54 protein-coding genes and 2 pseudogenes (2 of these 56 running past the window's edge) are annotated in these 56,821 nt (G+C 63.6%); 34 read left to right on the plus strand and 22 right to left on the minus strand.

Annotated elements, in window-relative coordinates:
- The 8 genes in view from ASE11_RS24460 to ASE11_RS24495 are tightly spaced (at most 55 nt apart) and all read left to right on the plus strand, a layout consistent with a single transcriptional unit that may run on beyond the window.
- A protein-coding gene (locus tag ASE11_RS24460) for an ABC transporter substrate-binding protein (RefSeq protein ID WP_056278280.1) crosses the window boundary here: on the plus strand, positions 1–613 show its 3' portion. It extends 590 nt beyond the left edge of the window; only the last 613 of its 1,203 coding nucleotides appear in the window; its start codon lies beyond the left edge, outside the window; its stop codon occupies positions 611–613.
- A 55-nt stretch (positions 614–668) separates the two neighbouring features.
- Positions 669–1,877 (plus strand): ABC transporter substrate-binding protein, encoded by a 1,209-nt coding sequence (locus tag ASE11_RS24465; protein ID WP_056278283.1) that lies wholly within the window; start codon positions 669–671, stop codon positions 1,875–1,877.
- Positions 1,878–1,920: 43 nt separating this feature from the next.
- Positions 1,921–3,390 (plus strand): acetyl/propionyl/methylcrotonyl-CoA carboxylase subunit alpha, encoded by a 1,470-nt coding sequence (locus tag ASE11_RS24470; protein WP_056278285.1) that lies wholly within the window; start codon positions 1,921–1,923, stop codon positions 3,388–3,390.
- 2 nt (positions 3,391–3,392) lie between these two features.
- Complete coding sequence (locus ASE11_RS24475) at positions 3,393–3,893, plus strand: biotin/lipoyl-containing protein (RefSeq protein WP_056278288.1); 501 nt, start codon at positions 3,393–3,395, stop codon at positions 3,891–3,893.
- Between the two features lie 10 nt (positions 3,894–3,903).
- Positions 3,904–5,502: an acyl-CoA carboxylase subunit beta gene (locus tag ASE11_RS24480; protein WP_056278291.1), complete on the plus strand. Its 1,599-nt coding sequence runs from the start codon at positions 3,904–3,906 to the stop codon at positions 5,500–5,502.
- A gap of 9 nt (positions 5,503–5,511) precedes the next feature.
- Positions 5,512–6,375 (plus strand): SDR family oxidoreductase, encoded by an 864-nt coding sequence (locus ASE11_RS24485; RefSeq protein ID WP_008905438.1) that lies wholly within the window; start codon positions 5,512–5,514, stop codon positions 6,373–6,375.
- Positions 6,372–7,250, plus strand: coding sequence for an SDR family oxidoreductase (locus ASE11_RS24490; RefSeq protein WP_056278294.1), 879 nt, complete (start codon positions 6,372–6,374; stop codon positions 7,248–7,250). The genes ASE11_RS24485 and ASE11_RS24490 overlap by 4 nt, the downstream gene beginning before the upstream one ends.
- Positions 7,247–7,690, plus strand: coding sequence for a PaaI family thioesterase (locus tag ASE11_RS24495; RefSeq protein WP_056278297.1), 444 nt, complete (start codon positions 7,247–7,249; stop codon positions 7,688–7,690). Before ASE11_RS24490 ends, ASE11_RS24495 begins: the two co-directional genes overlap by 4 nt.
- Positions 7,691–7,854: 164 nt before the next feature.
- Here the strand turns inward: ASE11_RS24495 and ASE11_RS24500 are convergent, their stop codons facing one another.
- The 12 genes from ASE11_RS24500 to ASE11_RS24555 all read right to left on the minus strand — a co-directional run bounded on the left by ASE11_RS24500 (position 7,855) and on the right by ASE11_RS24555 (position 21,136).
- On the minus strand, positions 7,855–8,955 hold the full coding sequence (locus tag ASE11_RS24500; RefSeq protein WP_056278300.1) for a CaiB/BaiF CoA transferase family protein: 1,101 nt from the start codon (positions 8,953–8,955) through the stop codon (positions 7,855–7,857).
- Positions 8,956–9,002: 47 nt separating this feature from the next.
- A complete protein-coding gene (locus ASE11_RS24505; RefSeq protein ID WP_086124714.1) occupies positions 9,003–9,863 on the minus strand; it encodes an ABC transporter ATP-binding protein in 861 nt (286 codons plus the stop codon).
- Positions 9,857–11,086, minus strand: a complete 1,230-nt coding sequence (locus ASE11_RS24510; protein ID WP_056278303.1) for an ABC transporter substrate-binding protein — start codon at positions 11,084–11,086, stop codon at positions 9,857–9,859. Before ASE11_RS24510 ends, ASE11_RS24505 begins: the two co-directional genes overlap by 7 nt.
- Before the next feature lie 69 nt (positions 11,087–11,155).
- On the minus strand, positions 11,156–12,208 hold the full coding sequence (locus tag ASE11_RS24515; RefSeq protein WP_056278306.1) for a branched-chain amino acid ABC transporter permease: 1,053 nt from the start codon (positions 12,206–12,208) through the stop codon (positions 11,156–11,158).
- Positions 12,209–12,211: 3 nt separating this feature from the next.
- Entirely contained in the window at positions 12,212–13,099 is an 888-nt protein-coding gene (locus tag ASE11_RS24520) for a branched-chain amino acid ABC transporter permease (RefSeq protein WP_172823112.1), read from the minus strand.
- Positions 13,096–15,048, minus strand: coding sequence for an AMP-dependent synthetase/ligase (locus ASE11_RS24525; protein WP_056278310.1), 1,953 nt, complete (start codon positions 15,046–15,048; stop codon positions 13,096–13,098). Before ASE11_RS24525 ends, ASE11_RS24520 begins: the two co-directional genes overlap by 4 nt.
- Positions 15,045–15,845 (minus strand): ABC transporter ATP-binding protein, encoded by an 801-nt coding sequence (locus ASE11_RS24530; protein ID WP_056278313.1) that lies wholly within the window; start codon positions 15,843–15,845, stop codon positions 15,045–15,047. The genes ASE11_RS24525 and ASE11_RS24530 overlap by 4 nt, the downstream gene beginning before the upstream one ends.
- A gap of 3 nt (positions 15,846–15,848) precedes the next feature.
- The gene (locus ASE11_RS24535; RefSeq protein ID WP_056278316.1) at positions 15,849–17,009 is read right to left on the minus strand and encodes an acyl-CoA dehydrogenase family protein; all 1,161 of its coding nucleotides are present in this window, start codon (positions 17,007–17,009) and stop codon (positions 15,849–15,851) included.
- Positions 17,010–17,040: 31 nt separating this feature from the next.
- Complete coding sequence (locus ASE11_RS24540) at positions 17,041–17,808, minus strand: SDR family NAD(P)-dependent oxidoreductase (protein ID WP_056278319.1); 768 nt, start codon at positions 17,806–17,808, stop codon at positions 17,041–17,043.
- 9 nt (positions 17,809–17,817) lie between these two features.
- The gene (locus ASE11_RS24545) at positions 17,818–19,065 is read right to left on the minus strand and encodes a thiolase family protein (protein ID WP_056278322.1); all 1,248 of its coding nucleotides are present in this window, start codon (positions 19,063–19,065) and stop codon (positions 17,818–17,820) included.
- Between the two features lie 33 nt (positions 19,066–19,098).
- Entirely contained in the window at positions 19,099–19,899 is an 801-nt protein-coding gene (locus tag ASE11_RS24550; RefSeq protein WP_056278590.1) for an enoyl-CoA hydratase/isomerase family protein, read from the minus strand.
- 58 nt (positions 19,900–19,957) lie between these two features.
- Positions 19,958–21,136, minus strand: coding sequence for an acyl-CoA dehydrogenase family protein (locus ASE11_RS24555; protein ID WP_056278324.1), 1,179 nt, complete (start codon positions 21,134–21,136; stop codon positions 19,958–19,960).
- 330 nt (positions 21,137–21,466) lie between these two features.
- Here ASE11_RS24555 and ASE11_RS27175 point away from each other — a divergent pair.
- The 20 genes and pseudogenes from ASE11_RS27175 to ASE11_RS24655 form a co-directional block, all read left to right on the plus strand.
- Positions 21,467–21,850 (plus strand): annotated as a pseudogene (locus tag ASE11_RS27175) (hypothetical protein); the annotation flags it as partial.
- A 196-nt stretch (positions 21,851–22,046) separates the two neighbouring features.
- Complete coding sequence (locus ASE11_RS27180) at positions 22,047–22,292, plus strand: AMP-binding enzyme (RefSeq protein WP_056278329.1); 246 nt, start codon at positions 22,047–22,049, stop codon at positions 22,290–22,292.
- Between the two features lie 57 nt (positions 22,293–22,349).
- Positions 22,350–23,534 carry a lipid-transfer protein gene (locus ASE11_RS24570; protein WP_056278332.1) on the plus strand — a complete coding sequence of 395 codons (1,185 nt, stop codon included), beginning with the start codon at positions 22,350–22,352 and terminating at the stop codon, positions 23,532–23,534.
- Between the two features lie 33 nt (positions 23,535–23,567).
- The gene (locus ASE11_RS24575) at positions 23,568–24,011 is read left to right on the plus strand and encodes a MaoC family dehydratase N-terminal domain-containing protein (protein WP_056278333.1); all 444 of its coding nucleotides are present in this window, start codon (positions 23,568–23,570) and stop codon (positions 24,009–24,011) included.
- A 31-nt stretch (positions 24,012–24,042) separates the two neighbouring features.
- A complete protein-coding gene (locus ASE11_RS24580; protein ID WP_235501457.1) occupies positions 24,043–24,438 on the plus strand; it encodes a MaoC family dehydratase in 396 nt (131 codons plus the stop codon).
- Between the two features lie 83 nt (positions 24,439–24,521).
- The gene (locus tag ASE11_RS24585; RefSeq protein ID WP_056278339.1) at positions 24,522–25,349 is read left to right on the plus strand and encodes an SDR family NAD(P)-dependent oxidoreductase; all 828 of its coding nucleotides are present in this window, start codon (positions 24,522–24,524) and stop codon (positions 25,347–25,349) included.
- A 29-nt stretch (positions 25,350–25,378) separates the two neighbouring features.
- The gene (locus tag ASE11_RS24590) at positions 25,379–26,560 is read left to right on the plus strand and encodes an acyl-CoA dehydrogenase family protein (RefSeq protein ID WP_056278341.1); all 1,182 of its coding nucleotides are present in this window, start codon (positions 25,379–25,381) and stop codon (positions 26,558–26,560) included.
- Between the two features lie 8 nt (positions 26,561–26,568).
- Positions 26,569–27,711, plus strand: a complete 1,143-nt coding sequence (locus ASE11_RS24595; protein ID WP_056278343.1) for an acyl-CoA dehydrogenase family protein — start codon at positions 26,569–26,571, stop codon at positions 27,709–27,711.
- A 46-nt stretch (positions 27,712–27,757) separates the two neighbouring features.
- Entirely contained in the window at positions 27,758–29,365 is a 1,608-nt protein-coding gene (locus tag ASE11_RS24600; protein ID WP_056278346.1) for an acyl-CoA carboxylase subunit beta, read from the plus strand.
- Positions 29,366–29,388: 23 nt separating this feature from the next.
- A complete protein-coding gene (locus ASE11_RS24605) occupies positions 29,389–30,582 on the plus strand; it encodes a CaiB/BaiF CoA transferase family protein (protein ID WP_056278349.1) in 1,194 nt (397 codons plus the stop codon).
- 22 nt (positions 30,583–30,604) lie between these two features.
- Positions 30,605–31,765, plus strand: a complete 1,161-nt coding sequence (locus ASE11_RS24610) for an acyl-CoA dehydrogenase family protein (RefSeq protein ID WP_056278592.1) — start codon at positions 30,605–30,607, stop codon at positions 31,763–31,765.
- Between the two features lie 6 nt (positions 31,766–31,771).
- Positions 31,772–32,572, plus strand: coding sequence for an enoyl-CoA hydratase/isomerase family protein (locus ASE11_RS24615; protein ID WP_056278352.1), 801 nt, complete (start codon positions 31,772–31,774; stop codon positions 32,570–32,572).
- 1 nt (position 32,573) lies between these two features.
- A complete protein-coding gene (locus ASE11_RS24620; protein ID WP_056278355.1) occupies positions 32,574–34,577 on the plus strand; it encodes an acetyl/propionyl/methylcrotonyl-CoA carboxylase subunit alpha in 2,004 nt (667 codons plus the stop codon).
- An 82-nt stretch (positions 34,578–34,659) separates the two neighbouring features.
- Positions 34,660–35,580, plus strand: coding sequence for an MBL fold metallo-hydrolase (locus ASE11_RS24625; protein WP_056278357.1), 921 nt, complete (start codon positions 34,660–34,662; stop codon positions 35,578–35,580).
- Between the two features lie 93 nt (positions 35,581–35,673).
- Complete coding sequence (locus ASE11_RS24630) at positions 35,674–36,462, plus strand: enoyl-CoA hydratase/isomerase family protein (protein ID WP_056278362.1); 789 nt, start codon at positions 35,674–35,676, stop codon at positions 36,460–36,462.
- Positions 36,462–37,142: a carbonate dehydratase gene (can, locus tag ASE11_RS24635; protein ID WP_200959413.1), complete on the plus strand. Its 681-nt coding sequence runs from the start codon at positions 36,462–36,464 to the stop codon at positions 37,140–37,142. The genes ASE11_RS24630 and can overlap by 1 nt, the downstream gene beginning before the upstream one ends.
- Before the next feature lie 27 nt (positions 37,143–37,169).
- Complete coding sequence (locus ASE11_RS24640) at positions 37,170–38,594, plus strand: MmgE/PrpD family protein (protein ID WP_056278367.1); 1,425 nt, start codon at positions 37,170–37,172, stop codon at positions 38,592–38,594.
- Entirely contained in the window at positions 38,594–39,763 is a 1,170-nt protein-coding gene (locus ASE11_RS24645; protein WP_056278369.1) for an acyl-CoA dehydrogenase family protein, read from the plus strand. The genes ASE11_RS24640 and ASE11_RS24645 overlap by 1 nt, the downstream gene beginning before the upstream one ends.
- 60 nt (positions 39,764–39,823) lie before the next feature.
- Positions 39,824–40,981 (plus strand): acyl-CoA dehydrogenase family protein, encoded by a 1,158-nt coding sequence (locus tag ASE11_RS24650; RefSeq protein WP_056278372.1) that lies wholly within the window; start codon positions 39,824–39,826, stop codon positions 40,979–40,981.
- 15 nt (positions 40,982–40,996) lie between these two features.
- Entirely contained in the window at positions 40,997–41,974 is a 978-nt protein-coding gene (locus tag ASE11_RS24655) for an acyl-CoA dehydrogenase (RefSeq protein WP_056278375.1), read from the plus strand.
- 28 nt (positions 41,975–42,002) lie between these two features.
- Here ASE11_RS24655 and ASE11_RS24660 read toward each other — a convergent pair whose 3' ends face one another.
- On the minus strand, positions 42,003–43,970 hold the full coding sequence (locus ASE11_RS24660; protein ID WP_056278379.1) for an AMP-binding protein: 1,968 nt from the start codon (positions 43,968–43,970) through the stop codon (positions 42,003–42,005).
- A gap of 101 nt (positions 43,971–44,071) precedes the next feature.
- On the opposite strand from ASE11_RS24660, the gene ASE11_RS24665 reads away from it, so the two are divergent.
- The 5 genes from ASE11_RS24665 to ASE11_RS26070 all read left to right on the plus strand — a co-directional run bounded on the left by ASE11_RS24665 (position 44,072) and on the right by ASE11_RS26070 (position 48,451).
- On the plus strand, positions 44,072–44,755 hold the full coding sequence (locus ASE11_RS24665) for a nitroreductase (RefSeq protein ID WP_056278382.1): 684 nt from the start codon (positions 44,072–44,074) through the stop codon (positions 44,753–44,755).
- Positions 44,756–44,818: 63 nt separating this feature from the next.
- Positions 44,819–46,456: a class I adenylate-forming enzyme family protein gene (locus tag ASE11_RS24670; protein ID WP_056278384.1), complete on the plus strand. Its 1,638-nt coding sequence runs from the start codon at positions 44,819–44,821 to the stop codon at positions 46,454–46,456.
- A gap of 26 nt (positions 46,457–46,482) precedes the next feature.
- Positions 46,483–47,685 (plus strand): thiolase C-terminal domain-containing protein, encoded by a 1,203-nt coding sequence (locus ASE11_RS24675; RefSeq protein WP_056278386.1) that lies wholly within the window; start codon positions 46,483–46,485, stop codon positions 47,683–47,685.
- On the plus strand, positions 47,682–48,113 hold the full coding sequence (locus tag ASE11_RS24680; RefSeq protein ID WP_082586009.1) for a Zn-ribbon domain-containing OB-fold protein: 432 nt from the start codon (positions 47,682–47,684) through the stop codon (positions 48,111–48,113). Before ASE11_RS24675 ends, ASE11_RS24680 begins: the two co-directional genes overlap by 4 nt.
- A gap of 125 nt (positions 48,114–48,238) precedes the next feature.
- Positions 48,239–48,451 carry a hypothetical protein gene (locus tag ASE11_RS26070; protein ID WP_156406488.1) on the plus strand — a complete coding sequence of 71 codons (213 nt, stop codon included), beginning with the start codon at positions 48,239–48,241 and terminating at the stop codon, positions 48,449–48,451.
- 18 nt (positions 48,452–48,469) lie between these two features.
- Here ASE11_RS26070 and ASE11_RS24685 read toward each other — a convergent pair whose 3' ends face one another.
- The 5 genes from ASE11_RS24685 to ASE11_RS24705 form a co-directional block, all read right to left on the minus strand.
- Entirely contained in the window at positions 48,470–49,666 is a 1,197-nt protein-coding gene (locus ASE11_RS24685; protein ID WP_056278389.1) for a CaiB/BaiF CoA transferase family protein, read from the minus strand.
- A gap of 2 nt (positions 49,667–49,668) precedes the next feature.
- Entirely contained in the window at positions 49,669–50,655 is a 987-nt protein-coding gene (locus ASE11_RS24690) for a Bug family tripartite tricarboxylate transporter substrate binding protein (RefSeq protein WP_082586010.1), read from the minus strand.
- 103 nt (positions 50,656–50,758) lie between these two features.
- On the minus strand, positions 50,759–51,907 hold the full coding sequence (locus ASE11_RS24695; RefSeq protein ID WP_056278394.1) for an acyl-CoA dehydrogenase family protein: 1,149 nt from the start codon (positions 51,905–51,907) through the stop codon (positions 50,759–50,761).
- Between the two features lie 44 nt (positions 51,908–51,951).
- The gene (locus tag ASE11_RS24700; RefSeq protein ID WP_056278397.1) at positions 51,952–52,884 is read right to left on the minus strand and encodes an electron transfer flavoprotein subunit alpha/FixB family protein; all 933 of its coding nucleotides are present in this window, start codon (positions 52,882–52,884) and stop codon (positions 51,952–51,954) included.
- Positions 52,885–52,896: 12 nt separating this feature from the next.
- On the minus strand, positions 52,897–53,646 hold the full coding sequence (locus ASE11_RS24705) for an electron transfer flavoprotein subunit beta/FixA family protein (protein ID WP_056278401.1): 750 nt from the start codon (positions 53,644–53,646) through the stop codon (positions 52,897–52,899).
- A gap of 94 nt (positions 53,647–53,740) precedes the next feature.
- Here ASE11_RS24705 and ASE11_RS24710 point away from each other — a divergent pair, with 94 nt between their 5' ends.
- Positions 53,741–54,685, plus strand: coding sequence for a LysR family transcriptional regulator (locus ASE11_RS24710; protein ID WP_082586011.1), 945 nt, complete (start codon positions 53,741–53,743; stop codon positions 54,683–54,685).
- Between the two features lie 4 nt (positions 54,686–54,689).
- Here ASE11_RS24710 and ASE11_RS25640 read toward each other — a convergent pair.
- The 4 genes and pseudogenes from ASE11_RS25640 to ASE11_RS24725 form a co-directional block, all read right to left on the minus strand.
- A pseudogene (locus ASE11_RS25640) lies at positions 54,690–55,031 on the minus strand (aminotransferase class III-fold pyridoxal phosphate-dependent enzyme); the annotation flags it as partial.
- A gap of 35 nt (positions 55,032–55,066) precedes the next feature.
- The gene (gene panD / locus ASE11_RS24715; RefSeq protein ID WP_056278406.1) at positions 55,067–55,483 is read right to left on the minus strand and encodes an aspartate 1-decarboxylase; all 417 of its coding nucleotides are present in this window, start codon (positions 55,481–55,483) and stop codon (positions 55,067–55,069) included.
- An 11-nt stretch (positions 55,484–55,494) separates the two neighbouring features.
- A complete protein-coding gene (gene bioB, locus ASE11_RS24720) occupies positions 55,495–56,520 on the minus strand; it encodes a biotin synthase BioB (RefSeq protein ID WP_056278408.1) in 1,026 nt (341 codons plus the stop codon).
- Positions 56,521–56,605: 85 nt separating this feature from the next.
- A protein-coding gene (locus tag ASE11_RS24725) for a citryl-CoA lyase (protein WP_056278412.1) crosses the window boundary here: on the minus strand, positions 56,606–56,821 show its 3' end. It continues 573 nt past the right edge of the window; only the last 216 of its 789 coding nucleotides appear in the window; its start codon lies off the right edge, out of view; the stop codon is at positions 56,606–56,608.

Raw genomic sequence — 56,821 nt, forward strand, 5'->3', positions numbered from 1 at the left:
CCTGAAAGAGCTCGGCTTGAAAAGCAGCATCGAAGTTGCCTACAAACGCGGGGCGAAGGATTTTTCCGCCGAGGTGTTGAGCGTGCAGCGCGCCGGCGCCACCTTCGTGCTGACCGGCGGCATCATCACCGAAACCGCCGCCATGCTCAAAGAGATCGCGAAGAACCAGATGCAAGCCGTGCGCCTGGCCGCTCACCCTTCGCATCTGCCTGCGGTACTGGCCCTGGCCGGCCCGGCAGCAGACGGCGTGTACGTCGCCGAGTATGTGCCTCCAGTGACCGACATACAAACACAGGGCATTGGCAAACTCACCGCACTGACCTACAAATATTTTTCAGCCAATGAGGTCAAGGACATGAACCGGTATTCATTGACCGCCTATGTAGGTGTCCAGTTGCTCGAATCAGCGCTCAACGCATGTGCCAAAAACCTCACACGTGCCTGCGTGGTCGAAAAGCTCGAGCAGACCAAAAATTTCACCAGCGACGGCATCATGGCCCCATTGACCTTCGGGCCCAATATTCGACAGTCGGGGACCCGCCCCATTTTGCTCAAGGCGAATGCCAGCGCCGGGAAATTCGAGCGAGCCTCTGAATTTCTGAGTTCCAAGTAATCAAGACGACGTGCCACCAGCCCCTCCCCCATTACTCAACCAGGAGTGCCTTTTCATGACACGCAAATACTTTCGATATGCCGCCACCAGTCTGCTCAGCATGGTTATCAGCCTGACGGCCACGACCGCCGCTGCTGCCGACCCCGGTGTGACCGACGCCAAAATCGTCCTCGGCTCGGTGACGCCCGTCAGCGGCCCCCCTAGCCTGCTGGGCAAGGCCCACATGCTTGCCTTGCGGGTATGGGAGCAGGATGTCAACGCCCGTGGTGGCATCAACGGCCGCAAGGTGGAAATTCGCCAGGAAGATGACGGCTATGTGCCTCAGCGTGCTGTGCAAGGCGTCAAGCGACTGGTCGACGTGGAAGGCATCTTCGGCCTCATCGGCACCTCGGGCTCAGCGATGCTGCAAGCCATGCTGCCCTACATCAACGAGCAAGGCTTGCCAACTATCAACGCGATGGCCGTGGCAGCAGCGCACTTCACTCCACCGAACAAAACGGTATTTGTGATCGGGCCAACCTATTGTCAGGAGTTGAGCTCCGCCATGAAAAACATGGTCGCTAGCAAGAAGTTGCAAAAGGAGAAGTTTGCGCTGGTCTATCAGGATGACGAGTTTGGCAGCGACGTGCGTTGCGGCTACCAGAAGGCGATCAAGGATCTGGGGCTTAACAGCGTGTCCGAGATCTCCTTCAAGCGTGGCACCAAGGACTTCTCGGCTGAGATGCTGAGTCTGAAGCAGGTGGGAGCGACCTTTCTCGCGTCGGGCGGCGTGGTAGCCGAGCATTCGATGCTGATGAAGGAATCCGCTAAAAACCAGATGTCGCTGACCTTCCTTGCCGTGCATTCGGCCCACCTGACCCCTGTTCAGGCGCTCGCCGGTGCCGCGGGCGACGGCTACTTCGTCGCAGACTATGTCCCGCCTCTGACCGACCTGTCGGTGCCAGGCATGGCCAAGTTCATGGGGTTGGCACAGAAATATCTGTCAGCCGACGAGTTGAAGTCGCTCAACCGCTATTCGATCACAGCCTACGTCGGTGCGCTGCTAATGGAAGACGCGATCCGCCGCTGTGGCAAGGCGCTGACCCGCGCCTGTGTCGTCGAGAAGCTGGAGACAACCAAGAACTTCAGCACCGATGGGCTGGCTTCTCCCATCAGTTTCGGCCCCAATGACCGGCACTCGCCGAGCAGCGTGCTCGTGTTGCGCTCGGACGCCAAAAACTCCCGCTTCGAGCGCGTGTCCGAACCCATCCCCGTGCTCGATTGACACCAGACGCCGTTCGTCACCCGCCGTACAACTGGTTCCGCCCGTGTTTCAAAAAGTTCTGATCGCCAACCATGGCGAGATCGCGCTGCGGATCCTGCACACACTCAAGGGCATGGGGCTCGCCACCGTGGTGGCCCACCACGCGGTGGACGCCGATAGCCCGGCCGTGCTGGAGGCTGACGAGTCGGTCGAATTGCACGGCTTGACGCCCGTGGCGGCCTACCTCGATATCGCGCAGTTGGTTGAAGCGTGTCGGCGCATTGGGGCACAGGCGCTGCATCCCGGTTACGGCTTCCTGTCTGAAAACGCGGCGTTTGCGCGTGCGCTGGAAGCTGCTGGCATCGTCTTCATTGGCCCGCGTCCGGACAGCATCGAACTGATGGGCGACAAGGTGCGCGCGCGCAGCTTCGTCGCCCAACGCGGCTTTCCGGTGGCACCGAGCGCCATCGAGGACGATGACCCGGCCAGCTTCGTCGAGCGCGCCAGGGCGCTCGGCGCGCCGCTGCTGATCAAGCCTTCAGCCGGCGGTGGCGGCAAGGGCATGCGCATCGTGCGTGACCTCGCCGTGTTGGATCGCGAGATCGAGACCGCACGGCGCGAAGGTGAGCGCTATTTTGGCGACGGTCGGCTGTTTGTCGAGCGCTATGTGGAGCGCCCGCGGCACATCGAGGTGCAGGTGATGGGCGACGCGCATGGCCAGTTGGTGCATTTCTGGGAGCGTGAATGTTCAGTGCAGCGACGCTTCCAGAAAATCATTGAAGAAACCCCCTCCCCGGCCCTTTCACCGGTGCAGCGCCACGATATTTGCGAAGCCGCAGCCGGCATTGCCCGCGCCGCCAACTATCGCGGCGCCGGCACCGTGGAGTTCATCTACGGCGCCGGTGGCGAGTTTTACTTTCTTGAGATGAACACGCGTCTGCAGGTCGAACACCCGGTCACCGAAATGGTGACGGGCTTTGACCTCGTTCGCGAACAGGTACGCGTCGCCCAGGGTGAGCCGCTCGGCTACACCCAGGCGGACATCGTGCAGCTTGGTCACGCCATCGAATGCAGGCTTTACGCCGAAGACGCCGAGCATGATTTTCGCCCCTCCACCGGTGACATCCTGTGCTGGCGACCACCCTCTGGTTCCGGCGTGCGGGTTGATGCCGGCGTGCGCGAAGGACAGGCGGTAACTGCCGCATTTGACCCCATGATCGCCAAAATTATTTGCCATGGAAACACGCGTGCACAGGCTATCGAACGCTCCATCCTGGCGCTTGAGCAATCGGTGCTGTTGGGTCTGACCACCAACGCACGCTACCTCACGCGGGTACTGCGCCATGCCGAGTTCCGTGCTGGGCAGGCCGACACCGGCATGCTGGCACGCTGCGCCGACGAGCTGCGCGAGTCTCTCACCCCCGATGACATCGACCTGGTACTGGCATCGGCGGTGCTCGCCGACCGCGAACTGTTGCGCGCCGTTCACTCCATTCCCGCGATGCACGCCGCCATGGGACCCTGGAGGAATTGACGATGCGCCGCCGCTATGTCATCAATGGCAAGGTCCATGACCTCGTGGTAACACGTGGAGCGAATGGCGTGTTCCACGTCAGCCATGGCGAACGCAAATTCGAGATGCAGGGGAAGACGCTGCCTGATGGCCGTTGGCGGGTCACCGTGGATCAGCGCCCGCAAGCCGTCTGGATCGCCGCGCAAGGCGACAGTCGATTCGTGCACAGTGCGGCCACCGGTGCCCTTGAAGTCGAGGTGATCGATCTCAGCGCAGCCTCCGGCGGCGACCGGGCCGGTGCCGCTTCCGACTTGCTGCAGGCGCCAATGCCCGGCACGGTGATCGCGGTTCATGTGGCAGCCGGCGATGCCGTGCACACGGGCCAACCGCTCATCGTGATCGAAAGCATGAAGCTGGAAACCACGCTGACGGCACCGCGCGACGCCCGGGTCAAGACTGTGTACTTTGCCGTTGGCAACACCTTCGCTCTCAAGTCCACCCTCGTGACGCTGCAAGACCCCTGAGAACCGATTGATGAAACGCATCGACTCCCGCATCGACACCGCATCCGAAGCGTCCCGGCGAAACCATCAAGCCATGAGCGCCATCGTCGCGAATTTTCGCGAGCGCATGGAAATCACGCGCCACCAACGTCCGCCGCATGAGATCAAGCGCGTGCGCGCGCAGGGCAAATTACTGGTACGTGAACGGCTGGACCTGCTACTAGATCCCGGTACGCCCTTTCTTGAGTTCTCGGCGCTGGCTGCCTGCGAGGACTACAACGGCGAGGTCCCGGGTGCCAACGTGGTCACTGGCCTGGGCGTGGTCAGTGGCCGCGAGGTGCTGATCCACGCCGACGATTCCAGCGTCAAGGGCGGTGTCTGGTACACGCTCACGCCACGCAAGCTGGCACGACTGCTGGACATCGCGCTGGAGAACCAGTTGCCGGTCCTGCATTTGTGCGACAGCGGCGGCGCCTTCCTTGAAGAACTGTCAGGCGTGTACATCGAGGGTGGCCGGGTGTTCCGCAACCAATGCCTGCTGTCCAAGGCCGGCGTGCCGCAGGTCGCGATGGTGTTCGGCAACTGCACCGCCGGCGGTGCCTACATCCCGGCGCTGTGCGATTACAGCATCATCGTGCGTGGCACCGGCGGCGTGTTCCTCGGCGGGCCACCGCTCGTGAAGGCCGCCACCGGTGAGGAGCACACCGCCGACGAGATCGGAGGCTGTGATTTACACACCCAGGTATCCGGCACGGTCGACTACCCGGCTGACAATGAGGCCCACGCCATCGCGATTTGCCGCGAGATCGTTGCGCAGTTCAAGCCCGCGACGAAAAGCTACCTGCCAGAACGCGATGCCGAGCCACCCTACTACGACCCCGACGAAATGCTGGGCATCGTCTCGCCCGACCACCGGGTGCAGTTTGACCAGCGCGAACTCATTGCCCGCATCGTCGACGGCAGCCGCTTCCACGAATACCAACCCGCTTATGGCACCACGCTGATCTGCGGCTACGCCTACATCTGGGGGTACCGCGTGGGCATCCTCGCCAACAACGGCGTGTTGTTCAGCGACAGTTCCAAGAAAGCGGCGCACTTCATCTCGCTGTGCAATCAGAACCGTACACCGCTCGTGTTTCTTCAAAACACCACCGGCTACATGATCGGCCGCAACTACGAAATGGAAGGCATCACCAAGGACGGCGCCAAGATGTTGATGGCGCAGGCTGGCAGCGAGGTGCCCAAGTTCACCGTCATCACCAGCGCAGCTTTCGGTGCGGGCTATTACGGCATGTGCGGACGGGCGTGGGATCCACGGATGATCTGGGCCTGGCCGAACGTGCACATGGGGGTGATGGGCCCCGATCAGGCCGCCAACACCCTCGCCGACGTGAAAATCGCCCAGTTGCGCCGCAAGGGCCACACGCCCGATGAGGCCGAGATGGCGCAATTGCGCCAGCGCGTGTACGAAAAGGCCGAACGCGAATCCAACGCCTACTTTGCCACCTCGCGCTTGTGGGACGACGGTCTGCTGGCGCCCACTGACACCCGCAACGCACTGGGCATCGCACTCTCAGCCGCCGCACACGCCCCGATCGCCGACCCGCACTACGGAATTTTCCGATTCTGAAGGGACAACATGACAGAAGACACCACCTTCGGCTTCGACGATGAAGCCCTCGCAACCCGCCCCACCGTCTACCAGAGCGGACTCTTCGAAGGCCAGGTGGTGATGGTCAGCGGCGCCGGCAGCGGCATCGGCAAAGCCATCGCCTTCCTGTACGCGCGCCTGGGCGCCAAGCTGGTCATCTGCGGGCGCGACCCAGCCAAGCTAGAGAGCTGCGCCGAATGGCTGCGCCGGCTCGGCAGCCCTGATGTGCTGGTGCACCCCATGACGATCCGTGATCCCGAGCAGGTGGAACAGTTGATCGACGTGGCCTGGCTGCACTTCGGACGCATCGACGTGCTCGTCAACAACGCCGGCGGGCAATTCCCGCAGCGGGCGCTGGACTACAGCGTCAAGGGCTGGAAGGCGGTGATCGACACCAACCTGAACGGAACCTGGTACATGATGCATGCGATGGCGCGCCGCTGGCAGGGCACCGGCACGCGGGGCAACATCGTCAACATCGTCGCCACCTTCCAGCGGGGCATGCCGGGCGTGGCGCACACCTGCGCTGCGCGCGCCGCGGTGACTCACCTGTCTAAAACTGTTGCAGTGGAGTGGGCGCAGCATGGCATCCGCGTCAATTGCATAGCGCCTGGAGCGATCGCCAGCACCGGCTTTCGTCAGTACTCCCCCGAGGCGGTGAAGGCCTTCGCCGGAGCCAACCCGATGAAACATGTCGGTGACGTGCAGGACGTGGCCGAGGCCGCGGTCTACCTCAGCGCGCCCAGCGGCAAGTTCGTCACCGGCGAACTGCTCACGGTGGATGGCGGCGGCGTGCTCTGGGGCGAAGTGTGGACCATCGCCAAACCCGATTACTTCAAGGTGAACACATGAATTCGGCTGACTCGCAACACCCCAAGTTCGGCCCGGGCGACGAGGCCCTGGCCGCACTCCCGACGGTCTATCGCGACGACCTTTTCGCCGGCAAAGTGGTGCTGGTGTCGGGCGCCGGCAGTGGCATCGGCAAGGCGATTGCCTTCCTGTTCGCGCGGCTGGGTGCCACGCTCGCCATCTGCGGGCGCAAGGCCGACAAACTCGAGGACTGCGCCGAAAAACTGCGCGCGCTGTCGGGCCGTGAGGTAATCACCTACCCGATGACCATCCGCGACCCCGAGCAGGTGGACGCCATGCTCAGTGCCGTGTGGGAACGTTTGGGCGGCGTCGACGTGCTGGTCAACAACGCTGGCGGCCAGTTTGCCGCCCATGCGATGGACTTCAACGTCAAGGGCTGGAACGCGGTGATCGACACCAACCTCAATGGCAGCTGGTACATGATGCAGGGCGCGGCCAGGCGCTGGGTGGAGCAAGGCCGGCCCGGCAACATCGTCAACATCACCGCCGCCATCGACCGCGGCCTCACGGGCATGGCGCACACCACCGCCTCGCGCGCGGGCGTCATTGCGCTGTCCCGCACGCTGGCCATCGAGTGGGCAGAGCACGGCATCCGCCTGAACTGCATTGGCGCCGGCGCCATCGAGAGCAACGGTTTCAACAACTACCGCGAGGAAAACGTTTCCACTTTCTACTCGTGCAATCCGATGAAACGGGCCGGCGACGTGCAGGACATCGCGGAGGCGGTGGTCTACCTCGCCGCACCCTCGGGCAAGTTCATCACCGGCGAGGTGCTCAACGTCGAAGGCGGGATGCTGCTGTGGGGCGAGTTCTGGCCAGCCGGAAAGCCCGACTACTTCAAGGTCGATCAAGAGTGACCTCGCAGCCTCCTCTTCCGTCGGCAACGTACTCCCACGGGCCTTTTCAGCAGCTCGTCGGGTACGACATCCTGCACAACGAGCGCGGCCTGTATTTCCGGCTGCCGATCCGGCGCGACCACCTCAACCCCCACGGCGTGCTCCACGGCGGCGTGCCCCTGACCTTGCTCGATGCGGTCGGGGGCAGAACCCTGATCGACCGGCCGATCCCGGGCAGCGGCCAGCTCATCCAGTCGTCGGTAACGGTCACGCTCACTGTGGATTTCATGCGTGCGGTCGGCACAGGAATCCTGTTTGCATCGGCAACGCCTGACCACATCGGCAAGACGGTGGCCTATGTGTCGGTGAAGGTCACGCTCGACGCACTCGACGGAGACATCGTGTCGCGCGGCATCGGCACCTACCGCATCTACACCAAGTCACTGGTCAAAGCGGTCTGATCGGTGCTCGGCGGAGACCGCCCGGCAAAGCACTGCGGCTCAATGCAAATGATCATCGGGCGGCGGAAGGATTTTCAGCTCGCGGTTGATGCGTTCGATTTGGTCGGGCTGAAACTGCGTCGAATGCCTGTGGTCCATTTTCCCCAGCCCCCACCATTCTTCGACTACAAGAGTTCGTCGTCGTGTTCGCCAATGAACGGCGCGGGGCTTGGGCGATCAGTCACCGTCCGGCTGAACCTCGGTGCCGGTGAAGGTTGGAGCACGCCGTCTCGCTCAAAGAAAGTGCCGCGCGCACTGTTGTGTGGATGATGTGCAGCCTCTTCCAGAGTCAGCACCGGTGCAAAGCACACGTCGGTCCCTTCCAGCAACGCACACCAGTGCGCTCTCGGCTGGATGCGGAAGATGTCGGCGATCTGGCGTTTGAGCGTCGGCCAGACGGCCGGATCGCGTTGCCGTTGAAACTCGGGATCGTTGATGCCTAGCTTCTCCAGCAGCAACACATAGAATTGGGGTTCCAGTGATGCGATCGAGATCCATTTCCCGTCAGCGCACTCATAGGTGTCGTAGAAATGCGATCCGCCATCCAACAGATTGGCCTGCCGTTCATTCTTCCACATTCCCAGCGCTTTGAGGTCGCAGACGATGGAGGTCAGCAGCGCCGCGCCGTCGGTGATCGCAGCATCGACCACCTGACCACGGCCAGAGGTGCGCGCTTCAAGCAAAGCGCAAACGATGCCAAAGGCAAGCATCATGCCGCCGCCGCCCAGGTCGCCGACCATCGCCGGCGGCGCTACTGGCCCGCCGTCCGAGCGGCCAATCATGCTGAGCGCGCCCGACAGCGCGATGTAGTTGATGTCATGACCGGCGGCCTGCGCGAGCGGGCCGTCCTGGCCCCAGCCGGTCATGCGCCCGTAGACGAGTCGTGGGTGGCGTGCAAGCAGCACGTCTGGGCCCAAACCCAGCCGCTCCATCACGCCCGGGCGAAAACCTTCAATGATCGCGTCGGCCCCGTCGACAAGTGCCAGCACCCGCTGCACGTCTGCGGGCGACTTCAGGTCGACCGCCACCGAACGGCGACCGCGGTGCAACACGCTGCGCCGCCCACTGGCAAGGAAGGTGCCATCTCCGCGGTCTTTTCCCTTGTCGGCCTTGCGATCCAGGCGGATCACGTCGGCGCCCATGTCGGACAGCAACATTGCGCAGAACGGTCCGGGGCCAATGCCGCCGAACTCGATCACTTTCAAACCTTGCAAGGGACCACTCATTTGTTGTTGCTCCTCAAACCGAACTAAAACCACCAGCCAACCGACTGCTACCCCAACCAGCGCTTGCGTCGCTTGTAGTGCTTTACCTCGCGAAAGCTCTTGCGCACCCCCTCGCGGTCCAGGCCGAGATAAAACTCGCGCACATCCTCGTTGTCGCGGAGTTCCTGGGCCTGCCCCTCCAGCACGATGCGACCGCTCTCCATGACATAACCATAGTCGGCGATCTCCAGGGCGACGCGTGTGTTTTGCTCGACGATGAGCAGCGACAGCCCCTGCTCACGCAGGTGGCGCAGCACGCTGAAGACTTCCTCGACCATGCGCGGCGCCAGCCCGAGTGACGGCTCGTCGATCAGCATGAGTTTGGGCTCGGCCATGATTGCGCGCCCGATCACCAGCATCTGCTGCTCGCCGCCCGACAGATAGCCGGCCGTGCGTTTTCGCAGTTCGGCCAGGCGCGGAATCGCTTCGTACACGCTGTCCATCGCCTGGCGCATCGCCTGCGCCGATGGAAACATGTGGCCGCCGATGATGAGGTTTTGCTCGACCGTCATGTGCTGCAGCACGCGCCGCCCTTCCATCACATGAACCAGACCACCGCGCACCACGGTCGCCGGATCGTGCCCCTGAATCGGTCGGCCGTCGAAGGTGATCGACCCGCCCGAGACGCGGCCATCTTCCGAGTCAATGACGCCGGAGATGGCTTTCAGGGTGGTGCTCTTACCTGCGCCGTTGGCGCCCAGCAGCGCCACGCACCCGCCTTCGGGGACCTTCATCGACACGCCCTTGAGCGCCAGGATCACCTCGGCATACAACACCTCAACGTTGGATAGAGTCAGCACCGCCGGATCGGCAGCCGCATGGGGCGTGGTCCGTTGATCCGGTGCTGCAGCAATGGCTGAATTCACCATTTAGGCACCACTGGCACGTTCACATCGGCTGCAGCCCGAACGACCTTGCCGTCCTTCATGGTCGCGATGTTGACCTTGGCGGTGCCGGTGGGAAAGGGGGTGTCGTTGCTGAAGTCCACGCCTGGCAGTATGCCCATCAGGTCGTTGCTGGTGAACTGGCTGTTCATCAAGGTCTCGCGCACCGCTTCGCCAGTGACTTTGCCGGCACCCTTGGCCTTGATGGTGGCCTCAATCGCGCGCACTGCCACGACGCTTTGGCCCAGGCCCATGATGGTCATGGCATTCCAGCCCGATTTCAGGCCATGCTTTTCCTGCAACATGCTGTAGAACTTGCGTGCGGTCGTGTCGTCTTCGCTGGCATCGGCGATGGCGCCCACTTCGAAATCACCGGCAAAGCCATTCGGGTCGCCCAGTGCCTTAGATGATCCCACCACGCCGTTGTGCAGCGAGAGCATGATCGGGACGTTTTTGCCCAGCGCCTGCAGCGCACGTTTGGTGGCCACGGCCTGGGCGGTGTTGGTCTGGATCACGATCACATCGGTGCCAGCATTGACCAGGCGACGCACCGCCAGGGTCAGGTCGGCCGGTTGCACTTCGGTCCAGATCGCCTCGACGAAGGTGGCTTTGTCCGGGTTGGCCTTGGTGTAGCTTTGCAGGCCCTTGGCCATGTCGGCATAAGCGGGGGTGGCTTCGGAGGTGATGATCGCCACCTTGACAGGGCGCTTGCCATCGAGTTTGGTGGTGCGGAACCATTCCAGGAATCCGCCCGCCTCGTGGGCGTAGGTGGGGCGCAGGTTCAGGGCCCATTGGTTGGGTTTCCAGCCGAAGCCGTAGGTGGCGGTGGCCATGACCATGGGAATCTTGTCTTCCGGCAAGCGCTGCTGCAACGCGGCGGCATCCGGGCCACCGAGGCCGAGCAGGATCGCGGGTTTGACTTCGGCCTTGATGCCGGGCCACAGGCTGGCGGTTTGCGCCACGTCGTAGCGGGTGTCGAAGGTTTTGACGACGATCTGCACGTTGAGTTTGCTGCCGACTTCCTTGTTCCACCACTCGATCACTGCGAGTCGCCCGCCCTGCATCTGGGACATGACGTTGGCGTAGGGGCCGGCGAAGTCGGCAAAGGCGGCCACGTTGATCGTCGTCGATTGCGCATGGGCGGGCGCATTCAGCAGCAGACCAGAGGCCAGGGCGGCCGTGAGTTTGAGAAAGGTATTGCGTTGCATGCTTGTCTCCAATTGTGGTGGTGGTGAGGAAAAGGGGCGGGGGATTGCGACTCGCTGTGCCGGGCGGGCTCAGTGGTGAAACGGCCAGAGCCGGTAGTTGGTTTTCAGGATGTTCCAGCGGTGCATCAGGCCTTTCGGTTCAAGCAGCAGGAACAGCGTGATGATGAGGCCGAGAAACACATTCATGCTGGCGAAGATCAGGTCGCTGCTCAGGCTGGGGATGCGCTCGACCAGGTCGGGCCCGAGGCTGGTGATGGTTTCCTGCACACCACGGATGAGCACGGTGCCTATCAGTGCCCCGACGATCGAGCCGAGCCCGCCGACGATCATCATGGCAATGAACCAGATCGAGTTGAACAGCGTGAACTGATCGACCGAGACGAAGCGCACCTGGTAGGCCCACAGGGCACCACCGATGCCAGCGTAAAAAGCGCCGAGCACGAAGGCGCGCGACTTGGCGCCGGCCACGTCAACGCCCATCATGCCGGCGGCCACATCGTCGTCGCGCACGGCGACAAAGGCGCGCCCGTGGCGGCTGCGCAGGATACCGAAAGCGCCGATGACCATCACCATGGTGACGACAAGAAACAGGTAGTACAGCGAGCGGTCGGTGTTGAACAAAAATGTGCCCATCCGCGCCGGCTCCAGGCTGAAGCCATTCACGCCGCCGAGCCAGGCTGAAGGCAGATTCAGCACAATGAAGTGAAAGATGAACTGGGCCGCGATGGTGGTCAGCGCGAGGTAAAAGCCCTTGATGCGCGCCGCCGTCATGCCAAACAACCAGCCGGCCAGCGCCGCTACCAGGCCCGCCACCGGCACCGCCACCCAGAACGGCAGCCCGGCCTTGACCTCGACCACGCTGGCGGCGTAGGCGCCGACGCCCATGAAGGCGGCCTGGCCCAGGTTGATTTGCCCGGCGTAGCCGGTGGTGATCTGCAGCCCGACCACCACGATGGACGTGACCAGCATCAGGTTGGCTACGGCTACCAGACGCGCCGAGGCGAACCAGGGGAGGAACAGGAGAATTGCGATGAACAGTCCCAGGGTGACCCATTGGGCGCGCGTACGGATCAGCGCGCGGTCGCGCGCATAACTGGTGGAAAAAATGCCGGAGGGATCCATGGGTCAGACTCTTTCAATGCGTTTCCAGCCGAACATGCCGGTCGGACGAACCACCAGCACCACCAGCATGAAGATATAGGGGACGACGGCGGCGGCATTGCCGCCGATCAGCGGGTCGATGTAGGCGGCGGTCAGTCCCTGCACGACCCCGACGATAATGCCCGCCAGCAGCAGACCGCCGATGGACTCGAGCCCGGCCAGCAGGGCCACCGGCAGGGCGGCGAAGCCGATTTCAGAGGACAGGAAGGTCAGCGACTTGCCGCTCAGGTAGACCATCGAAGTGATGACCGACAGAACGCCGCCAAGCGCCCAAGCGAAGGCGATGGAGCGGCGCACGCTGATGCCCATGGCCAGAGCGATCTGGTGGTCTTCGGCCACCGCCGACATCGCCAGCCCGCTGCGACTGCGGTTGAAGAACCAGTGCAGCGCCACGGCCGCCAGCACCGCGATGAGGCCACCAATGGCGAGCGAGCGCGGGATGATCATCTCGCCCAAGATGATTGGCGTGAGGGGAAAGATGGCGGGGAACTGACGCTCCTGCGGACCCCAGATCGCCAGCACCAGTCCACGCATCAGGATCAGTAGCCCGATGGTGACCATGATCATAGAGAACACCGACTCGCCAATCAGGCGCCTGAACAGCAGGCGTTCAATCACTAGCCCGATCAGCACCGAAATGCACAGTGCAACAGCGATGCCCAGCACCGGATGCATGCCGCGCGACTGGATGGCCCACCACAGCAGAAAGGCGCCCAGCACGATCATCTCGCCAATTGCCATATTGAAGACCTTGCTGGCGCGGTAGATGACGACAAAGCCCATGGCCACCAGCGAATACAGCAGGCCAAGCAGCGCGCCGTTGATGGTGTAGTTGATGAATTCGATGATCATGGTGTGTGTGTCTGGTCGATGTCGGTGGCCACCACGGTTGCGCGCAACACGCCCTGGCGGCCGTCCTGGTAGGTCACGGCTATTTCGCAGGCAATGTCGGCGGCACCTGCATACAGTCCGTCAATCAGCGCCCCGTAGCGCACCTCGAGAAACTCTCGACGCAGCTTGCGCGTGCGCGTCAGTTCGCCTTCGTCGGGATCAAGCTCCTTCGGAAAATTGGCAAAACGCACCACCCGCGAGCCTTCGGGCAGCAGTTTGTTGATGCGGCGGATTTCGCCCTGCACCAGTTGCCGCACCTCGGGCCGCTGCGATAGGTCGGTGAAGGTGGAGAATGCGATGCGCCGCTCCTCGGCCCAGCGGCTGGTCACAGCCATGTCGATGTTGATCAGCGCGCCAACCCAGGGCCGGGTGGCGTCGCCCAGCACCATCACGTCCTTGATAAAGGGCGAAAAGCGCAACCGGGTCTCGATGAACTGCGGGGGATACGGGTGACCGCTGGCGAGTTTGACCAAGTGTTCCACCCGGTCGAGGTAGACAAGTTCTCCGCGCTCGGTCTTGCGCACTGCGTCACCGCTGACGTACCAGCCGTCGCGCTGGATGGTGGCGGTCTTCTCGGGCTTGCCCCAGTAGCCGAGAAAGCCGGTACCTCCGCGCAGCAACAGTTCGCCATTGTCCTCAATGCGCGATTCCAGCGGCGCGCCGAAGGCAGGGTCCACATCCAGTAGCGGGCCCACGGTTTCGAGGTCGCAGCGCTCGCCGCGGTGGCCAGCAATCAGACCAAACTCCGAGCAGCCATAAATATTGCGCAAGTGGACGCCCATGGCGTGAAATAAGCGAAACACGTCGGGTGCCATGGCGGTGCCGCCTGAAACCGCGACATCGCTGCGAATAAAGCCGAACTGATCGCGCACCGGGCGCAGGGCCAGCGCCTCGGCCACAGGCAGCAGCAGGCGCGACAGCCACGGTGCCGCGCGCCCTTCGAGTCGCGCCACATGCACGTCATGGCCGATGCGGATGCCCCAGCGGTAGATGCCGCGTGCCATCCAACTCGCGGCGAGCATGCGCGCCTCGATGGTGGCGGCGATGTTCTCCCATTGGCGCGGGCCAAACAGCACGATGTGCGGCGCAAGTTCGCGCACGTTGGGCAAGACCTGGTCGGGGCCTTCCGGGAAGTTGACCACCAGCGGCGTGATCAGCCCGAGGGTCACGCCCAGCAACTGCTCGGTGATCCAGGCCAGCGGCGTGTAAGACAAATATTCCATGCCGGCTTCCAGCGGCAACGCGCTCCTCATCCGAACCGCGTTGTCCATCAGCCAGCGGTGGCTGATCATCACGCCCTTGGGCTTGCTGGTGGTGCCGGAGGTGTAGGTCAGTAGTGCCAAATCGTCCGCTTGGCCGGCGTTGACTTCACGTTCGAAGCGCTGCGGGTGCCTCTCGTGCTGGCGCCGACCTTCAGCGGTCAGGTCATCAAAGGATTGCAGCAGCGTATGCCGGTACGACCACATGCCCGAGTTGTCCCAGTAGGCGATGCCCCGGATGTCGGGCAGCCGCTCCAGCAGCGCAAGCGCCTTGTCAACCTGCTCCTGATCCTGCGCGAAGATGAAGCGGGCCTTTGAATCCTCGCACAGGTAGTGCAACTCGTCGACGGTGGCGTCAGGGTAGACCGATACGATTTTGACGCCCAGTGACTGGGCCGCAAACAGCGCCCAGTAGTGCTCTGGTTCGTTCTCGCCGATCACAATCGCGGTTTCGCCACGCTGCAGGCCCTGCGCCGCCGCGCCAAGCGCAATGCTGCGCGTTCGATCAAACACGTCGGCCCATGTATGGCAGCGCCACATACCTTTGCGCTTGACGCGCTGCGCCAGCAACTGTGGATGTTCCCGGGCGTGGGCGAACAACTTCTGCGGCAGGGTCATGACGACTTCTGGGGCGGGGTCGGTCGCACTCATGCCGCTGCTCCCAAGTAGGCCTGGATCACGGCCGGGTCGGCCTGCACTTGTGCAGGCGTGCCGTCGGCGATCTTGCGGCCAAAGTCGAGCACCGCCACGCGGTCTGCCAGATCCATGACCACCCCCATGTCGTGCTCCACTAGCACAACCGGGATGCGCTTGGCCTCGCGCACGTCTATGATGAAACGGGCCAGATCTTCTTTTTCTTCGGTGTTCATGCCGGCCATGGGTTCATCCATTAACAGAACCTTGGGTTCCATCGCCAACGCACGGCCCAGGTCAACGCGCTTGCGAAGACCGTAGCCGAGCGCGCCTACCGGCTGGTGGCGGATATTCTCAATTTCAAGGAAGTCGATGATTTCCTCGACTGCTTCCCGGTGCAGCGTTTCTTCACGCTGGGTCCAGGGAAAGTAGAGAAATGCCTGCGCCAGATTTGATCTCATCTTGCTGTAGCGGCCGACCAGGATGTTGTCGATCACGCTCATGTTGGAGAACAAATGGGTGCCCTGAAAAGTGCGCACCACGCCTTCGCGCGCGATCTGGTGCACCGCGCGGCCTTTGATGTCTTGACCACGGTAGTGAACGCTGCCTTGTTGCGGCAGATAGAAGCCGCTGAGCACGTTCATCAAAGAGCTCTTGCCCGCGCCGTTGGGCCCAATGATGGCCAGCAGCTCGTTGTCACGCACATCGATGGCGACCTCGGCCAGCGCGGTGACACCGCCAAAGCGCAAGGTGATGTCCCGCGCCTGCAGCACCGAAGCCTCGCTGGATGGGCTAATCGAGGAGTTAGAGGTCATGGGTTAGGAGAAGGCGTTGATGCCGGTCAGGGCGCGGCCAATGATGAGTTTCTGGATTTCGGTGGTGCCGTCGGGAATCGGCATCATGCGTGCGTTTCTGAACAACAATTCAACGCCGAAGTCTTTGGTTATGCCGTTGCCGCCGTGAATCTGCACTGCTTTCGACGTGACATTGACCGCCATCTCGGTCGCGTACCATTTGGCCATGGCGCTTTGCACCTCGCTGCGCACGCCGTGGTCGATCAGGTTGAAGGCGCGGTAGACCAGCAGACGCGCGGCGTCGAGTTCGGTCGCGGCTTCGGCAAGCATGCCCTGGATCAATTGATGGCCGCCGATGGGCTTGCCATGCTGGCGGCGTTCCTTCGAATAGGCCACCGCCTTGTCGAGCGCCGCCTGTGCGATGCCCACCGAGGTAAGACCGACCATAGGACGCGCTTTCTCGAACAGCACCATGGTGTTCTTCAGGCCGGTGCCGGGGGCTATCATCATGTTGGCGGCCGGCACGCGCGCGCCATCGAAGAACAGCTGAGCGGTCGAGGTGCTGTTGAGCCCGAGCTTGTCGATGTTGCGGCTTTCGTAGCCGTGTTCGGCGCGGTCCACCAAGATCATCGAGATGGCGCCAGAACCTTCTTGTGAGGTACGCACGATGACCATGCAAAAGTCGGAGTAGTGGCCGTTGGATATCCAGGTTTTCTCCCCGGTGACAATGTAGTGGTCGCCATCGCGCTGGGCACGGCAGGTGACTTCAGCCACGTTGGAGCCGACCCCGGGCTCGCTGATGCCGCTGCAGGCAATGATTTCGGCGCGTACCATGCGTGGCAAATATTTCTCACGCATGGCCACGTTCGTGCAGACCTCCAGCGAATAGGCGCCGAGCTGCTGAATCAACAGCGAGATTGCCACGTCGCCGGAGATGCGAGCGAGTTGCTCATACATCAGTGCATAGGTGAGCCAGGGCATGCCCAGACCACCATGTTCCTCGGCAATGATGCCGTTGCCGCCCATGCCGTAGGGCAGCATCTTCTGGAAGATCTCCAGCATCACCTCTTTTTCAATTAGCTTGTCGGGCTGGTAGCGTTCGACAATCGGACGCAGTTCGGTCTCCAGGAAGCGAGTGAAGCCTTCCACGGCCATGCGCTGTTCTTCGGTGGGGAGGAAATTCATGGTGCTGGTCTCGGTGTGTTGTCGGTCTCGTTCAGCGAGTGCTCATGCGTGCACCGGCATCAATGTGCAAACAGGTCGCATTGATATAGGGGTTCTCGACGATGGAGCGCACCAGGTGGGCCAGCTCGCTGGCTTGACCCATGCGGCGCGGGAACAGAATCATGCGGTCAACGATGGCCTGTGCGACCTTCTTTGGCAGGCCCGCGACCATCGGCGTTTCGAACAAGCCCGGCGCAACCGCTACGCAGCGGATGCCCAGATCGGCCAGGTCCCGTGCCACCGGCAGCGTGAGGCCGATCACCCCGGCCTTGCTGGCGGCGTAGGCCGCCTGTCCCATCTGGCCGTCCTGTGCGGCACCGGACGACAGGTTGATGATGACGCCGCGCTCATCACCCTCAGGCTCATTGCGCGCCATCGCCACGGCTGCCAGGCGCAGCACGTTGAACGTGCCGGTCAGGTTGACGGCAATCACCTTGTCCCACAGTGCCAGGGGAAAGGGTTTTCCATCGGAGAAGGTCTTGGCTGCGTCGGGCACGCCAGCGCAGTTGATGCAAATGTGAATGGCGCCAAAACGGGCCAGGGTTGCGTCGATGCCCGCCTGCACCTGTGACTCACTGGTGACATCCACCTGCTCGAACATGGCGGCAGAACCCAGTTCGGTGGCTGCCTGTACACCACGCTCGCTGTCGCGGTCGAACAATGACACCCGCGCGCCGCCTTCGGCGAGCGCATCAGCCACCGCGCGTCCCAGGCCTGAAGCACCACCTGTGATGATGGCCACCTTGTCGTGAACAATCATTTTTGCCCTTCAGCGACCGAGAATGGTGATGGCGGCCACGGCTTCTTCAATTCCGAACAGGCCCCCACCGTTTTCTGCAATGGCAAGGCGGGCCCCTTGCACCTGGCGGGCCCCCGCTTCGCCGCGCAACTGCACGACCAGTTCGTGCAACTGACCCAGCCCGGTGGCGCCGATCGGGTGCCCCTTGGACTCCAGTCCGCCCGAGGTGTTGATCGGGATGCGTCCGCCAATCGTGGTGTCGCCGCGCTCGGCGAGCGGCCCGCCTTCGCCGAACGCACAGAAGCCAAGGTTTTCACTCTGCACGATTTCGCCGATGGCGGTGGCATCGTGGACCTCGGCCAGCGAAATGTCTTGCGGGCCAACGCCTGCGAGTTCGTAGGCTTGTTTGGCAGCCTTGACGGTGATGTGTTGATCCAGGTCTTCAGGGCGGCGGGTGCTGCCGGTGGCAATGACCGATGCCAACACCTTGATGGCGCGCCCACGCTTTGCCAGGCGCGCCAGTGCTGCTTCGGAACACACGACGACTGCGGCAGCCCCGTCGCTGATGGGTGCGCACATCGGCAGCGTCAATGGGTAGGCGATGGGGGGCGCGGCCAGTACCTCGTCAATGGTGTATGCATTGCGGTATTGCGCCAGCGGGTTGTGCACCGAATGGCCATGATTCTTGGCCGACACGGCGGCAATTTGTCGCTGCGTGGTGCCGAACTCGCGCATGTGAAAGCGACCAAAGGCGGCGTAAATGTCCATGAACAGGCTGTAGGGCGCCTTGGACATGGACCCTTCCGGCGGCTCAATACCGTGCCCCATTTGCAGCAGCCTGCGTTTGTTCTCCTCGACCGTGGCCACGTCCCAGGCGCCGTCGAAGACGCTGAACATTTTGGCTTTGTCGGCGCAAAACATTTTCTCGGCACCAATGGCCAGCGCGATCTCGCCTGCCCCCGAGCGCACGTACTGCACCGCCAGGTTGAAAGCCGAGCTGGCACTGGCGCAGGCGTTCTCAATGTTGAAGATCGGGATGGACTCGAAGCCCATCGAACGCAACACAATCTGGCCACGGATCATGGTCTGGCCTTCGAGCGCGCCCTGGGTTGCGTTAGAAAAGTATGCCGACTGGATGTCGCTGATGGACAGTCCGGCATCGGCCAGCGCGGCATTCACAGCAGCGGCGGTCAGTTGCTTGATATCGCGGTCAATAAACTTGCCGGTCGGCGTCATGCCGACGCCGACTACGTAGACGGCGGCTTGCGGGCTGGTCATGGAAATGCGTCCATTCAGAACAAGTGGGTGAAATCAGTAGCCCTTGAAATCGGGCGTGCGCTTGTCGACGAAAGCCGCGAGGCCCTCTTGTATGTCGTGCGAATGGCGGTGCGCGTCGAGCACCAGTCGCTCCAGCCGCAGCGCCGAAGCCTGTGGCTGCTCCAGCCCGTCGGCCACGGCCTGTTTCATGCGGCGCAGCACCAGCGGGCTTTTACTGGCGATGCGCAAGGCGAATTTTTCGACCTCGGACACCAGCTCGGCATCCGGCACAACACGGTTCACCAGGCCCAGCGGAACCAGTTCGCGTGCGGGCATGGTGTCGCCGGTGAACAGCAGGTATTTGGCGGCGGTGGCGCCGATGCGCCGTGGCAGGATCGCCGCGCCGCCCGCGCCCGGAAACACGCCGAAGTTGGCATGTGCGTCGCCGATGCGGGCACTTTCGGCGGCGATGATGAGGTCGCAGGCCATGGCCAGCTCCAGTCCGCCAGCCATCGTCAGACCGTTCAGCGCGGCGATGGTGGGTTTGGGGCACATGCGCAGCCGATCCATCATGCCGCCGACGAGATCGAGAAACTCGCCCATCGGGTCGCTCGGGCCGGGGCCGCCAGCGCTGCTCTCGAACACGCCTTTGAGGTCGGCGCCGGCGCAGAAGGCACGGCCCGCACCGGTCAGCACGATGACGCGGATGGTCGGGTCACGCTCGCAATGCGCGGTCGCATCGCGCAATTCGGCGCACATTGTCTCCGACAGCGCATTCATCGCATCGGGCCGATTCAGCGTGATCCACGCCACGGCACCACGTTGCTCAAAGCGGATGGTCAACGAGGGTTGCATCTTCAAGGCCTGCTTGTTTGTGTGGTGGTCAGCTGCGCTTGCCATGCGGGTCTGGGAATCAACCGCGCAGCAGCTCTTCGGCGATGATCATCTTGCGCACCTCGGATGTGCCTGCACCGATCTCGAGGATCTTGATGCAACGGAACAGCCGGTTGATTTCGGACTCCCAGATGTAGCCGCTACCGCCATGCACTTGCACGGCCTTGTTGAGCACCCGGTTGCAGGCTTCGCCAGCGTAGAGGATGGACGCTGCGGTGAGCTTGTGCACATCGCCGCGGCCTCCGCCGCCCACCTCCAGATCATTGACCTCGGCCAGGGTGCGCCAGACCAGGGTTTTCATGGCTTCGATCTCGGTGTACATCTCGGCCAGCATGGCCTGCACCATCTGGAAGCTGCCGATGGGCTTGCCGAACTGCACGCGCGTCCTGGCGTACTCGACGCTCAATTCGAGTGCACGTTCGCAGATGCCCACGCATAAGCCAGCCACCAGCGCGCGCTCCAGATCGAGCCCGCTCATGACGATTTTGACGCCTTCGTTTTCCTTGCCCACCAGGTTGGCTGCCGGCACGCGGCAGTTGTCGAACACCAGCTCGCCAGTCTGGCTGCCGCGAAAACCCATCTTGATGAGTTTTTGAGCCACCTTGAAGCCGGGGAAATTCTTCTCGACGATGAAGGCTGAAATGCCCTTGGCACCTAACTCTGGCGCGGTCTTGGCGTAAACCAACAGCACATCGGCCACCGGGCCGTTGGTGATGTAGATCTTGGTGCCGTTGAGGATGTAATGATCGCCCTCGCGGCGCGCGCTGGTGCGCATGGCGCCCAGCGCATCCGAGCCGGCGCCGGGTTCGGTCAGGCCGAGCGCGCCGATTTTTGTGCCGTTGCACAGATCGGGCAGGTATTGGCGGCGCTGCGCCTCGTTGGCGTTGCGGAAGATGTTGTTAACGCACAGGTTGTCGTGCGCCGCCCAGGACAAGGCGATGGCGGGGTTCCAGCGTGCAAAGGCTTGGCAGATCAGGCCCGAGCTGAACAGGTCCATACCCGCGCCGCCATGCTCGGCAGGCACGGTGGCCCCCATGAAGCCAGCCGCGCCAATTTTCTGGAAGATATCCGACGGCCACCACTCCTCGTCGTCCATGCGGCGGGCGAGTGGTACGAATTCCTTGCGCGCGAACTTGTCGGCGGCTTCGAGTACGGCGCGGTCGTCGGCGGAGAGAGCAAAACTGCGAGTGGCGGCCATATAGGGATGCCTATCAATGCGTGGGTTGGGTCAACGGGCCGCGGCGCGCACCAAAGCTGCGCGGACAAGATCTCTTTGGGCTTACCCAATTTAATTGGGCATTGCAAAACTGTCAAGCGTTAGGTAGGATTCATCGCTGACATTCATTTGTTGTGCCAGAACTGGAGGCGGCGTAAGCGGAGGACGGAATTGGTGCGTATTCATTGACGGTAGCCGTCCGTGACGCATTCACCCGTGAGACCTATCGGGTCGTGCCGCTCGCGGCGAGACCATTCATCAGCGTCAAACGAGCTTCAACCTAACGAGACAGCCTTGACCCATGTACTCGAGATGAACCTGCTGCGCCGCCAGAACGTGAGCGACAACCTTCGCCGCGCGGCGAAGGCCGCTGGCCCCAACTTCGGCGCGTCGGATCTTCGCTGCGCGACCAAGCTGGGCACTTGGGCCTCGACGATCCCCAAGTCAATGATCGATGGATGGAAGCAGGCGGCGCCGTCGTCGCGCTTCTTTTCGGTGCAGGGGTTCAGCGAATTGACAGCCTCTTTGTTGACCGGTGGCTGCGTGGACGGTTGGGAGCAGATGCCCGACCAGGACGGCCGCTGGGTGGGCTGCGTCGCCTCGGTGGCCGCCGACGTGCGTCTGGTCAACGATGAAGGCAAGGACGTAGCCGACGGTGAATCGGGCGAGCAGATCGTGCGCGGCCCGGTCATCATGAATGGCTACTACAAGAACGACGAGGCCAACCGCCGTGTGTGCCGCGACGGCTGGTTCCATACCGGCGACATCCTGTTCCGCGACGCGGCCGGCAACTACTTCTTCGCCGACCGCAAGAAGGACATGGATCAAGACCGGCAGAGAGAACGTTTATTGCCGGGAGGTCGAAAGCGTCCTGGGCGCCCACGCAGGCGCGATGCCGTGCGCCGAGTTCGGGCTGCCCAACGAGCACTGGGGCGAGGCCGTGACGGCCACCGTCATCGCCAGGCCAGGAACCATGGTGACCGAGGCCGAACTGATCGAGTTCTGTCGTGGCCGCCTGCCCGGCTTCAAGGCGCCGAAGCGGATCCACTTTCGCAGCTCGCTGCCGATCAGCGTGGCCAACAAGATCCTCAAGCGGGGTCTCAAGACCGAGTACGCCGATGAGGCCAAGGGCGGTTGAGGCCGATGGCCTCTCAGTGTCGGCGTCCGAAATATTTCAACCCAAGGAGTTAGTGCGATGAACCAGAAAGTCGTTGTTGCCGGTGTCGGGATGGTCCCGTTCACCAAACCGGGCGCCAGTGAACCCTATCACGTGATGGGAGAGAGGGCAGTGCGCCAGGCCCTTGCCGATGCGCGCGTTGAGTACGCCATGATCCAGCAAGCCTATGTCGGCTATGTGTATGGCGATTCCACCTGCGGCCAGCGGGCGCTCTACCCCGTGGGCATGAGCGGCATCCCCATCGTCAACGTCAACAACAACTGCTCCACCGGTTCGACGGCTCTGTTTCTGGCGCGCCAGGCAGTCGAAAGTGGTGCCGTCGAGTGTGTTCTGGCCCTGGGCTTCGAGCAGATGGCCGCAGGTGCCATCAAGGCCCAGTTCGAGGACAGGCCGACGCCGTTCGAGGAGTTTGACCGGGCCACCGCCGAACTCGTCGGGCGCCCGGAAATTCCGTTGGCTATCCGTTACTTCGGCGGTGCCGGCAAGGCGCACATGGACAAGTACGGCACCAAACTGGAGACCTTTGCCAGCATTCGCGCCAAGGCCAGCCGTCATGCTGCGAACAACCCTCTGGCGCTGTTGCGCAAGGAGATCTCGGTCGACGACGTGATGAACGCACCTGTGCTGTGGGAGGGCGTGATGACCCGCCTGATGGCTTGCCCACCGACCTGCGGCGCCGCTGCTGCGGTGATCTGCTCCGAAGCCTTCGCCAAGAAGCACGGGCTCGACACTCGCGTTTCCATTGTCGCCCAGGCGATGGCAACCGATCTTCCCAGTACCTTCGAGTCGCACGACATGATGCGCGTGGTCGGCTTCGATATGGCGCGCGATGCGGGGCAAAAGGTCTATCAGCAAGCCGGCATCGGCCCGCAGGACGTGAACGTGGTTGAGCTGCACGACTGCTTTGCACAGAACGAGTTGATCACCTATGAGGCGCTGGGCCTGTGCCCGCCCGGCGGTGCGGAAAAGTTTGTGCTGGACGGCGACAACACCTATGGCGGCAAGGTTGTGACCAACCCGTCGGGCGGCCTGTTGTCGAAAGGGCACCCTCTGGGCGCCACCGGCCTGGCGCAATGTTATGAGCTGACTCACCAACTGCGCGGCACGGCGGACAAACGCCAAGTTCAAGGCGCACGTGTGGCCTTGCAGCACAACCTCGGGCTGGGCGGCGCTTGTGTTGTCACGCTTTACCAGGCCGCCTGAGCACAGGCGCAGAAGACCAGGATCTGGAGTCCCATGATTGACAAGCAATTCATCGGCTACGAGGTGCCGCCCACGCTGTGGGATGTGGAGAAGGGCCGCATCCGCTTTTTCGCCCAGGTGATCGGTGCCACCGACCCGATCTACTTCGACACGACTGCCGCCAAGGCCGCTGGCTACCGCGACGTCGTGGCGCCACCGACTTTCATCTTTGGCGCCGAGAGCGATTCGGGGGTGTTGATGACGTTGCTCGACACGCTCAAGATCGATCTGCGGGAGGTCTTGCACGGTGAGCAGCGCTTCGACTACCACGCCCCGGTGTGCGCTGGCGACACGCTGCGTTTTCAGACCCGGGTCGCCGACATCTACGACAAGAAGGGCGGCGCGCTCGAGTTTGTCGTCAACGACACGAAGGTCACCAATCAACTTGGCGAGCATGTCTCCGACATGCACTCAGTGATCGTCGTGCGCCACGCCTGAAGGAATATTCATGAACGCTCAAGTAAAAATCATGGATGTCGGTGCCGACATGCCCGTGCTGGAATTGCCGCCGATCAGCCGCACCACCCTGGCACTGTTCGCCGGTGCGTCGGGCGACCACAACCCGATCCACATCGACATCGACTTCGCCCACGGTGCGGGGATGAAGGATGTGTTCGCGCACGGCATGCTGTCGATGGCCTACCTCGGGCGCGCGCTCACCGAATGGGTGCCGCAGCGCCAGATCCTCAGCTATGGCGTGCGCTTCGCGGCCCTGACCCATCTCGGCGACCGCGTGCGCTGCACCGGCAAGGTGCTTGAACAGATTGAGCATGCAGGCCGACCCTGCGTGCGCGTTCAAATCAGCGCTACGAAAGCGACAGGCGAAATCACGCTGTCCGGCGAGGCGCTGGTTGCCCTGAACTGAGAGGCTGAGACCGCCGTTTGGCAGCCCGGCTCCTTATTCTTTTCCCTTTCATTTCCTTTTCATCAAAAACAAGGACACACATCATGAAAAAACTCGAAGGCAAAGTGGCCATCGTTTCAGGTTCGGGCCGCGGCATCGGCCGTGCGATCGCCATGAAGTTGGCCATCGAAGGCGCCAAGATCGTGGTCAACGACCTCGACGCAGCTCCAGCAGAGCAGACCGTGGCCGACATCAAGAAGGCAGGCGGCATGGCCGTGGCCTGCGTGGGCAGCGTCACTGCCGGCGATTTTGCTGATCGCTTCGTCAAGACCGCGATTGACAGCTTCGGCGGCCTGGACATCATCATCAACAACGCCGGCTACACCTGGGACAACGTGGTTCAGAAGATGACGGACGAGCAATGGAACGCGATCATCGACGTGCATCTGACCGCGCCGTTCAAAATTTTGCGCGCTGCCGCAGAGTTCATTCGCGTCGCCTCGCGCAAGGAAGCCGAAGCCGGGCAGGAGGTGTTCCGCAAGGTGGTCAACATCTCGTCTATCGCCGGCACCGGCGGCAACGCCGGCCAGGCTAACTACTCAGCGGGCAAGGCCGGCATCATTGGCCTGACCAAGGCGCTCTCCAAGGAGTGGGGGCGTTACAAGGTGAACGTCAACGCCGTCGCTTTTGGCATGATCAAAACGCGGCTGACCGAAGCTTCGGCCAGCGGCGACGCATCCATTGACATCCAGGGCCAAAAGATCAAGGTCGGCGTCAACCCTGATCTGCTGGAAATGATGGAGCGCACCATTCCGCTGGGTCGCGGCGGCACGCCCGAGGAAGCGGCCGGATCGGTCTACCTGCTGTGTATTCCCGAGTCGAACTACGTAAGCGGCCAGACGCTGATCTGCGGCGGCGGCATCTCGATCTAAAGCGCAAGCCGAACGCATAAAGGCCCACGATGGACATCGATTTCAGCCCGGAAGACATGGCGTTCCAGCAAGAGGTTCGCACTTGGTTCAAAGGCCACACACCGTCCGATCTCAAGCGCAAGACCGTCACCGGGGAAATGCTGCAGAAGAACGACATCGTTCATTGGCAGCGCCGACTCGATGGCCAGGGCTGGCTGGTCACCGGCTGGCCCAAGGAGCATGGGGGGCCGGGCTGGACGCCGACGCAGCGCTATATTTTCGACCTTGAGCGCGCGGCGGCCAGTGCGCCGGTGGGGCTGTCGATGGGCGTCATCATGCTCGGGCCGGTGCTGATTGCCTTCGGCACGCCAGAGCAAAAGGCGCAGTACCTGCCGCGCATCCGTCGCTGCGAGGACTGGTGGTGCCAAGGCTATTCCGAGCCGGGTGCAGGCTCCGACTTGGCCAGCCTGAAGACCACGGCCGTGGCCGATGGCAGCGATTACATCATCAACGGCTCCAAGATCTGGACCACTTATGCGCATTGGGCCACGCACATGTTCTGCCTGGTGCGTACCGCCAACACCGGCAAGAAGCAGGAAGGCATCTCCTTCCTGCTGATCGAGATGGACCGCTCCGGCATCGATGTCAAACCCATTGTCTCGATCGACGGCGAACACCACCTGAACCAGGTGTTTCTCACCGACGTTCGGGTGCCCAGAAAAAACCTGGTCGGTCGCGAAGGCCAGGGTTGGGACATTGCCAAGTACCTGCTCACACACGAGCGCACCAGCATCGCCGGCGTGGCCGACTGCAAGGCGCATTTAGCCAACTTGTATGCCGCGGCAGGTGAGCGCCGCTCGGGTGGCCAACCGCTGATGGAGGACGCGGCGATGCGGCTCAAGCTGGCGCGCGCCGAGATCGAACTGATGGCGCTCGAACACACCAACTTTCGCGTGCTGGCCGCCACCGCCTCGGGCAAGGCGCCGGGGCCGGAATCCTCGCTGCTCAAGACCATGGGCACGGCGGTGCAACAGACCTTGGCCGAGCTGGGCGTCGAGATCGCCGCCGAGCAAGCCTGGCCCTGGCATGACGGCGGCGAGTTTGGAAGCGGACGCCATGCCCATGCGATGCCGCACTACTGTTTTTCGCGCGCCGCCACGATTTACGGCGGCAGCGACGAGGTGCAAAAGAATGTATTGGCCAAGATGCTGCTGGCCGGCGGCACGCGGTAAGGATCGTCATGAACTTTGATCTCTCCGAAGAACAAAAGATGCTGCGCGACGCGGCACAGAAATTTCTGCGCGCCGAATACCGCTTCGATGCGCGCAACCAGATCGTCGCGTCGGCGTCCGGCATGAGCCACAAGCACTGGCAGCGATTCGGGGAATTCGGCTGGCTTGGGCTCGGACTGCCCGAGGCCGATGGCGGTTTTGGCGGCGGCATGCTCGAGACGATCCAGGTCGCCGAGGCCCTGGGCGCCGCGCTGGTGGTCGAACCCTACCTCGTCAGCGCCGTGCTCGGCGCGCAGGCGGTGGCACGCGCGGGCACCGCGGCGCAGCGCGCGACCTGGCTGCCCGGGCTGGTCTCGGGCCAGCGCATTGTCAGCCTAGCGCACACCGAGGCCGATGCGCGCCACGACCTCGCCCATGTTCACACCAGCGCCATGGCCAAGGGCGGCCGCTGGGTGCTGTCGGGCCGCAAAAGCGGTGTGCTGGGCGCGCCCTGGGCCGACGGCTTTGTTGTGGCCGCCAGAACCTCGGGCGCCGTCAGTGAACGCCGGGGAATCAGCTTGTTTCTGGTCGAAGCCCACACGCCGGGGGTGCAGGTGGCGGGCTACAAGGTCTACGACGGCAGTCGGGCTGGTGATCTGCAGCTTGATGCTGTCGTGCTGGGCCCGGACGCATTGCTGGGCATGGAAGGCGAAAGCCTGGGACTGCTCGAGCACCTGGTTGATCTTGGCATTGTTGCCGCCTGTGCCGACGCCCTGGGTGCCATGGGCGCGCTGTTGAGGAAAACCGGCGAGTACGTCGGCACGCGCAAACAATTTGACGTGCCGATTGCCAGTTTCCAGGTCATCCAGCACCGGCTGGTCGACATGTTCGCCGCGGTCGAGGCCAGCCGCTCCCTGGTGTTGATGGCGGCCCTGCATGCCGAGCATCCCGACGCAGTCACCCGTTCGCGCGCCGTCTCGGCCGCCAAGGCCGCCATTGGTGAGCGAGCCCGCTTCGTGGCGCAGCAAGCGGTGCAGCTGCACGGCGGCGTGGGCATGACCGAGGAGCTTGACATCGGCCATTACTTTCGCCGCCTGACGCTCTTTTGCAACCTGTTGGGCAGCACCGACCACCACCTGCAGCGCTTTGCGACGCTGCGTGTGGTGGCCTGATTGCCTGATGACCGACCCATACCGAGTCACTGGAAGGGCTGCCTAAATGAGTTTGATGACATCCACCGCCACGCCGAACTCGCCCGAATTTCAGCGCAACCGCGAAGCCTATGAGCTGCGCATTGACGACTTGCATGAACGCCGCGAACGTGCCCTGATCGGCGGCCCCGAAAAGGCGCGCCTGCTGCACAAGAAGCGCAAGCAGTTGCTGCCGCGCGAGCGCCTGGCTGCCGTGCTCGACCCCGGCTCGCCCTTCCTCGAGTTCGGGCAGCTTGCCGGCGACGGCCTGTACGAGGGCGTGCCGCCGGGCGGCAGCATCATCACCGGGGTGGGGCTGGTGTGCGGGCGCGCATGCATGCTGATGATCCACGATGCCACGGTCAAGGGCGGCACCTACTACGGCATCACCGCAAAAAAACATGTGCGGGCCCAGATGTTCGCCTGGCAGCACCGGCTGCCGTGCATCACCATGGTCCAGTCGGGCGGCGCCAACCTGCCGGAGCAGGCGCATATTTTCCCCGACGACGGCCAGTTCGGCTCCATTTTTTACAACCAGATCCGCATGTCGGCCGAGGGCATCACCCAGATCGCGACCGTGCATGGGCCCTCAACCGCTGGCGGCGCCTATCTCCCGGCGCTGTGCGACGAGGCGGTGATCGTGCGCAACCAGGGTGCGATGTTCCTCGCCGGGCCCGAACTGGTGTATGCCGCCACCAAGGAAGAGGTTGACATTGAAACCCTGGGCGGCGGCGAGATGCACAGCCGCATCAGCGGCGTCACTGACCATCTGGCCGAGAACGATGGCCATGCCATCTCCATCGTGCGCGGCATCGTGGCCAACCTAGGTACCGTGGCCAAGCAACGCTGGGACGTGGTTCCGCCGCTGCCGCCCCGCCATGACCCGCGCGAGATTTACGGCATCGTCAGCGCCGACAACCGGCATCCGACCGACAACCGCGAAGTGCTGCTGCGGCTGATCGACGACAGCGAACTACAGGAGTTCAAACCCCTGTACGGCGACACCATGATCTGCGGCTTCGCCCGCATCAAGGGTTTCCAGATCGGCATTCTGGCCAACAACGGCGTGATCTTCTCCGAGAGCGCGCTCAAGGGCGCGCACTTCATCGAGTTGTGCTGCCAGCGCGACATTCCGCTGCTGTTCATGGCCGATGTGTCGGGCTTCATGGTCGGCAAAGCGGTGGAGCAGCAGGGCATTGCCAAGCACGGCGCCAAGTTCATGACGGCCATGGCCTCGGCCAACGTGCCGCGCTACACGCTGATCACCGGAGGCTCGTACGCAGCGGCCTACCTGGCGATGTGCGGGCGCCCGTTCAAGCCCAACGTGATGATGATGTGGCCTACCGGCCGCGCCGCGCTGATGGGCCCCGAGCAGGCCGCCACCACGCTGGGCCTGGTGCGCGAGAACATCCACCGGCGCGAGGGCACAAGCTGGAGCGACGAAGAACGCGAGCAATTCAAGCAACCGATACGCGAGCAGTTCGAGAGCTTTTCCAGTCCCTACAACTACGCCTCCAATCTGTGGTGCGACATGGTGATTGACCCGCTGGAAACGCGCGACACCATGGCTTTGCTGCTGGAGCTGGCGGGCCGTGTGCCGGCGCGCGACACGCACTTCGGCGTGTTCCGCATGTGATCTTTTAGTCCACAGTATTGAACATGCTCGAAGCCATTCTCTCCGGCTGCCGCGTGCTCGGCCTGACGCAGAACGTGGCCGGCCCGTTCTGCACCCATATCCTCGGCGACCTCGGCGCCGAGGTCATCAAGATCGAACGCCCGGGCAGCGGCGACGATGCGCGCCAGTGGAAGCCGCCCGAAGTGGCCGGCGTCTCGACCGGCTTCGCGGCGCTGAACCGCAGCAAGAAGAGCGTCTGCATTGACCTCGACAGCGCGATTGGTCAGCAGCTGGTCGCGCGCCTGGCGGCCGGTGCCGACGTGCTGGTGCATTCGCTCAAACCCGGCAGCGCCGAAGCGCGCGGCCTCGGCGACGGACACCTGCTGCCGACCAATCCGCGCCTCGTGTATTGCGCGATCAGCGCCTTCGGCGAGGTCGGCCCGATGCGCGCGCTGCCCGGCTACGACCCGCTGATGCAGGCCTTCGCCGGCATCATGAGCGTCAGCGGCCACGAAGGTGACGAGCCGGCGCGCGTCGGCGTGTCGCTGATCGACATGGGCACCGGCATGTGGGCCACGATGGCGATCCTGGCCGCGCTGCTGCGCCGCGCCACCACGGGCGAAGGCATGCGCGTGCACGCCAGCCTGCTCGAGACCGGGCTGTCGTGGATGATGGTGCCAGTCGCGAACTATCTGGCCACCCAGCGCCTACCGCGCAAGATGGGTTCGGCGATGGCGATGATGGCGCCCTACGAGCTCTTCGAAAGCGCCGACGGCAAGGTCTTCATCGCTGCGGCCAACGACCGGCTGTTTGGCCGCATCTGCAGCGCGCTGGCTTGTCCAGAGCTGGCGCAGGATCCGCGCTTCATCGACATGTCGGCGCGCATCGGCCACCGCAAGGCGCTGCACGCCGAGCTCGAGGCGCGCACCCGGCAGCGCAGCACCGCAGACTGCGCGGCGGCGCTGCGAGCGGCCGGTGCGCCCTGCAGCGAGATGCACGACGTGGCCCAGATGCTGGCGCACGAACAGGTGCAAGCGGTCGGCATGCTGGGCGCGCTGCCGCTGCCGGGCGCACCGCAACACCAGACGATGGGCCTGCCCATCAGTTCGCAGGGCCGTCGCGGGCGCAGCGGCCCGCCGCCGCCAGTGCTGGGCGGGAACACCGACGAGGTGTTGACGGCGCTGGGCCTGCATGCCGATGAACTGGCGGCGCTGCGACAGCAACGCGTCGTCGATTGACAGAGACAAGGCCGAGATCCCCATGAACTTCGACTACACCGAGACCCAGGGTCAGATCCGCGCCGCCGTCAAGGAGCTGTGCAAGGGCTTCGGCCCCGAGTACTGGCGCCAGTGCGCCCAGGACGGCGCCTATCCGGAAGCCTTCGTCGACGCGATGGCCAAGGCCGGCTGGCTGGCCGCGCTGATTCCGGAGGAATACGGCGGCGCCGGGCTGCCCCTGCTCGACGCCTGCCTGATCCTGCAGGAGATCAACCAGAACGGCGGTAGCGCGGTGCACTGCCATGCGCAGATGTACACGATGGCGTCGATCCTGCGCCATGGCAGCGAAGCGCAGAAGCGCGCGACGCTCCCGCGCATCGCCGACGGTAGCCTGCGGCTGCAGGCCTTCGGCGTGACCGAGCCCGACGCGGGCTCCAACACGCTGGCGATCAAGACATTCGCACGCAAGGTGCCAAGTGGCTACGTCGTCAACGGCCAGAAGATCTGGACTTCGCGCTACAGCCACTCGCACATGTACCTTTTGATCGCGCGCACCACGCCGACCGACGCGGTGAAGAAGAAGACCGATGGCCTTAGCCTGTTCCTGATCGACATAGCGAAGGCCGGCGCGTCGCTGAAGGCCACGCCGATTCGCACGATGATCAATCACCACACCTTCCAGGTCTTCATCGACAACCTGGAGCTCACCGACGACGACCGCATCGGCGAGGAAGGCAAGGGCTTCCACTACCTGCTGGATTCGCTGCATTCCGAGCGTCTGCTGGTGGCCAGCGAGGCCATCGGCGACGGCCACTGGTTCGTCGGCAAGGCCGCGCGCTACGGCAGCGAGCGTGTCGTCTTCGACCGCCCGATCGGCGCCAACCAGGGCGTGCAGTTCCCGATCGCGCGCGCCCACATGAACATCGAGGCTGCCGAACTGATGCGCAACAAGGCAGCGACGCTGTTCGACGCCAGCCTGCCCTGCGGGCGCGAGGCGACGATGGTCAAGTACCTGGCCAGCGAGGCTGCTTGGGAAGCCGCCGAGGCGGCCATGACCACCTTCGGCGGCTACGGCGTGGCCTGCGAATACGACATCGAGCGCAAATGGAAGGAGAGCCGGCTGTTCCGCACCGCGCCGATCTCCAACAACCTGGTGCTGGCGCAGGTGGCCGAGCACCTGCTGGGCATGCCCCGCTCTTACTGAAGCACCATGGACTACACGACACTACGCGTTGAAGCCGCGCCTGGCACCGAGCTCGCTGATGGCATCCGCACCCTGGTGCTCAACCGCCCCGAGGTGATGAACGCGATGAACACGCAGATGTTCATCGACCTGCGCAACGCCCTGCACGAACTGGCCTTCGACGACGGCCTGCGTGTGCTGATCATCACCGGCGCCGGTGAGCGTGCATTCTCGGCCGGCGGAGACCTCAAGCAGCGCGACGGTATGACCGACGGTCAATGGCGGCGCCAACACCAGCTCGCCGAAGAGGTGTTGCTGGCTGTCAAGGATTTCCCGCAACCGGTGATCGCCGCCGTCGAAGGCCACGCGCATGGCGGCGGCTGCGAACTGGCGTTGATGTGTGACTACATCGTCGCTTCGCGCGCTGCGGTATTTTCGCTGCCCGAGCTGCGGCGCGGCATCATGCCCGGCGGCGGCGGTATCCAGAACCTCGTGCGCGCCGTCGGCGCGCGGCGCGCCAAGAAGCTGCTGTTCACCGCGCGCCGCTTCTCGGCCGAAGAAGCCACCGAATGGGGCATGGTCACAGACCTGGCCGAGCCGGGTACGGCGCTGGCCGCCGCAGTCGCCGACGCGCGCGACATCGTACTGGCCGCACCGATGGCCACCCACTACGCCAAACTCGCCGCATCGCGCGGCGGCGAGATTGACTTCCACAGCGGCTACATGCTCGACGTCGCCGCCTACAACGTGCTGGTGTCCTCGGCCGACAGGCTGGAGGGCGTGAAGGCCTTCAATGAAAAGCGCCCACCGCGCTGGAGCGGACTCTGACATGTTCAAAAAAATCCTGATCGCCAACCGCGGCGAAATCGCCTGCCGCATCGCACGCACCTGCCGGCGCCTCGGTATTGCGGTGGCCGGTGTGCATTCGAGTGCTGATCGCGATGCGCTGCACGTTGACCTGATCGGCGAGTCGATCGAAATCGGTGGGGCAGCGCCGGCCGAGAGCTACCTGCGCATCGATGCGGTCATTGATGCGGCCCGGCGGACCGGGTCGCAGGCCATTCATCCTGGTTTTGGCTTTCTGGCCGAAAACGCGGTCTTCGCGCGCGCGGTCGAGGCAGCCGGCCTCGTCTTCGTCGGCCCGACGCCCGAGGTCATTGAGCGCCTGGGCGACAAGGCGTCGGCCAAGCGCGAGGCCCGCGCCGCTGGCGTGGCCGTGCTCGGCGGCAGCGAGCTGCCGAGCCGCGATGCGGCCGAAGTGGCAGCCACCGTGCGCGGACTACCGCTACCGGTGATTCTGAAGGCGGCCGCCGGTGGCGGCGGCAAGGGCATGCGGGTGGTGCAGCAGTTGGACGGGTTGATGGAGACCATCGAGGCGGCCATGCGCGAGGCCGGGAGTTCCTTTGGCGACACTGCGTTGATCGTCGAAGCCTTTGTCGAGCGCGGGCGCCACATCGAGGTGCAGATCGTCGGCGACGGCCATGGCGAAGTGATTCACTTGTTCGAGCGCGAATGCACGCTGCAGCGGCGCCATCAGAAAGTCATCGAAGAGGCTCCAGCGGTGAACCTCGCCCCGGCGCTGCGCGAGGCGATGCTCGGTGACGCGGTGCGCTTGGGACAGCGGCTGCGCTATCGCGGTGTCGGCACGGTGGAATTCATCGTGCAGGGCGACAATCACCACTTTCTCGAAGTCAATCCACGGCTGCAAGTCGAGCATCCGGTGACCGAGGAGGTGACCGGGCTGGATGTGGTCGAGATCATGCTGCGCATTGCCGCCGGCGAGGGCTTGCCCTTGCGCCAGAGCGAAGTGCAGGTGCGCGGCCACGCGATTGAGGCGCGGGTCTGCGCTGAAGATTCAGCACAAAATTTCCTGCCCTCCACCGGTGAACTGATCGCTGTTCGGTTCCCAACTTCTGTCGTGCGGGTTGAATCGGGTGTGCGCGCCGGCATGGCGGTCACGCCGTACTACGACTCGATGCTGGCCAAGCTGATTGCGCATGCGCCCACGCGCGAGGCGGCGCTGGACCGTCTGAGTGGGGCGCTGGGCGAAACCCAGGTGCACGGCGTCGAAACCAACTGCGCCTTTCTGCAGCGCCTGCTGGCCCTGCCCGCCACGCGCGACGCCAGCTTCCACACCCGTCTGATTGACGAGGTGCTGGCCGAGGGGAGTCAGGGCGCGAGCAGTGCGCCGCTGGAGCGGCTGGCCGCTGCAGCGGCTTGGTGGTTGCTCGACGCGCGGTGCAACGGCAATCAATTCGGGGCCTGGTCGGCCCTGGACGTGACGGGTTGGCAGATGCACGCCGGCGACGATCGGCTCACGCCGGTTCCGGCGCTGTTGCTGCGCTCGGGCGGCACAACGCACGAGGCCCGGTTCGGCGCCGTCTCGCCCGAGTCCGAGGTGACGGTGCAAATCGGCACAGAACGAGTCCGCTTGGCACTGACCGCCATCGCCGGGGGCAATTGGCGTTTGCGCATGGGGGATCGACATGAGGTGCTGACCATCGTGCGCAGCGTCGATACCGTGTTTGTGCAGAGCAGCGGCACTGCCCACGCCATCGGCGTGACCCCTTACCTCAACCAGGCCATCACCGGACGCCAGACCAGTGGCCAGTTGCGCACGCCGATGATGGGGATGATCCTGAAGATCCATGTGGCGGTTGGCGAGCGCGTACGTTCCGGCGACGTGGTGGCAACGATGGAGTCGATGAAGATGGAGCTGCGCATCAATGCCGACCACGATGGGGTGGTGCGCTCGCTGTCGGTGCAGAACGGACAAATGGTCGAGCGCGGCCTGGTGGTGGCCGTGGTTGAGTCCGAGGGCACTGCGGAATAAGCGGCGGCAAACCCCGCATGCGCGCCCATCTTTACAAACCTGGTGTTATCCACCGTTAAAAATGACGTGTCCGAGACGGCCCATGACCAGCATCCAACTTCCGAACGGTATTCAGGTTTTTGAGCGCGGTTGGCTGTCCTCCAACAACATTCTGTTCCTTGGATCGGCATCCAGCGCACTCGTTGACAGTGGCTACAGCACACACGCGGAACTAACGGCCGGGCTGGTCAGCGCCGCTTTGCAGCAGCGGCCGCTGGACTTGCTGCTCAATACCCATCTGCACAGCGACCACTGCGGCGGCAATGCCGCCCTCCAGGGCAATTACCCAGAACTTCAAACCCTCATTCCGCCAGGCCATGCATCACTTGTCTCGCCGTGGGACCCCGTCGCCCTGAACTATGTGCCATCCGGGCAACACTGCCCCCGGTTCAAGTTCGATGGCCTTCTGTCGCCGGGCACGGACATCCAGCTGGCCGATACCGCGTGGCAAATCCATGCGGCACCGGGCCATGATCCCCATTCAGTCATTCTGTTTGAGCCGCAGTCCCGAACCCTGATTTCGGCCGATGCCTTGTGGGAAAAAGGCTTCGGCGTGGTGTTTCCGGAACTCGATGGTGAAACCGCGTTCGATGAAGTGGCCGCCACATTCGACCTGATCGAGCGGCTTGACCCGCGCTGGGTCATTCCCGGCCACGGCCCGGTATTCCGCTACCGTGCCGAGGTGCTGGCCTACGCGCGCGAGCGCCTCAACGCCTTTGTCAAGAACCCTGAGCGGCATGCGCATCACGCGGTCAAGGTGTTGCTGAAGTTCAGACTGCTGGAGCAGCAGCAACTGCCTTTTGCTGATTTTGTCGAGTGGGCCGCCAACACACGCTACTTGCGGCTCATTCACCAGAGGTTTGTTCCTTCGGTTCCCATCGACCAGTGGATGGAGCAGTTGACTCAGGAGCTGGTGCGTTCCACCGCTGCGCGCAGAGACGGCAACAGGGTCTACAACGCGTGAAATGGACCCCGTCGTGAGCCACTGAACCAGGGCCCTGACAAAAACCAGCGGCCGCATGCGAAAGCCAAGCCATCTTTTAACCTGGAGATAAACATGAGTGAAGCAGAAACCGTTTTGTATCACGTGCGCGATGGTATCGCCACCGTCAAGATCAACCGCCCCGAGATGCGTAACGCGCTGTCACCGGTCGCTGCCAATCGGCTGCACGATCTGTGGTGCGAAGTCGATGCCGATAAAAATGTGCACGTGGCCATCCTGACTTCTGCCGACTGCGGCACTTTCTGCGCCGGGCTCGACCTGCGCGAGGCTTCTCGTGTCAAGAAGGACGAGGGCGTGGACATCCTGACCAAGATGAGGGACCCGTTTCACGGTCGCCAGCGCCGTGTGGCCAAGCCCATCATCGCGGCCATGACCGGGCACCTGATTGCCGGCGGCATGATGCTGAGCCTGAACTCGGATTTGCGCGTAGGCCTCAAGGGCACGCAGGTCGGCATCACAGAAACCCGTATCGCCGGGCGCGGCAGCCCCTGGGCCATTCCCCTCCTGTGGATGCTGCCGCAGCCGCTGCTGATGGAGATGGTGCTGACCGGCGACCTGTATCCGATCGAAACCTTCCATGGGCTGGGTTTCATCAATTACCTGGAAGACACGCCTGATGCGGTGCGCGCTCGGGCCACCGCGCTGGCCGAACGCATCCGCGACAACGCTCCGCTGTCGGTGATGGCGGGCAAGGAATCGATCATGACGGCGATGAGCGCCGGTTGTGAGGCCGGCATGGCGCTGGCGCACAACATTTATCGCACCGCCTACGCCAGCGAGGACGCGCAGGAGGGTCCGCGTGCCTTCGCCGAGAAGCGCAAGCCGGTTTGGAAGGGGTGCTGATGTCGCTGCGGGGAGATGCCATCTCCAGCCTGGCCCCTCTTTTGGAGAACAACCGTGCCTGGTCGGCGCGCTGCGCTGCGGAAGATCCGCAGTACTTCGAGCGACTGGCGCACCAGCAGATGCCGCGCTACCTGTGGATCGGCTGTTCCGACAGCCGGGTACCGGCCAACGAAATCCTGGGGCTGCGGCCTGGCGAGGTGTTCGTGCACCGCAACGTCGGCAACCTGGTAGTGCACTCCGACCTGAACTGCCTGACGGTGCTGCAGTATGCGGTCGAGGTGTTGAAAGTCGAGCATGTTCTCGTGGTGGGTCACTACGGCTGCGGCGGCGTGCAGGCGGTGATAGAACAGCGCCGCACCGGTCTGGCCGAGAACTGGCTGCGCCATCTGGAGGACGTGGCGCGGAAACACATTGATCGGCTCGACGGCATTTCCGGCGTTGACGAGCGCGCGGCGCGGCTTTGCGAGATGAACGTGATTGAGCAGGTCAGCAACGTGTGTCGCACCACCACCCTGCGCCGCGCCTGGGAGCGCGGGCAGCAAGTCGAGGTGCACGGGCTGGTTTACGGCCTGCGCGACGGCTTGCTGCGGCCAGTCGGGGGCAGCGTCAATGGGGTCAGCGAGTTGCAAGAGCAGTACACCCTTTCATTGGCCATGCTGGACGCCGGCCCGGCCGTTTGATCGCATCAAGAAAGAAGGAAAATCCCTGTGCCAACCGACACGACAGACCCCGCGACCGACAACATTGCCACCCAGTTGGCCGCCTTTGCACACGGTCTCAAGCCTGGCATGTTGCCCGCAGTCGTGGTGGAACAGGCCAAGCTGCTGATGCTCGACGCTCTGGGCATCGCCCTGGCCTCGTCTCAGCACGACTTCGCGCACTGCGCTTACCGCGGCTTGCGCGCCCTGGGTGGCGCGGGTGACAGCGCCGTCATGGGCGCCTTTGCACCCCTGCCGCTGCGCGATGCGGTGCTGATGAATGGCATCCTGGTCCACGGGCTGGACTTCGACGACACCCACCCCGGCGCGATCACACACCCCAGTGCCAGCGCCTTTCCGTTGGCGCTGGGTCTGGCAGCGCAACGGCATGCCACGGGGCCCGAGATGATCACGGCCTATGTGCTCGCGATTGAGGTTGCTGCCCGTCTGGGTGCGGCGGCCGGGGGCGGCTTCCACGACGTTGGCTTTCATCCGACCGGCCTGGTGGGAGCTTTTGGGTGCGCGCTGGCGGCCGGCAAGCTGATGGGGCTGGATCAGGTGGGCTTGGAGCATGCGCAAGGCGTGGTGCTGTCGATGGCATCCGGTAGCATGGAATTTCTGAGCGACGGCGCCTGGACCAAGCGCATGCACCCGGGCTGGGCCGGTGTCAGCGGGCTGACCGCCACGGCGCTGGCCGGTGCCGGTTTTCGGGGGCCTTCACAGCCTTATGAAGGGCGCTTTGGTCTGTACGCCAGTCACTTGGCCGCGCGCGGCTTGTTGGCCGATTTGTCGTTGTGCACGCGCGGCTTGGGCGAGCGCTGGGAGCTGCTCGAAGTGGCGGTAAAGCTGTACCCAACCTGCCACTTCACGCACGCCAGCATCGATGCCGCGCTGGCGCTGCGGGCGACGGGGCTGCGTGCCGAGGAGGTGGCATCGGTGCAGGTGCTGCTGCCGCCAGGGGTGCACCCGGTGGTGTGCGAGCCGGTGGCGGCCAAGCGACGACCGGCCAACGTCTATGAATCGCAGTTCAGCATTCACCACCTGGTCGCGCTGGCCCTGCTGCGCGGCGAGCTGGGGCTGGCCGAACTGGATGCCGCCAACCTGAGCGACCCGCAGGTGCAGGCGCTGGCTGACCGCATCGAACACGCGGCCGACCCCGATGCCGATTACCCCACCTTCTTTTCCGGCGAACTGCACGTGCGCACGAACGACGGGCGCGAGCTGCGCTGGCGCGAGTCAGCGCACCGCGGCGCACCGGGCCGGCCGATCACGGCCGCTGACATCGAGGCCAAATTCATGGGCAATGCACTACTGGCATTGCCGCGCGATCAGGCGCTGCGCCTGCGCGATGCGCTGCTGTCGGCCGATCGCGCCGAAGACGCCGCCACTCTGGCGCATACCCTGACCCATTCCAACACCTCCGGATCCCTTTAATGACTACCAGCCCGCCCATCGCCTTTGATGCGGAAAAAGAAACTCTGGTGCTCGACGCCGTCGAGCGCTTTGTCGACCGCGAGATCAAGCCGGTGGCGCAGCGGCTCGAGCACGCCGACGAATGGCCGGCCGACATTGTGGCCGGCATGCGCGAGATGGGCCTGTTCGGCTGCATCATCCGCGAGGAATATGGCGGCCTCGGCCTGTCGGCCAGCACCTATGCCAAGGTCGTGGAGCGCATCGCGCGGGTATGGATGTCGGTTTCGGGCATCATCAACTCGCACCTCATCATGGCCGCCTGCGTGCAGCGCAACGGCACCGAGGCGCAGCGCCAGCGTTTCCTGCCGCGCTTTGCCAGCGGCGAACTGCGCGGCGGGCTGGCGCTGACCGAGCCCGACTGCGGCACCGACTTGCAGGCGGTGCGCACGGTGGCGCGCCGTGACGGCGACCACTACGTCATCAACGGCACCAAGACCTGGATCTCCAACGGCGTCCATGGCCAGGCCTTTGCCGTGCTGGTCAAGACCGACCCCGCAGCGCAACCGCGCCATCGCGGCATGAGCCTGTTCATCTGCGAAAAAGGCCCCGGCTTCACGTCCACTCGCAAGCTCGAAAAGCTCGGCTACAAAGGCATCGACAGCGCCGAGCTGGTGTTCGACAACTTTCGCGTGTCGGCCGCCAACTTGGTCGGTGGCGTGGAAGGACAGGGTTTCAAGCACGTGATGGGCGGACTGGAACTTGGGCGCATCAATGTGGCTGCGCGCGGCGTGGGTGTGGCGCGCGCCTGCCTGGAGGAGTCGGTAGCCTATGCCCAACTGCGTCGCACCTTCGGCAAGCCGATCTGCGAACACCAGGCGATCCAGCTCAAGCTGGCCGACATGGCCACTCGGGCGGAGGCGGCGCGTCTGCTGGTTGAACAGGCCGCGCGGGCTTATGACGCTGGCCAGCGTTGCGACATGGAAGCCGGCATGGCCAAGCTGTTCGCCAGCGAGGCGGCGGTCGAGAACTCGATGGAGGCCTTGCGCATCCACGGGGCTTATGGCTACTCGAAGGAAATGAACGTCGAGCGCTACTACCGAGACGCGCCTCTGCTGTGCATTGGCGAAGGCACCAACGAATTGCAGCGCTTGATCATTTCCGCCCAGCTGGTGGAGCGCAGCCCGATCTGATGTATCGCCTGGGGCGGCGCCTCAACTCGGCGGTGAATGAACCCCTCGGAGGAAAATTTCTTGAACAACCTGCTGTCCGCTTTCCGGTTCGCCGCCCTGCCCGCCGGGACGAATTCATTTCGCGCCGAGGTAAAGGCCTTTCTCCAATCCAGCTTTGAGCCAATGCCCGCCGACATCCGGGCCCGTTCATGGATGGGTTTCAATGCCGCTTTCAGCAAGAAGCTGGCCGCACGGGGCTGGGTCGGCGTGACCTTGCCAGCGCAATACGGTGGCGCCAGCCTGGACGCCTTCTCGCGCTTCGTGCTGGTGGAAGAACTGCTGGCCGCCGGTGCCCCGGTTTCCGCACACTGGATCGCCGACCGCCAGAGCGGGCCCCAGATCCTCAAGTTCGGAACCGAGGCGCAACGCCAGTTCTATCTGCCCAAAATTTGTGCCGCCGAGGCCTTCTTTTGTATCGGCATGAGCGAGCCCAATGCCGGCTCCGACCTCGCCAGCGTTGGCACACGGGCCAGCCGCTGCGAAGGTGGCTGGCGTTTGAACGGCCACAAGATATGGACCACCAATGCGCAGCACTGCCACTACATGATCGCGCTGGTGCGCTCGTCGGGCGAGTCGCAGGATCGGCAAAAGGGCCTGTCGCAGTTCATTGTCGACTTGGCATTGCCCGGCGTGACGGTGCGCCCGATCCGGGATCTAACGGGGGACGCGCATTTCTCAGAAGTGTTTTTCGACAACGTGCTACTGGCCGACGACGCGCTGATCGGCAATGAAGGCAGCGGCTGGGCGCAAGTCAATGCCGAACTGGCCTTCGAGCGCAGCGGCCCGGAGCGGGTGTACTCCAGCATCGTGCTGCTGGAGCACTGGATCACCTGCCTGCGCAGTACACCGGCGGTCTCGGCCCATGCCGCCACCATCGGGCGTTTCGCCACGCACCTGGCCACGCTGCGCAACATGTCGATCGCCGTCACGGCCAAGCTCGTCAACGGGGAAAGCCCGTTGGTCGAAGCGGCCTTGGTAAAGGATATAGGCACCGAATTCGAGCAGAGCATTCCCGCCGTGATCGGAGCCGCCATCGCTATGGACCCGGACGCCCTGGTCGATGCCGAGTTGTACCGCGCCGTGGCTTATGTAAGCCAGATTGCGCCCACCTATTCCCTGCGCGGCGGCACGCGCGAGATCCTGCGCGGCATGATCGCGCGCGGTCTGGGCCTGCGTTGAAAACGAGAGCATTCCATGTTTGCACAAGCGATTGAAGATATCCTCGAGGATCAGTGCACGCCCGCCGTGGTGCGCGCGATTGAGGCGGGCGGCTCGACCGCTGCGCTGTGGCAGGCGCTGCAAGGCGCCGGCTTCCTCGAACTGCTGGCGTCCGAGGACGCTGGCGGTGCCGGCCTCCCGCTGGCCGATCTGTTCCCGATACTGTGCAGCTTCGGCCGCTACACGGTGCCGGTGCCGGTGGCTCAGACGATTGTGGCGCGAGCGCTGCTGGGGTCGCAGTTTGCGATGCCCAACGGCATGATTACGCTGGGCGCTGCGTTGCGGCGCGAGGCCGATGGCGCCATCGTGTGCTCATTCACACCTTACGGCCGGGTGGCCGATTTCGTGCTGGCCCAAGATGGTGATGCCTTGTTGCTGCTGCCTTGCGCAGCGGCGCAGCGTGAAGCAAGCGGCGTGCATGGGAGCCTTGCCGCCAACCTGCGCTGGCCCGATGAGCGCATCGCGACGCACGTGCCCGGCGCTGGCCCACTGCTGCCGACATTCGCCGCGGCCTTGCACGCCGCCCTGCTCAGCGGGGCCATGACACGGGTCTTCGAAATGACACTCCAATTCTGCAATGACCGCATCCAGTTCGGCAAAACCCTGGGCAAGTTCCAGGCGGTGCAGCACCAGTTGAGCGTCATGGCCGAACATGTGGCTGCTGCCTCGATAGCCGCCGAAGCAGCGTTCCGTACCGACACGACCACGCCCTCCTTGCTCGCCGCTGCCATGGCCAAATCCCGCACCAGCGAGGCGGCGGTGCTGGTTGCCTCCATTGCCCACGCGCTGCACGGTGCCATTGGCATTGCCGAAGAATACGATCTGCAATTGCTGACCCGGCGTTTGCATGAATGGCGCATTGCCCATGGCTCGGAAGCGCACTGGAACGCATTGATCGGCAATAGCGTGCTGGCTTCAGACGCGTCTATTGCCGATTTTGTACGGTCGGTTTAGCGGGCGAGCGGCCTCGCCAGCCCAGCCACTACCCTGCCAGCTTGCCCTGCAGCTCGGTCACCGCCTCCGGGTTGACCAGCGAGGACAGGTCGCCCGGACCGTCGCCCCGGTACACGGCCCGCACGACGCGACGCATGATTTTCATGTTGCGTGTTTTGGGCAGGTCGCTGACCAGCAGCACCTGTCTGGGTCGGTAGGAGGCGCCCATGCCATGGACAACCGCTTGAGACAGTTCAGCTTGCAGCGCCGCGTCCGCCGCCACGCCGGGCATGGGCACGCAGACGCAGACGATGGCCGAGCCCTTGATCTCGTCGGGCACGCCGATCACCGCCGCCTCTGACACCTTGCCGGTGCCGGTGAGCAGGGTTTCAATCTCCGACGGGCCGGTGCGCTTGCCTGAGACCTTGATCGTGTCGTCGCTGCGGCCGAGGATGTAGAACAAGCCGTCCGCATCGTGCATCGCAAAGTCGCCATGCACCCAGACGCCGGGCAGCGTGCGCCAGTAGCTGTCGAGGTAGCGCTCGTCGTCGCGCCACAGGCTCTTGGTGAAGCCGATGTTGGGGTTGCGCAGCACCAACTCGCCGACCTGGCCCGCGCCGACCGGCTGACCGTTGTCGTTCACGATGTCGACCCCGGCGCCAAGCCCCCGCGCGCCGAACGAGCCTGGTCGCAAGGGGTGGTGCAGGGTGCCGGTGAAGTTGCAGCCGCCCACCTCGGTGCCGCCGACAATGTTGAGGAACGGCAGACGCTCTTTGCAGATGTGCTTGAAGAACCAGCGCCAGGGCGCCTCGGTCCATGCCTCGCCACCGGAGCAGGTGATGCGCAATGCAGACAAGTCGTAGCTTTCGACCTCTGTGTCGCCGTAGCGCATCAGGCTGCGGATCAGCGTGGGCGCGACACCCAGATAGGTGACTTTGTGATCCTGCACCAGACGCCAGAAGCGTCCTGTGTCGGGGTAGTCGGGCGTGCCTTCGGCCACCAGCAGGCTGCCGCCGAAATAGCTCGGGATGCAGGCGCACATGGCACCCACCATCCAGCCCATGTCGCTCATGAAGAAGAAGCGGTCGCTCTGCTTGAAATCGGCGCAGATGTGCATGTCGCGCGTGACCATCGAGCCCAGGAAACTCACGTGGGTCCAGATGCAGCCCTTGGGCTTGCCGGTGGTGCCCGAGGTGTAGAGCAATACGGCGGGTGCCTCGGCGGCCATCTCGGCGGTCGGCATGTCACGGGGTTGGGCGGCGATCAGGCTGGCCCAGTCGTGGTCGCGTTCCGGCGTCATCGGGCATGGGGACGCTTCACCCAGGTGGCGCAGCACCACCACGTGCTGCACGCTGGGTACCTCGCGCAGGGCTTCGTCCAGCACCGACTTCATGACGCCGGGGGTGCCGCGTCTCCAGGTGCCATCCACCGTCAGCACCGCCTTGGCTTGTCCGTCGTTCAAACGGGCGACAATGGGTTGCGGCCCGAAGCCCGAAAACAAGGGCATCAACACGGCGCCGATCTTCAGGACCGCAAAGAACGCGACAAAGGTCTCCGGCAGGTTGGGCATGTACAGGCCGACCCTGTCGCCCCGAGCAATGCCCAGCGACTGCAACGCTCCGGCCAGGCGGCAAACCTCGGCATCAAACTCGCGGTAACTCAAGGACTTGCGGTTTTTCGGGTCTTCGCCCTCCCACACCAGGAAAGGCTGGTCCCACACCGGCGTTCCGCGGTGCCGGTCCAGGCAGTTCAGCACGATGTTGGTGGTACCGCCGACACACCAGCGCGCCCACTCGATGCCGCGCGAGGTGTCAAGCATCTGCGTGTAAGGTTGATAGAAGCGCATGTCGCAAAACTCGAACACCTCTTGCATCAACCAGGCCGGATCGGCATCGGCGCGAGCGCTCAGGTTCTCGAAGCTCGATTCGCCCACTTTGTGCAAGAAGGCGGTCAGGTTGGACCGCGCCATCAGTTCAGGAGCGGGCCTCCATTCAAACGGTTGTTTGGTAGAATTCATGCTGCCATCCTATCCGAACGTCGTATGGGAGTCCAGCGGTGCTGGTCTCACCGCGTCGTTTCTTCTCCGTAGCTCTACGCAGTCAGAAAGGCAGTCCGTCCGTGCATGTTGATGAAGCGATTCGCAGTCGAAAATCGGTCAGGCGGTTTCTACCCACGTCCGTTCCTTCCTCGGTTGTGCAGCACATTTTGAACGTGGCGGCGCGAGCCCCGAGTGGCAACAACGTGCAGCCGTGGAAGGTGTATGCGGTGGCGGGCGAGTCCCGGCAGCGTCTGTGCGATGCCTTCATTGAGGCGGCCACGCACGAGCCAGACCGCCACCAGCCTGAATACGCCTACTACCCCACCACCTGGGTCGAGCCCTACCTGGATCGTCGGCGGCGCTGCGGCTTTGGCCTGTATGCCAGCCTGGGCATCGCCCGCGACGATGCGGCGGCGCGCGCGCATCAGATGCTGCGCAACTACCTGTTCTTCGACGCGCCGGTGGGCCTGCTCGTCACGCTCGATCGCCGCCTGAACACCGGCAGCTTCATGGATCTGGGCATGTTCATCCAGAACATTCTGGTGGCCGCCCGCGCACAGGGCCTGCACACCTGTGCGCAGGCGGCGCTTGCTTGGTACCACAAAGTGGCGCGTGCCCAACTGCCTATCAGCGACCACGAAATCCTCGCTTGCGGCATCGCCCTGGGACACGAGGACCTGTCGGCCCCGGAGAACGCCTTCATCACCGAACGAACCGATGTGGAGACGTTTTCCAGCTTCCATGGTTTCGACGCGGCTCGCTGAGCTCACGCGCCAGCGATTGAACCTTTGATTCATTCCGACAAGCACACCCAAAGGAGCCGAGCGATGATTCTGCACACTGCTGAGACCTTGAAGCGTTACACCGAAAGCGGCCACTGGGGCCGGCGCACCCTGCTCGATTTGCTGCGCGAGACGGCGGCCAAGGCGCCGGAGCGGCCCGCCGTGGTCGACCCGGCTGATCGGCCTGATCTGACCGGAACAGCAGCACAGAACCTGAGCTATCGGGAGTTCGCCGCGGCCGTCGACGCCATCGCGACCGGGCTGCTGGACATGGGTTTGCGCAAGGATGAAATCGTCGTCGTGCAACTGCCCAACGTATGGGAACTGGTTGCCATGTTTCTTGCGGTCAGCCGCGCCGGCGGCGTGCTCTCGCCGATGCCGATTCAGTGGCGCGACAACGAGTTCCAGAATGTCAAGAAACTCACCGAGGCGCGCTTCTTCTTCGGGATGCGCGATTTCAAGGGTGCCGATCAACTCGCCATCGCCGAGAAGACCGGATTTGTCGCGCTGCCGATCGAGCGTATTGCCGAGATGGCGCGTGGTGCGGCCGACGTGGCCAGGCTCGACGCCATCGGTGTCGACGCCAACGACATTTTCAGCCTATGCTGGTCGTCCGGCACCGAAGCCCTTTCCAAGGGCTGCCCGATGTCTCACAACAACTGGCTCTTTCAGATGAACCTGATCCCGCTGACGGCCGGGCTGCACGAAGGGGACCGGGTGCTGGCGACCGCGCCGGTGGTCAACATGACCGGTGTGGCGACCTGGCTGGCTTCGCTGGCCATCGGGGGCACGACGCTCTTGCATCACCCGCTGAACATGCCGCTGCTTCTCAAGCAGTTGATGCATGACCAGGTGCATTTCACCCTGCTGGTGCCTGCCCTGCTGAACATGATCCTCAAGTTGCCCAACGTCGATCAGCTTGACTTCTCCAGCGTGCGCTGCATCGCCTCGGGTTCGGCGCAACCCTCGCGCTGGAGCATGGAGGAGTTCAAGCGGCGCTGGAACATCGAAATCCTGCACGCCTGGGGACAGACCGAAGGCACCGCGGTGTTTGCAGGGGCGCGAGACGTGCCCGATTTCGCCAAGCGGGCAGATCACTTTCCGTGGTGGGGTAGCCCGGGCGTCGAATGGCCCTCGGACATCCAGGGTGTAGAGATGAAGCTGCTCGATGAGAGCGGTGCAGAATGCACGCAGCCCGGCCAGGTGGGCGAGCTGGTCTACCGCGGACCCAATGTGTTTGCTGGCTATTACCAGCGGCCGGACCTGGCGATAAGCACGTTCACCCCCGACGGCTTTTGCCGCACAGGTGACTTTTTCATCGTGCGGGACGTTCACCACATCGGTTTCTTTGACCGCAAGAAAGACATCATCATTCGCGGTGGCTTCAACGTTAGCGCAGCCGAGGTCGAGAACCTGGTTCTCACCCATCCCGGCGTGCAGGAGGTGGCGGCGGTGGCGGTGCCCGACGAGATCATGGGCGAGAAGACCTGTATCTTCGTCGTTCCGAAGGACAAGGCCCAGCCGCCGGCGCTGGAGGATATCGTCGGCCACCTGAAGCAGATCGGCGTGGCGGCTTACAAGCTGCCTGAGCGCATCGAGTACCTTGACGCCATCCCGCGCAACCCGGTAGGAAAAATCCTGAAGGCAGAACTGCGCAAGCACCTGCGCCCCGTGGCTGCCTGAGCCCACTCCGACCCACGAACCCAGTTATGGCAAACATCAAATCCGCACCCTCGTCGCATACGCTTCGCGGTAAAACCGCGATCATCGGTGCGGGCATTTCCGCCGTCGGCCGCGTGCCGGGCAAGAGCGCGCTCGCGCTGGCCGCCGACGCAGCGGGCAAGGCGCTGGCCGAGGCCGGCATCGGCAAGCACGAGGTCGATGGCGTGCTCTCAAGCTCCGCCTTTGCCTCGCCGTTCCACCGCTTCAGCGTGGCTTTCAGTGAATACCTGGGCATCCAGCCAACGTTTTCCAACACGCTGCAGGTCTCCGGCGCCACGGCGGCCACCATGTTCAACATCGCCGCCGCCGCCATTGCCGGCGGCCTGGCCGAGACGGTGCTGGTGGTGGGGGGCGACAGCCTGCTGACCGGTCTGTCCCCCGACCTTGCCCTGCGCTCGATGACCGAAAGCCGGGACCAGCAATACGAAATGCCCTTCGGCATTCCCGTGGCCAACACCTTCGCCATGACCGCGCATCGGCACATGAAAGAGTTCGGCACCACCTCCGAGCAGTTTGCCAAGGTGGCGGTGATCCACCGCGAACACGCACGCCGCACGCCGGGGGCGCAGATGACCGATCCGCTGAGCGTCGATGACGTGCTGAATTCCGGCTGGGTGACAACGCCTTACCACAAGCTCGACTGCTCTCTCATCTCCGACGGCGCAGCAGCCTTCATCGTCACGTCGGCCAAGCGCGCCAGGGCGCTGGGAATTGCCAAGCCCATTTACATCCTCGGCGGCGGCGAATGCTACACGCACGAGCACATCTTCCTGATGCCCTCGCTGACCACCACGGGCGCGGTGCAGTCGAGTGCCAGGGCCTACGACATGGCGGGCTGCAGGCCGAAGGACATCGACGTGGCCGGCGTCTATGACTGCTTCACCGGCACGGTGATCATGATGCTGGAGGACCTCGGTTTCTGCCCCAAGGGCGAGGGTGGGCGCTTCGTCGAGGACGGGCAGATCACCTACGGCGGAGCCATCCCCTGCAACACCCATGGCGGCCTGCTGTCGTTCGCGCACTCGGGCATGCCGGGCTCGCTGTTTCATTTCTACGAGGTAGTCAACCAGCTGCGCGGAAACTGCGGCGAGCGCCAGGTCGCGGACGCTGAACTCGGCCTGGTGCACAGCCTGGGTGCCGGTTTTGCGACCAACGCCACCACCATCCTGGGAACGGAGGCCACGCTGTGATCAACCAAAAAGACGCCCACCTCAAGCCGCAGCCGATGCCGGATTCGGATTCGGAAATCTATTGGCGCGGCATTCAGGGGGGCAAGCTGCTGCTGCAGCACTGCCCAGCGTGCGACCACGTGCAGCTCTACCAACAGGCGATCTGCCGTGAGTGCGGTAGCGAGCGCCTTGAGCACCGCGCCTCCAGCGGTCGCGCCAAGGTGCATTCGTTCAGCGTGGTTCACCGGGCGCCCGGGCCGGCCTTCAAACAGGACACGCCCTATGCCGTGCTGCTGGTAGAACTCGAAGAAGGTCCGCGGATGATCAGCGCCTTCGTCGGTCCAGATCCTTCGGTGGTCACCTTCGACATGGCCGTCGAGCTGGTTTGCGAGCCCGTCGGTGGCGGTGTGACGCTGCCGCGATTCCGGGCGGCCGGACTTCAAGCGTGAAACAGCGTCTTCGCGCGCCTTCTGAGCGTGTCTGAACAAATGATTCAACTCAATGCGAGATTTAGCTGACCCCATTTCGCTGCGTCGTCCTCCCAGACTGTAGTCGAGGGAGCTCTGACCTGACGATGACCACGGTTGCGCGGCGGGCGATTGAGCCCTTGTCAATGCACGATTGGATCGTGGCAATCTTTGCACCGGTCGGCTACAGCAAGACGACATTGATGGGAGGATGGTTTCGCGCTTGCAAAGACGCCGACCCCGTGCGGGTGGGCCTCGACGCCTCCTGGCGCGACCAAGTGTTCTTTGCCCGTTTGCAGTCTTGGATCAGAGATCAGTGAAATTCAACAGCAATAGGCTCATTGTTGAACCGCTGCCTCAGACAACAACGCTCGGATGTGTTCGTCGGAATAGCCAAATTCGCGCAACAGTTCCACCGTGTTCTCCCCCAATTTGGGTGCATGGTGCCTCTTTTCCGGTACTGAATGCGACCACTCGGTAGGGATGCTTACATCTAGCATTTCCCCTTCGCTTGGATGAGTGACCTGCTGGATGTATCCGGTTTCCGCAAGATGAGGGTCGGCCAGGATGTCGTCAATGCTGTACATGCGTGCTGCGGGAATATCTGCGTGCTCCAGCAGCGCAAGCCACTCCCCAGTGCTTCGTGTTCGAAAGATTTCGCCGAGAAAGCCGTAGACGTGGTCAATGTGCTCGAGGCGCTTGCCCTGGCTGCTGAAGCGCACGTCCTGCGCAAATACCTCGGACTTGCCAATGGCATCGAAGAAGCTACGCCAATGCTTGTCGTTGTACACCAGGACGCAGATATGGCCATCGCTTGTCTCGTAGGGTCGGCGATCACGTGCGAGACTACGTTGATATCCGGAAGGTCCCGTCGACGGTCTATAGAGGTGCCCGGCAAGGTGCTCACCAAGCACTATGGAAAGCATGCCTTCAAACATGGGCACATCAATCCGCTGTCCAATGCCGGAACGCTCGCGATAGAACAGTGCAGCGGTGATGGCGTTGCACAGTTGCAGACCGACCACGCGGTCGACCAATACCATGGGGGCATACCGGGGCGTCTCTCCAGTGGCCTGACCCGTAAGCCAAGGGATGCCGCACATGCCTTGGATGAGATCGTCGTAGGCGGGTTTTGCGGCGTAGGGGCCACGCTGACTGAATCCGTAGGCGCCAGCGTAGACGATCTTCGGAGACACCTTCTTCAGGTCTTCGTACCCGAGGCCCAGGCGAGCCATAGCCTGCGGCCGGATGTTGTAGAGCAGCACATCTGAGCTGGCTGCCATGTGCAGCAGCGCGTCGCGACCTGAAGGCTTCTTGAGGTCGAGAACGATGGAGCGCTTGTTGCGGTTGGTCGTCAGGTAGAAGTGGCCCATGCCAGGATTTCGCATAGGGCCGGCTTGACGCATCACGTCCCCGCCAGGCGGTTCGACCTTGATCACATCGGCACCCAAGTCAGCCAACTGCTGGCTGGCATATGGGCCCATGATCACACTCGTCAGATCGAGAACGCGAATGCCAGAAAGAGGTCCGCTCATTTTCAATCGACTTTCGCGCCGGAGAGTTTGACGACCTTTCCCCACTTGTCATACTCGATGTTCATGAAGGACTTGAACTCGGTGGGGGGCAAGGTCCATGCCTCGTAGGCCATGCCACGAATGGCCTGCTGAAGTTCTGGGGTCTGCATCGCTTTGAGAGCGGCCTGATACAGCCGGTCGACGACGGGTTGGGGGAGTTTGGCAGGGGCCACCAGACCGAACCACAGGTCGCTACCCGCTTCGTCGAAGCCTGGCACACCGGACTCGCGCATGGTGGGCACGTCGGGCAGATAACTGCTGCGCTTGACACTGGTCACGGCAAGCGGCCTGACATGGCCGGCACGGATTTGAGGCAGCGAGGTGATGGGGATATCGAACATGGCCGAGACGCTGCCGCCCATGACGTCCACCAGGGCGGGTGCACTGCCCTTATAAGGAATGTGCTCGAGCTTCGCGCCTGTCAACGCTTTGAGCAGCTCTCCGGAGAGGTGGTTGGTTGCGCCGTTGCCGCCCGATGCGTAGTTGGCCGAAACACCACTACGCTTGGTCCATGCAATGAACTCGGCCAGCGTGTTGGCTGGCACCTTGGGGTTGATGACCAGCACGTTGGTGTACGAAACGATGGGAGTGATCGGAGTCAGATCGGTGCGCGGATCGTAGGGGTGGCGTGGGTAGAGGTGTGGATTGATCGCGGTCGTGCCGGTGTGAGCCATTCCGATGGTGTAGCCGTCGGGTGCTGCCTTGGCCACCCCGTCGATGCCGATGCTGCCTCCGGCCCCTGGGCGGTTGTCCACGATGATGGGCTGGCCGAGCACTTCACCCATGCTCTTGGCGAGGGACCGTGCCAGTACGTCGGTCGGCCCGCCTGCAGAGAATGGCACGATCATACGGATGGGCTTTGATGGGTAGTCCTGCGCAAAGCTCGAAAGAGGGACGGCGAGAAACAGGCCAGAAAGGGTGAGGCCCAGCACGGTTCGAATCGGGGTCATTGTCTTGTCTCCTAGGGTTATGGTCTTGTCGCGGCGAATCAAGGTTATGGGCTTCTTTCATGTGCTCATGAATTCGCCCTCCTGTTGGTGTTGCGTGTGATCCTCAGGCGTGCTCGCGGAGCAGTTCGCGCGCGATGATGAGCTGCATGATCTGGCTGCTTCCCTCGTAGATGCGAAGCAGGCGCGCGTCGCGGTAAAGGCGCTCGATGGCGTATTCCTTGATGTAGCCATTGCCTCCGTGCACCTGCAGCATGCGGTCGGCGATGCGGCCTGCCGCCTCGGTCGCGTAGTACTTGCAGCATGCGGCCTCCTTGGTGGTCTTCTTTCCAGCATCTTTCTCCCGCGAGGCCTTCTCGACCATGGCGCGCGCAGCGAACAGCTCGGTTTGACTCTCAGCCAGCATGGACTGGATCATCTGGAAATTGGCAATGGGCTGGCCGAACTGCTTGCGCTCCATCGCGTAGCGCGTTCCTTCGTCAAGAAGGCGCTCGCACAGTCCGGTGGCCACTGCGGCCATGTGCAGCCGTGCGTGGTCCAGCGACATCATCGCGTTGCGAAATCCCGTGCCTTCCGCGCCGAGCAAGGCGCTGGCAGGAACACGGCAGTTCTCGAAGATCACGTCGGACTCATGAGAGCCCGCGAACCCCATCTTCTTGTACGGCTTGGCCACAGTGATGCCGGGTGTGTCACGATCGACCAGAAAAGCGGAGATACCCTTCGAACCGACCTCCTTCGGAGCCGTGCGCGCGAAGACGGTGAACACGCCGGCATGGATGGCGTTGGTGATGAAGCGCTTGGTGCCGTTGATGACGTAGTGATTGCCATCGCGCACAGCTTTGGTGATCAGAGCAGCGGAATCGGAGCCGGAGTCGGGTTCGGTGAGACAGAAGGACGCCATCATCTCGCCGGTCGCGAGTTTGGGCAGGTACTTTCGCTTCTGCTCTTCGGTACCATCGTTGACGATGCCCAACGTGCCCACGCCATTGGTGGTGCCGAAGTAGGAGCGGAAGGCGGGCTGCGCGTAGGCGATTTCGAAAACGAGGCTTGCCTCCTCGAACATGCTGAGGCCGAGGCCCCCGTATTCCTCGGGGATGGTCATGCCGAAGAGGCCGAGTTCCCGCAGGCCCTTCACCACGTGGGGGGGAATCTCCTGCGTCTCCTCCACCACCGTCTCGGCGGGTAGAAGCACCTCGCGCGTGAAGCGGCGGGCGGCATCGATGAGAAGCTCGAGTGTCTGTTCGCGTTCTGTCATGGGTATTTCCGTGGAGTCGTTCGTAAAGAGAGAGGATGTAAATTTCAGACCACTTTGATCAACTCGGGCACGGCCACGAACAGATCGGCCTCCAGGCCGTAGTCGGCCACCGAGAAGATCGGGGCCTCGGGGTCCTTGTTGATCGCCACGATGACCTTGGAGTCCTTCATGCCGGCCAGGTGCTGGATCGCGCCCGAGATGCCCGCAGCAATGTAGAGCTGCGGGGCCACGATCTTGCCGGTCTGGCCCACCTGCCAGTCGTTCGGTGCGTAGCCCGCGTCCACCGCGGCGCGGCTCGCTCCGAGTGCTGCGCCCAGCTTGTCGGCCAGCGGCGTCATCACCTCGTTGAACTTCTCCGCGCTGCCGAGTGCCCGGCCACCGGAGACGATGATCTTGGCCGCCGTGAGCTCGGGGCGGTCGCTCTTGGCGATCTCGCTGCCCATGAATTTGGACTTACCGTCGTCGGCGGCTGCTGCTGCCGTTTCCACCGTGGCGCTGCCACCGGTGGCCGCTGCGGGGTCGAATCCCGTGGTGCGCACGGTGATCACGTGCGTGGCGTCCAGGCCCTGCACCGTGGCAATGGCGTTGCCGGCGTAGATCGGGCGCTCGAAGGTGTCGGCTGCGATGACCTTGGTGATGTCGGAGAGCTGGGCCACATCGATTGCGGCGGCCACACGGGGCGCCACGTTCTTGCCGCTGGCGGTGGCGGGGAACAGGATGTGGCTGTAGTTCGCCGCGATGATCAGCACCTGGGCTGCCACGTTCTCGGCCAGGCCGTGTTCGAAGCCCGGGGCGTCGGCGTGGATCACCTTGCTCACGCCGGCGATCTGTGCGGCGGCGGCGGCAGCAGCCCCGGCGTTGTGCCCGGCGATGAGCACATGCACCTCACCACCACATTGGGCAGCGGCGGCAACCGTGTTGAGCGTGGCGCCCTTGATGGAGGCGTTGTTGTGTTCTGCAATAACGAGTGCGGTCATGACATGAATTCCTTAAATGACTTTGGCTTCGTTCTTCAGCTTGTCCACCAGGGCTGCCACATCGGCCACCTTGATGCCCGCACCGCGCTTGGGCGGCTCGCTGACCTTGAGCGTCTTGATGCGCGGGCTCACGTCCACACCGAGGTCTTCGGGCTTGAGGATGTCCAGCGTCTTCTTCTTGGCCTTCATGATCTTGGGCAGCGTCACGTAACGCGGCTCGTTCAAACGAAGGTCGGTGGTGATGATGGCGGGCAGCGCGATGGAGAGCGTCTCCAGGCCACCGTCGACTTCGCGCGTGACGGTGGCTCTACCGTCAGCGACTTCCACCTTGCTGGCGAAGGTGGCTTGTGGCAGGCCGGCGAGCGCGGCCAGCATCTGGCCGGTCTGGTTGCAGTCGTCGTCGATCGCCTGTTTGCCCAGGATGATGAGACCGGGTTGCTCCTTGTCCACCAGGGCCTTCAAGAGCTTGGCCACGGCCAGGGGCTGCAGCTCCAAGTTGGTCTCCACCAGGATGGCGCGGTCCGCACCAATGGCCATGGCGGTGCGCAGGGTTTCCTGGCACTGGGTGACACCGCAGGAGACGGCGATCACCTCGGTGACCACGCCTTTCTCTCTCAGGCGCACGGCTTCTTCCACCGCGATTTCGTCAAACGGGTTCATGCTCATCTTGACGTTGGCGATGTCCACGCCACTGCCGTCGCTCTTCACGCGCACCTTGACGTTGTAATCCACCACGCGTTTGACGGGGACGATAACCTTCATGTTGGGTTGTCTCCTGTTGATATGGACTTCACTGTACGAATCGATAGATTCCACGTCAAATACCAAATGAGACGTCAGTGATATCCTTTTGGTAATGAACTTCCGGCAGATCACCCAGTTTCTGGCCGTGGTGGAAACGCATAGCTTTCGCAAGGCGGCGGAACGGCTGCACATTGCGCAACCGCCCCTGTCCACGGGCATCCGGCGCTTGGAAGCAGACCTCGGTGCACCACTTTTCGAGCGCAGCAAGCGCGGCGTGCGTCTTACCGACGCAGGTCGTGTCATTCTGGTGGACGCGCAGCAGATTGCCTTCCATGCTGAGCAGTTACGCAGCGCTGTCGTCGCTCTGCGTAACGGCGTTGGCGGGCGATTGCGCATTGGCTTTGTAGGCTCCGCCACCTATGCGATGCTGCCACGCGTACTGCCGCTTTTTCGCGAGCGCTACCCGAATGTGGTGCTCGACTTGCGCGAAGGCACGACCACACAGATACTTCGCGACCTGGAGGCTGGTGCGCTGGACCTAGGGCTCGTTCGATACCCCGTGGCAGAAGCCACACCGATCGAAATCAGACCGGTGGAATGGGACAGGCTGGTGGTCGCCTTGCCGATGCACCATCCGCTGACCCGGCGCAAACGCGTGGCGCTATCGGACTTGGCCAATGAAGCTTTCATCATGTACTCAGCGTCGAGCGCGGTAAACCTTAGAGCACAGGTGATGCTGGTCTGCCAGACCGCTGGCTTTACTCCCCGGGTCACGCAGGAAGCCGTGCAGGTTCAGACGTTGGTCAGTCTTGTGGAAAGCGGCATCGGGGTGGCATTGGTCCCTGCAGCATGCAGCACAGGTTCCACCAGGCGAGTGGAGTTTCGCGATGTGTCGTCAGAAGCATCGCTCGCGGTAGCGCTCGGCGTGGCAATGCAGCCGAGCGCCGACGGTAGCGCTGCACAGCGTTTCCGGCAGATGTTGGAAGAGAACCCTCCTCAAAACGGTGACACTGTTCTTTTGCGTCGCCGAAAGCCAGTTCCGCGCGGATCACTTTGACGCTCTCGGTGGCGCTGGCGCCGTCGCTCCCGTTGAAGGCGTGGCCCAGGCCAGTGAGCGCAGCCAGGCGCTCGGACAGTTCAACCGCCGGCCCGTGGGTGAAACCAGCCAGCATCACGTGGTCGAGCGTGTGCAACTGATCGATCAGCGCGGTGCGGATGGCGGGGTGGTTGTGCCCGAACAGGTTGACCCACCAGGAGCTGATCGCATTCAGATGGCACCAGCCTCCGTGGTCGCGCAGCCACACTCCTGGGCCCGCGCCACGGGAATCAGCGGCAGCGCAGCACCCTCGGACGCGTGCAGCTTCATCTGGGTGCAAGGGGTGCCAAACCCCAGCCGGGCTGCGCTAGCGCCAGGCGTCGTTGGCCGACACAGGTAGCATCAAAGCTCGGCGCCTAGGGGCAGGATGACCGGATCGCCGGACTGCGGACCGGCGGGCTCGCTGCGGGTCTCGACGATGCGGTTGGCGGCGTCGGGGAACACCAGCTTCGGCACCGCCTCGTCGAGCTTGTCCTCGTGAACCATGCCAAAGGCCGCGATGATCACCAGGTCGCCCACACTGGCGCGCCGGGCGGCCGAGCCGTTGAGCGAAATGATGCCGCTGCCGCGCGGCGACTTGATGGCGTAAGTGATGAAACGTTCGCCGTTGTTGACGTTCCAGATGTGCACCTGTTCGTTGGGGCGGATGTTGCTCGCCTCAAGCAGGTCTTCGTCGATGCCGCAGGACCCTTCGTAGTGCAGCTCGCAGTGGGTGACGGTGGCGCGGTGGATTTTGGATTTCAGCAGGGTGCGAAACATGGTCGTGGTCCTCAGGCGCCCAAAGTGTGGCGCGCATGCAGGCCCAGGCGCTGCATCAGCGCCCGGTCGCGTTCGATGTCGGGGTTGCCGGTGGTCAGCAGCTTCTCGCCATAAAAGATGGAGTTGGCGCCGGCCGCAAAACACAGGGCCTGCACCGCATCGCTCATCTGCTGGCGCCCGGCCGACAGGCGCACCCGGGCCCGCGGCATGGTGATGCGGGCGACCGCGATCATGCGCACGAACTCCAGCGGGTCCAGTTCGGCCTGATCGGCCAGCGGCGTGCCTTCGACCTTGACCAGGTTGTTGATCGGCACCGATTCGGGGTAATCGGGCGCCAGGTTGGCCAGCTGGGCGATCAGCGCCGCACGCTGCACCCGCGTCTCGCCCATGCCCACGATCCCGCCACTGCAGACCCGGACGCCCGCCCCGCGCACGCGTTGCAGGGTGTCGAGCCGGTCCTGGTAATCGCGCGTGGTGATGATGTCGCCGTAAAAGTCGGGGGCGCTGTCCAGGTTGTGGTTGTAGTAGTCGAGCCCGGCGTCGCGCAGGGTTTCGGCGTGGCCCTCGTTGAGCATGCCCAGGGTGGCGCAGGCCTCCAGGCCCACGTCCTTGACCGCGCGCACCAGCTCGGCCACGGCTTGCACGTCGCGGTCCTTGGGCGCGCGCCAGGCCGCGCCCATGCAGAAGCGTGTGGCGCCGGCCGCCTTGGCGCGCACGGCCGCGTCGCGCACCTCTTCCACCGCCATGAGCTTGCTGGCCGCTACGCCGGTGTCGTAGTGCACCGACTGCGGGCAGTAGCCACAGTCTTCCGGGCAGCCACCGGTCTTGATCGACAGCAGCGTGGCAAGCTCGACCTCGGTCGGGTCGAAGTGCTCGCGGTGAACGGTCTGCGCGCGAAACAGAAGCTCGGTAAACGGCTGATCGAACAGCGCCACTACGGCTTCGGTCGACCAGGCTCCCACGCTCGATGCCTCGGCAGTCTGCGAAGGTGATTGCACCCAGTGAATGGGTTCTTCTCTCAGGATCGTGTCATTCATCGCGCAATACTCCAGTGGTGTCCAGCAAAATTCAATCGATAGATCGACGCGGGCGCATCGTGCCTGCAAGGCCAGCCACAGCGCTTCAGGCGCCTTGCGGCCTGATGTGCTGGGTGGCCTCGTCTTCGACCCGCTGCCAGATCTCGACCGCCATCGGGTTCTTGCTCTCTTCCAGGATGTGCCCCACCAGCCCGATGGCACGCGCCAGGACGCCGATGCCGCGCACGATTTTCCATGGCAGCCCGAGTTCGCAGCTGATGGCGCCGATGGCGCCGGTCGCGTTGACGGGAAGCGACTTGCC

This window comes from Hydrogenophaga sp. Root209 (assembly GCF_001428625.1).
Taxonomy (GTDB): domain Bacteria; phylum Pseudomonadota; class Gammaproteobacteria; order Burkholderiales; family Burkholderiaceae_C; genus Hydrogenophaga.

Coding starts and splice junctions, on each gene's coding strand:
- ASE11_RS24465 (WP_056278283.1), top strand. CDS start 669: ATGACACGCAAATACTTTCGATATGCCGCCACCAGTCTGCTCAGCATG.
- ASE11_RS24475 (WP_056278288.1), top strand. CDS start 3,393: ATGCGCCGCCGCTATGTCATCAATGGCAAGGTCCATGACCTCGTGGTA.
- ASE11_RS24480 (WP_056278291.1), top strand. CDS start 3,904: ATGAAACGCATCGACTCCCGCATCGACACCGCATCCGAAGCGTCCCGG.
- ASE11_RS24485 (WP_008905438.1), top strand. CDS start 5,512: ATGACAGAAGACACCACCTTCGGCTTCGACGATGAAGCCCTCGCAACC.
- ASE11_RS24490 (WP_056278294.1), top strand. CDS start 6,372: ATGAATTCGGCTGACTCGCAACACCCCAAGTTCGGCCCGGGCGACGAG.
- ASE11_RS24500 (WP_056278300.1), bottom strand. CDS start 8,955: ATGAGTGGTCCCTTGCAAGGTTTGAAAGTGATCGAGTTCGGCGGCATT.
- ASE11_RS24505 (WP_086124714.1), bottom strand. CDS start 9,863: ATGGTGAATTCAGCCATTGCTGCAGCACCGGATCAACGGACCACGCCC.
- ASE11_RS24510 (WP_056278303.1), bottom strand. CDS start 11,086: ATGCAACGCAATACCTTTCTCAAACTCACGGCCGCCCTGGCCTCTGGT.
- ASE11_RS24515 (WP_056278306.1), bottom strand. CDS start 12,208: ATGGATCCCTCCGGCATTTTTTCCACCAGTTATGCGCGCGACCGCGCG.
- ASE11_RS24520 (WP_172823112.1), bottom strand. CDS start 13,099: ATGATCATCGAATTCATCAACTACACCATCAACGGCGCGCTGCTTGGC.
- ASE11_RS24525 (WP_056278310.1), bottom strand. CDS start 15,048: ATGAGTGCGACCGACCCCGCCCCAGAAGTCGTCATGACCCTGCCGCAG.
- ASE11_RS24530 (WP_056278313.1), bottom strand. CDS start 15,845: ATGACCTCTAACTCCTCGATTAGCCCATCCAGCGAGGCTTCGGTGCTG.
- ASE11_RS24535 (WP_056278316.1), bottom strand. CDS start 17,009: ATGAATTTCCTCCCCACCGAAGAACAGCGCATGGCCGTGGAAGGCTTC.
- ASE11_RS24540 (WP_056278319.1), bottom strand. CDS start 17,808: ATGATTGTTCACGACAAGGTGGCCATCATCACAGGTGGTGCTTCAGGC.
- ASE11_RS24545 (WP_056278322.1), bottom strand. CDS start 19,065: ATGACCAGCCCGCAAGCCGCCGTCTACGTAGTCGGCGTCGGCATGACG.
- ASE11_RS24550 (WP_056278590.1), bottom strand. CDS start 19,899: ATGCAACCCTCGTTGACCATCCGCTTTGAGCAACGTGGTGCCGTGGCG.
- ASE11_RS24555 (WP_056278324.1), bottom strand. CDS start 21,136: ATGGCCGCCACTCGCAGTTTTGCTCTCTCCGCCGACGACCGCGCCGTA.
- ASE11_RS27180 (WP_056278329.1), top strand. CDS start 22,047: ATGCCGTGCGCCGAGTTCGGGCTGCCCAACGAGCACTGGGGCGAGGCC.
- ASE11_RS24570 (WP_056278332.1), top strand. CDS start 22,350: ATGAACCAGAAAGTCGTTGTTGCCGGTGTCGGGATGGTCCCGTTCACC.
- ASE11_RS24575 (WP_056278333.1), top strand. CDS start 23,568: ATGATTGACAAGCAATTCATCGGCTACGAGGTGCCGCCCACGCTGTGG.
- ASE11_RS24580 (WP_235501457.1), top strand. CDS start 24,043: ATGGATGTCGGTGCCGACATGCCCGTGCTGGAATTGCCGCCGATCAGC.
- ASE11_RS24585 (WP_056278339.1), top strand. CDS start 24,522: ATGAAAAAACTCGAAGGCAAAGTGGCCATCGTTTCAGGTTCGGGCCGC.
- ASE11_RS24590 (WP_056278341.1), top strand. CDS start 25,379: ATGGACATCGATTTCAGCCCGGAAGACATGGCGTTCCAGCAAGAGGTT.
- ASE11_RS24595 (WP_056278343.1), top strand. CDS start 26,569: ATGAACTTTGATCTCTCCGAAGAACAAAAGATGCTGCGCGACGCGGCA.
- ASE11_RS24600 (WP_056278346.1), top strand. CDS start 27,758: ATGAGTTTGATGACATCCACCGCCACGCCGAACTCGCCCGAATTTCAG.
- ASE11_RS24605 (WP_056278349.1), top strand. CDS start 29,389: ATGCTCGAAGCCATTCTCTCCGGCTGCCGCGTGCTCGGCCTGACGCAG.
- ASE11_RS24610 (WP_056278592.1), top strand. CDS start 30,605: ATGAACTTCGACTACACCGAGACCCAGGGTCAGATCCGCGCCGCCGTC.
- ASE11_RS24615 (WP_056278352.1), top strand. CDS start 31,772: ATGGACTACACGACACTACGCGTTGAAGCCGCGCCTGGCACCGAGCTC.
- ASE11_RS24620 (WP_056278355.1), top strand. CDS start 32,574: ATGTTCAAAAAAATCCTGATCGCCAACCGCGGCGAAATCGCCTGCCGC.
- ASE11_RS24625 (WP_056278357.1), top strand. CDS start 34,660: ATGACCAGCATCCAACTTCCGAACGGTATTCAGGTTTTTGAGCGCGGT.
- ASE11_RS24630 (WP_056278362.1), top strand. CDS start 35,674: ATGAGTGAAGCAGAAACCGTTTTGTATCACGTGCGCGATGGTATCGCC.
- can (WP_200959413.1), top strand. CDS start 36,462: ATGTCGCTGCGGGGAGATGCCATCTCCAGCCTGGCCCCTCTTTTGGAG.
- ASE11_RS24645 (WP_056278369.1), top strand. CDS start 38,594: ATGACTACCAGCCCGCCCATCGCCTTTGATGCGGAAAAAGAAACTCTG.
- ASE11_RS24655 (WP_056278375.1), top strand. CDS start 40,997: ATGTTTGCACAAGCGATTGAAGATATCCTCGAGGATCAGTGCACGCCC.
- ASE11_RS24660 (WP_056278379.1), bottom strand. CDS start 43,970: ATGAATTCTACCAAACAACCGTTTGAATGGAGGCCCGCTCCTGAACTG.
- ASE11_RS24670 (WP_056278384.1), top strand. CDS start 44,819: ATGATTCTGCACACTGCTGAGACCTTGAAGCGTTACACCGAAAGCGGC.
- ASE11_RS24675 (WP_056278386.1), top strand. CDS start 46,483: ATGGCAAACATCAAATCCGCACCCTCGTCGCATACGCTTCGCGGTAAA.
- ASE11_RS26070 (WP_156406488.1), top strand. CDS start 48,239: ATGACCACGGTTGCGCGGCGGGCGATTGAGCCCTTGTCAATGCACGAT.
- ASE11_RS24685 (WP_056278389.1), bottom strand. CDS start 49,666: ATGAGCGGACCTCTTTCTGGCATTCGCGTTCTCGATCTGACGAGTGTG.
- ASE11_RS24690 (WP_082586010.1), bottom strand. CDS start 50,655: ATGACCCCGATTCGAACCGTGCTGGGCCTCACCCTTTCTGGCCTGTTT.
- ASE11_RS24695 (WP_056278394.1), bottom strand. CDS start 51,907: ATGACAGAACGCGAACAGACACTCGAGCTTCTCATCGATGCCGCCCGC.
- ASE11_RS24700 (WP_056278397.1), bottom strand. CDS start 52,884: ATGACCGCACTCGTTATTGCAGAACACAACAACGCCTCCATCAAGGGC.
- ASE11_RS24705 (WP_056278401.1), bottom strand. CDS start 53,646: ATGAAGGTTATCGTCCCCGTCAAACGCGTGGTGGATTACAACGTCAAG.
- ASE11_RS24710 (WP_082586011.1), top strand. CDS start 53,741: ATGAACTTCCGGCAGATCACCCAGTTTCTGGCCGTGGTGGAAACGCAT.
- panD (WP_056278406.1), bottom strand. CDS start 55,483: ATGTTTCGCACCCTGCTGAAATCCAAAATCCACCGCGCCACCGTCACC.
- bioB (WP_056278408.1), bottom strand. CDS start 56,520: ATGAATGACACGATCCTGAGAGAAGAACCCATTCACTGGGTGCAATCA.